This is a genomic window from Streptomyces sp. NBC_00019 (genome assembly GCF_045041015.1).
Taxonomy (GTDB): Bacteria; Actinomycetota; Actinomycetes; order Streptomycetales; family Streptomycetaceae; genus Streptomyces.
In genome coordinates this window covers 5,343,887-5,401,557 of record NZ_CP108302.1, presented here as the reverse complement: position 1 = coordinate 5,401,557, position 57,671 = coordinate 5,343,887, and the positions used below count along the sequence as shown (strand labels likewise).

51 protein-coding genes and 2 tRNA genes (2 of these 53 running past the window's edge) are annotated in these 57,671 nt (G+C 67.8%); 18 read left to right on the top strand and 35 right to left on the bottom strand.

Annotated elements, in window-relative coordinates; translation table 11 throughout:
• On the bottom strand, nt 1-80 hold the 5' portion of the coding sequence (locus OHU89_RS25400) for a hypothetical protein (protein WP_405646067.1). 214 nt of this gene lie to the left of the window's left edge; 80 of the gene's 294 nt are visible here — the first part of the coding sequence; it begins with the start codon at nt 78-80; its stop codon lies off the left edge, out of view.
• 554 nt (nt 81-634) lie between these two features.
• On the opposite strand from OHU89_RS25400, the gene OHU89_RS25395 reads away from it, so the two are divergent.
• Complete coding sequence (locus OHU89_RS25395; protein WP_405646066.1) at nt 635-1,690, top strand: restriction endonuclease; 1,056 nt, start codon at nt 635-637, stop codon at nt 1,688-1,690.
• 80 nt (nt 1,691-1,770) lie between these two features.
• Here the strand turns inward: OHU89_RS25395 and OHU89_RS25390 are convergent, their stop codons facing one another.
• From OHU89_RS25390 to OHU89_RS25370, 5 genes are all read right to left on the bottom strand, one after another.
• Entirely contained in the window at nt 1,771-2,505 is a 735-nt protein-coding gene (locus OHU89_RS25390) for a class E sortase (protein WP_405646064.1), read from the bottom strand.
• 13 nt (nt 2,506-2,518) lie between these two features.
• Nucleotides 2,519-3,622, bottom strand: coding sequence for a class E sortase (locus tag OHU89_RS25385; RefSeq protein ID WP_405646062.1), 1,104 nt, complete (start codon nt 3,620-3,622; stop codon nt 2,519-2,521).
• Nucleotides 3,619-4,257, bottom strand: coding sequence for an aminodeoxychorismate/anthranilate synthase component II (locus tag OHU89_RS25380; RefSeq protein ID WP_405646061.1), 639 nt, complete (start codon nt 4,255-4,257; stop codon nt 3,619-3,621). The genes OHU89_RS25385 and OHU89_RS25380 overlap by 4 nt, the downstream gene beginning before the upstream one ends.
• Before the next feature lie 210 nt (nt 4,258-4,467).
• Complete coding sequence (locus OHU89_RS25375; protein WP_405646059.1) at nt 4,468-5,151, bottom strand: class E sortase; 684 nt, start codon at nt 5,149-5,151, stop codon at nt 4,468-4,470.
• Nucleotides 5,152-5,169: 18 nt separating this feature from the next.
• Nucleotides 5,170-5,949, bottom strand: coding sequence for a DUF881 domain-containing protein (locus OHU89_RS25370; protein WP_405646058.1), 780 nt, complete (start codon nt 5,947-5,949; stop codon nt 5,170-5,172).
• A gap of 141 nt (nt 5,950-6,090) precedes the next feature.
• Between OHU89_RS25370 and crgA the strand changes: the two genes are divergently transcribed.
• Nucleotides 6,091-6,345, top strand: coding sequence for a cell division protein CrgA (gene crgA / locus OHU89_RS25365; RefSeq protein ID WP_046256538.1), 255 nt, complete (start codon nt 6,091-6,093; stop codon nt 6,343-6,345).
• 258 nt (nt 6,346-6,603) lie between these two features.
• Here the strand turns inward: crgA and OHU89_RS25360 are convergent, their stop codons facing one another.
• Nucleotides 6,604-7,515, bottom strand: coding sequence for a rhomboid family intramembrane serine protease (locus OHU89_RS25360; protein WP_365393498.1), 912 nt, complete (start codon nt 7,513-7,515; stop codon nt 6,604-6,606).
• Nucleotides 7,516-7,647: 132 nt separating this feature from the next.
• Nucleotides 7,648-8,181 carry a peptidylprolyl isomerase gene (locus OHU89_RS25355; RefSeq protein ID WP_405646055.1) on the bottom strand — a complete coding sequence of 178 codons (534 nt, stop codon included), beginning with the start codon at nt 8,179-8,181 and terminating at the stop codon, nt 7,648-7,650.
• A 365-nt stretch (nt 8,182-8,546) separates the two neighbouring features.
• Between OHU89_RS25355 and OHU89_RS25350 the strand changes: the two genes are divergently transcribed.
• Nucleotides 8,547-9,248: a DUF5324 family protein gene (locus OHU89_RS25350; protein WP_405646054.1), complete on the top strand. Its 702-nt coding sequence runs from the start codon at nt 8,547-8,549 to the stop codon at nt 9,246-9,248.
• Between the two features lie 451 nt (nt 9,249-9,699).
• On the opposite strand, the gene OHU89_RS25345 is transcribed toward OHU89_RS25350, so the two are convergent.
• A tRNA-Ala gene (locus OHU89_RS25345) sits at nt 9,700-9,772 on the bottom strand.
• A gap of 182 nt (nt 9,773-9,954) precedes the next feature.
• Between OHU89_RS25345 and OHU89_RS25340 the strand changes: the two genes are divergently transcribed.
• Together OHU89_RS25340 and OHU89_RS25335 are read left to right on the top strand one after the other, a co-directional pair.
• Nucleotides 9,955-10,503 carry a DNA-binding protein gene (locus OHU89_RS25340; RefSeq protein ID WP_046256534.1) on the top strand — a complete coding sequence of 183 codons (549 nt, stop codon included), beginning with the start codon at nt 9,955-9,957 and terminating at the stop codon, nt 10,501-10,503.
• A gap of 277 nt (nt 10,504-10,780) precedes the next feature.
• Nucleotides 10,781-12,424, top strand: coding sequence for a serine/threonine protein kinase (locus tag OHU89_RS25335; RefSeq protein ID WP_405646052.1), 1,644 nt, complete (start codon nt 10,781-10,783; stop codon nt 12,422-12,424).
• Nucleotides 12,425-12,452: 28 nt separating this feature from the next.
• Here the strand turns inward: OHU89_RS25335 and OHU89_RS25330 are convergent, their stop codons facing one another.
• Nucleotides 12,453-13,742 (bottom strand): hypothetical protein, encoded by a 1,290-nt coding sequence (locus OHU89_RS25330; RefSeq protein WP_405646051.1) that lies wholly within the window; start codon nt 13,740-13,742, stop codon nt 12,453-12,455.
• A gap of 117 nt (nt 13,743-13,859) precedes the next feature.
• Nucleotides 13,860-13,988, bottom strand: coding sequence for a DLW-39 family protein (locus OHU89_RS25325; protein ID WP_003999697.1), 129 nt, complete (start codon nt 13,986-13,988; stop codon nt 13,860-13,862).
• Nucleotides 13,989-14,326: 338 nt separating this feature from the next.
• On the opposite strand from OHU89_RS25325, the gene OHU89_RS25320 reads away from it, so the two are divergent.
• Nucleotides 14,327-14,671, top strand: coding sequence for a DUF6344 domain-containing protein (locus OHU89_RS25320; RefSeq protein ID WP_405646049.1), 345 nt, complete (start codon nt 14,327-14,329; stop codon nt 14,669-14,671).
• Nucleotides 14,672-14,879: 208 nt separating this feature from the next.
• Here OHU89_RS25320 and OHU89_RS25315 read toward each other — a convergent pair.
• The 9 genes from OHU89_RS25315 to dnaA form a co-directional block, all read right to left on the bottom strand.
• Nucleotides 14,880-14,953: transfer RNA gene (locus OHU89_RS25315), tRNA-Ile, on the bottom strand.
• Between the two features lie 124 nt (nt 14,954-15,077).
• Nucleotides 15,078-15,878: a DUF3566 domain-containing protein gene (locus OHU89_RS25310; RefSeq protein ID WP_365393459.1), complete on the bottom strand. Its 801-nt coding sequence runs from the start codon at nt 15,876-15,878 to the stop codon at nt 15,078-15,080.
• A gap of 18 nt (nt 15,879-15,896) precedes the next feature.
• Nucleotides 15,897-18,491: a DNA gyrase subunit A gene (gyrA, locus tag OHU89_RS25305; protein WP_405646047.1), complete on the bottom strand. Its 2,595-nt coding sequence runs from the start codon at nt 18,489-18,491 to the stop codon at nt 15,897-15,899.
• Nucleotides 18,492-18,533: 42 nt separating this feature from the next.
• On the bottom strand, nt 18,534-20,573 hold the full coding sequence (gyrB, locus tag OHU89_RS25300; RefSeq protein ID WP_266890067.1) for a DNA topoisomerase (ATP-hydrolyzing) subunit B: 2,040 nt from the start codon (nt 20,571-20,573) through the stop codon (nt 18,534-18,536).
• A gap of 415 nt (nt 20,574-20,988) precedes the next feature.
• Nucleotides 20,989-21,525 carry a DUF721 domain-containing protein gene (locus OHU89_RS25295; RefSeq protein ID WP_266890070.1) on the bottom strand — a complete coding sequence of 179 codons (537 nt, stop codon included), beginning with the start codon at nt 21,523-21,525 and terminating at the stop codon, nt 20,989-20,991.
• The gene (recF, locus tag OHU89_RS25290) at nt 21,522-22,643 is read right to left on the bottom strand and encodes a DNA replication/repair protein RecF (protein ID WP_405646045.1); all 1,122 of its coding nucleotides are present in this window, start codon (nt 22,641-22,643) and stop codon (nt 21,522-21,524) included. The genes OHU89_RS25295 and recF overlap by 4 nt, the downstream gene beginning before the upstream one ends.
• 72 nt (nt 22,644-22,715) lie before the next feature.
• Nucleotides 22,716-23,591, bottom strand: a complete 876-nt coding sequence (gene gnd, locus OHU89_RS25285; RefSeq protein WP_405646043.1) for a phosphogluconate dehydrogenase (NAD(+)-dependent, decarboxylating) — start codon at nt 23,589-23,591, stop codon at nt 22,716-22,718.
• Between the two features lie 133 nt (nt 23,592-23,724).
• Nucleotides 23,725-24,855: a DNA polymerase III subunit beta gene (gene dnaN, locus OHU89_RS25280; RefSeq protein ID WP_067436160.1), complete on the bottom strand. Its 1,131-nt coding sequence runs from the start codon at nt 24,853-24,855 to the stop codon at nt 23,725-23,727.
• Between the two features lie 856 nt (nt 24,856-25,711).
• A complete protein-coding gene (dnaA, locus tag OHU89_RS25275; protein ID WP_405646041.1) occupies nt 25,712-27,640 on the bottom strand; it encodes a chromosomal replication initiator protein DnaA in 1,929 nt (642 codons plus the stop codon).
• Between the two features lie 375 nt (nt 27,641-28,015).
• On the opposite strand from dnaA, the gene rpmH reads away from it, so the two are divergent.
• From rpmH to OHU89_RS25230, 9 genes are all read left to right on the top strand, one after another.
• The gene (gene rpmH, locus OHU89_RS25270; RefSeq protein ID WP_006381191.1) at nt 28,016-28,153 is read left to right on the top strand and encodes a 50S ribosomal protein L34; all 138 of its coding nucleotides are present in this window, start codon (nt 28,016-28,018) and stop codon (nt 28,151-28,153) included.
• Nucleotides 28,154-28,174: 21 nt separating this feature from the next.
• The gene (gene rnpA / locus OHU89_RS25265) at nt 28,175-28,546 is read left to right on the top strand and encodes a ribonuclease P protein component (protein ID WP_171142192.1); all 372 of its coding nucleotides are present in this window, start codon (nt 28,175-28,177) and stop codon (nt 28,544-28,546) included.
• Nucleotides 28,543-28,896, top strand: coding sequence for a membrane protein insertion efficiency factor YidD (gene yidD / locus OHU89_RS25260; protein ID WP_266890082.1), 354 nt, complete (start codon nt 28,543-28,545; stop codon nt 28,894-28,896). The genes rnpA and yidD overlap by 4 nt, the downstream gene beginning before the upstream one ends.
• Nucleotides 28,897-28,899: 3 nt before the next feature.
• Nucleotides 28,900-30,171, top strand: a complete 1,272-nt coding sequence (gene yidC, locus OHU89_RS25255) for a membrane protein insertase YidC (RefSeq protein ID WP_405646039.1) — start codon at nt 28,900-28,902, stop codon at nt 30,169-30,171.
• A 15-nt stretch (nt 30,172-30,186) separates the two neighbouring features.
• Nucleotides 30,187-30,699: a R3H domain-containing nucleic acid-binding protein gene (locus OHU89_RS25250; protein WP_266890086.1), complete on the top strand. Its 513-nt coding sequence runs from the start codon at nt 30,187-30,189 to the stop codon at nt 30,697-30,699.
• Nucleotides 30,700-30,826: 127 nt separating this feature from the next.
• Nucleotides 30,827-31,546, top strand: a complete 720-nt coding sequence (rsmG, locus tag OHU89_RS25245) for a 16S rRNA (guanine(527)-N(7))-methyltransferase RsmG (RefSeq protein ID WP_405646036.1) — start codon at nt 30,827-30,829, stop codon at nt 31,544-31,546.
• A 311-nt stretch (nt 31,547-31,857) separates the two neighbouring features.
• On the top strand, nt 31,858-32,931 hold the full coding sequence (locus tag OHU89_RS25240; RefSeq protein WP_323185213.1) for a ParA family protein: 1,074 nt from the start codon (nt 31,858-31,860) through the stop codon (nt 32,929-32,931).
• The gene (locus OHU89_RS25235; protein ID WP_405646034.1) at nt 32,928-34,028 is read left to right on the top strand and encodes a ParB/RepB/Spo0J family partition protein; all 1,101 of its coding nucleotides are present in this window, start codon (nt 32,928-32,930) and stop codon (nt 34,026-34,028) included. Before OHU89_RS25240 ends, OHU89_RS25235 begins: the two co-directional genes overlap by 4 nt.
• Nucleotides 34,029-34,351: 323 nt before the next feature.
• On the top strand, nt 34,352-34,969 hold the full coding sequence (locus OHU89_RS25230; protein ID WP_405646033.1) for a GNAT family N-acetyltransferase: 618 nt from the start codon (nt 34,352-34,354) through the stop codon (nt 34,967-34,969).
• Between the two features lie 75 nt (nt 34,970-35,044).
• Here the strand turns inward: OHU89_RS25230 and trxA are convergent, their stop codons facing one another.
• The 7 genes from trxA to OHU89_RS25195 all read right to left on the bottom strand — a co-directional run bounded on the left by trxA (nt 35,045) and on the right by OHU89_RS25195 (nt 44,719).
• Complete coding sequence (gene trxA, locus OHU89_RS25225; protein WP_405646031.1) at nt 35,045-35,377, bottom strand: thioredoxin; 333 nt, start codon at nt 35,375-35,377, stop codon at nt 35,045-35,047.
• 45 nt (nt 35,378-35,422) lie between these two features.
• Nucleotides 35,423-36,391: a thioredoxin-disulfide reductase gene (gene trxB, locus OHU89_RS25220; protein ID WP_266890091.1), complete on the bottom strand. Its 969-nt coding sequence runs from the start codon at nt 36,389-36,391 to the stop codon at nt 35,423-35,425.
• 189 nt (nt 36,392-36,580) lie between these two features.
• Nucleotides 36,581-37,444, bottom strand: coding sequence for an anti-sigma factor family protein (locus OHU89_RS25215; protein ID WP_405646028.1), 864 nt, complete (start codon nt 37,442-37,444; stop codon nt 36,581-36,583).
• The gene (gene sigM, locus OHU89_RS25210) at nt 37,441-38,166 is read right to left on the bottom strand and encodes an RNA polymerase sigma factor SigM (RefSeq protein ID WP_405646026.1); all 726 of its coding nucleotides are present in this window, start codon (nt 38,164-38,166) and stop codon (nt 37,441-37,443) included. Before sigM ends, OHU89_RS25215 begins: the two co-directional genes overlap by 4 nt.
• A gap of 29 nt (nt 38,167-38,195) precedes the next feature.
• The gene (locus OHU89_RS25205) at nt 38,196-39,914 is read right to left on the bottom strand and encodes a serine/threonine protein kinase (RefSeq protein WP_405646025.1); all 1,719 of its coding nucleotides are present in this window, start codon (nt 39,912-39,914) and stop codon (nt 38,196-38,198) included.
• A gap of 138 nt (nt 39,915-40,052) precedes the next feature.
• On the bottom strand, nt 40,053-42,305 hold the full coding sequence (gene murJ, locus OHU89_RS25200) for a murein biosynthesis integral membrane protein MurJ (protein WP_405646024.1): 2,253 nt from the start codon (nt 42,303-42,305) through the stop codon (nt 40,053-40,055).
• A gap of 47 nt (nt 42,306-42,352) precedes the next feature.
• Nucleotides 42,353-44,719: a DUF6049 family protein gene (locus OHU89_RS25195; protein WP_405646023.1), complete on the bottom strand. Its 2,367-nt coding sequence runs from the start codon at nt 44,717-44,719 to the stop codon at nt 42,353-42,355.
• A 246-nt stretch (nt 44,720-44,965) separates the two neighbouring features.
• On the opposite strand from OHU89_RS25195, the gene OHU89_RS25190 reads away from it, so the two are divergent.
• Nucleotides 44,966-46,408, top strand: a complete 1,443-nt coding sequence (locus tag OHU89_RS25190) for a CCA tRNA nucleotidyltransferase (protein WP_405646021.1) — start codon at nt 44,966-44,968, stop codon at nt 46,406-46,408.
• Between the two features lie 104 nt (nt 46,409-46,512).
• Here OHU89_RS25190 and OHU89_RS25185 read toward each other — a convergent pair whose 3' ends face one another.
• The 7 genes from OHU89_RS25185 to OHU89_RS25155 all read right to left on the bottom strand — a co-directional run bounded on the left by OHU89_RS25185 (nt 46,513) and on the right by OHU89_RS25155 (nt 52,326).
• Nucleotides 46,513-46,995, bottom strand: a complete 483-nt coding sequence (locus tag OHU89_RS25185) for a hypothetical protein (RefSeq protein WP_405646019.1) — start codon at nt 46,993-46,995, stop codon at nt 46,513-46,515.
• A gap of 123 nt (nt 46,996-47,118) precedes the next feature.
• Entirely contained in the window at nt 47,119-48,381 is a 1,263-nt protein-coding gene (locus OHU89_RS25180) for an MFS transporter (RefSeq protein ID WP_405646017.1), read from the bottom strand.
• An 18-nt stretch (nt 48,382-48,399) separates the two neighbouring features.
• Entirely contained in the window at nt 48,400-49,089 is a 690-nt protein-coding gene (locus OHU89_RS25175) for a zinc ribbon domain-containing protein (RefSeq protein WP_405654647.1), read from the bottom strand.
• 238 nt (nt 49,090-49,327) lie between these two features.
• Entirely contained in the window at nt 49,328-49,840 is a 513-nt protein-coding gene (locus OHU89_RS25170) for a hypothetical protein (RefSeq protein ID WP_405646015.1), read from the bottom strand.
• A complete protein-coding gene (locus tag OHU89_RS25165) occupies nt 49,782-50,255 on the bottom strand; it encodes a hypothetical protein (protein ID WP_405646014.1) in 474 nt (157 codons plus the stop codon). Before OHU89_RS25165 ends, OHU89_RS25170 begins: the two co-directional genes overlap by 59 nt.
• Before the next feature lie 251 nt (nt 50,256-50,506).
• Complete coding sequence (locus tag OHU89_RS25160) at nt 50,507-51,589, bottom strand: inositol-3-phosphate synthase (protein ID WP_405646012.1); 1,083 nt, start codon at nt 51,587-51,589, stop codon at nt 50,507-50,509.
• Nucleotides 51,590-51,633: 44 nt separating this feature from the next.
• Nucleotides 51,634-52,326, bottom strand: coding sequence for a PadR family transcriptional regulator (locus OHU89_RS25155; RefSeq protein ID WP_405646010.1), 693 nt, complete (start codon nt 52,324-52,326; stop codon nt 51,634-51,636).
• Nucleotides 52,327-53,063: 737 nt separating this feature from the next.
• Here OHU89_RS25155 and OHU89_RS25150 point away from each other — a divergent pair.
• Nucleotides 53,064-55,310, top strand: coding sequence for a transglycosylase domain-containing protein (locus OHU89_RS25150; protein ID WP_405654645.1), 2,247 nt, complete (start codon nt 53,064-53,066; stop codon nt 55,308-55,310).
• A 108-nt stretch (nt 55,311-55,418) separates the two neighbouring features.
• Complete coding sequence (locus tag OHU89_RS25145; protein ID WP_405646008.1) at nt 55,419-56,921, top strand: glycosyltransferase family 87 protein; 1,503 nt, start codon at nt 55,419-55,421, stop codon at nt 56,919-56,921.
• Nucleotides 56,922-57,023: 102 nt separating this feature from the next.
• Here the strand turns inward: OHU89_RS25145 and OHU89_RS25140 are convergent, their stop codons facing one another.
• Nucleotides 57,024-57,671 carry the 3' portion of an alanine racemase gene (locus OHU89_RS25140; RefSeq protein ID WP_307028519.1) on the bottom strand. It continues 384 nt past the right edge of the window, so only the last 648 of its 1,032 coding nucleotides appear in the window; the start codon falls outside the window, past its right edge — the gene reads right to left on this strand; it ends in the stop codon at nt 57,024-57,026.

Sequence of the window (57,671 nt, the reverse complement as noted above, 5' to 3'; positions counted from 1 at the left end):
GCGGACGTGTCCGTGACCGACAGCGCGATCTTGAACTCTCCGTACGGCCACTGGTCCCCGGTGGGGTAAGTCGCCCCCATGCTGCCTCGCGCCCCGGTCGTCGAACAGCTGGCGGTCTGCGTCGCCGCGGACGCCTGACCGGTGAACGCGATCGTGATTCCAGCCACTGCGGCACAGGTAGCAGCTATGCGCGTGCGATTTCTCACGTTGTTTCCTCCCCATTGGTTGCCGGTGCCTCGATCTTCTCCACGTGGTGACCTCCCGGCGATCAACGGCGATGATCACCTAAAGACCTGGTCAAATACAAGCCTTAGTCGAACCTTTGACCGATAGTCACCTATGTGACTGTCGGCAGCGAACAGGTCGAGAAGCTCGCCCCGACTCCCATCCATGGAGTCAAGTCAACGCGGTCTACCAGCCAGCCCCTTCGGCGGCAGCTCCCGATCATCCCCCTCCTCCACTCTCTCCAGCGTTCGCTTTCAGCGTGGTCGCGAGTCGATATTCCGGCGATTCCATCGCAAACCAATGCATACATAGATCGTGTCTTCATATGTGACAACTCGTTGATCCGATGGGGTGGGGTGACGAAGCTCTGCCCTGGCCATGCGGCCATGCCGAGAGCGAAGGGCAGATCATGATCAACGAATCGGCGCTGCTGGAGTCGAAGAGCCTGCGTAACAGCGTGCTCGACCGGACGGACGTACTCGACAGAGTCAAGGCACTGTCGCTGCTGCCGGACGGAATGCATGTGACCACGGCGATGGTGGCGGCGTACTTCGAGGTCGCCGAGACGGTCATCAACAACCTGCTCAGCCGCCACCGCTCGGAGCTGGTATCCAGCGGGATGCGAGTGCTACGTGGCGCTGACCTACACGAATATCAGAAACTCAACTTGAGTTCTTCTGCCGAGGGTTATCCACAGCGGCGTTCCAGCGTAGCCATCTGGTCGCGCCGAGCTGTCCTCAACGTCGCCATGCTCCTCCGCGACAGCGCCATCGCCCGCCAGGTACGCACATACCTCCTTGACATGGAGCACCTGGCGCGAACGCTGCCTGCCGAAGCACCCACTCCCACAGCGCACGCATCCCTCGACAACCTCGACGCCCGCATCGACCAGCGCATCACCCACATCCTCGGCAAGACGGTCGTCCCCATGTTCAACGCCCTGATCGAAACGTCGGGCGAACACCGCAGGGAGCTCATCGAGCTCCGCGAGGACATCCAGAACGTCGAGCGCAAGCTGTGCTGGCACCATAGGCGGATCAGCACCCTGGAAGGAGACGCTCCCACCGACCAAGCCCGGGCGTCCATCGCGGCCATGACCTGGCAGTCGTTCGAGCGCCATGTAGCCGACCTGCTGCGCCGGGACGGCTGTATGGACGTTGTCGTACGGCAGGCCCGCAGCGACCGGGGCATCGACATCACCGGGCGTACGGCCGACGGACGTAGCGTGGCCGTCCAGTGCAAGAACCGGGCCGGTGCCGGTCGTTCGTCCATCCCCAGTGCGGACATGCAGAAATTCGCCGGTGCGGCGCGAGCCGTCGATTACGTGGATGTCGCGCTGTTCGTTGCCACCTGCAACTTCAGTCACGAAGCACAGGCAATCGCGGATCTCAGTGGAGTCATCACCGTAAACCGCGATGAACTGGACGCATGGACCGCAGGGGTGCATCTCAAAGCGCTGCGATAGACCCACGCAGAAGGCCCGAAGCCGCAAGAGCAAGTTGCGGCTTCGGGCTTTCGGCATTCTAAGCGTGACAACACGTCACGCTATTGCAGTTCCTTCGGCAACGTCCGCTCGCTGTCCACTTTCTCCGTCCGCACCAACTCGCCCCACACCACATACCGGTACCGCGACGTGTACACCGGCGTGCAGGTGGTCAGCGTGATGTACTTGCCGGCCTTCTTCTTTCCGGACTCCTTCGGGACGGCGCCCAGGACCTTGACGTTGTACTTCGAGGTCTCCGGAAGGACCGCGTACGCCTTGTAGACGTACCACTTGTCCTTCGTCTCGAAGACGATCGCGTCGCCCTTCTCGATCTTGTCGATGTTGTGGAACTTGGCGCCGTGACCGTCGCGATGGGCCGCGAGGGAGAAGTTGCCGTCCTTGCCGGACATCGGCAGCGCCGCCTTGACCGGGTCGGTGTAGTAACCGGCGACACCGTCGTTGAGCTGCTTCGCCGACGTGCCCTTCTCGACGAGGACCTCGCCGTTCTTCATCGCGGGGACGTGCAGGAAGCCGATGCCGTTCTTCGTGTTCAGCGCACCCGGCCCCCTGTCCTGGGCCCAGTTGTCGCGGACCTTGTCGGCCTGTTTGCCCGCCGCGCGGTCGGCGATGACGTTCGTCCACCACAGCGAGTAGACGACGAACAGGCCGAGGATCAGGCCCGCCGTGATGAGGAGTTCACCGAAGACACTGACCGCCGTGGCGATCGGGCCCATGCCGCGGCGGCGCGGCGCGAGGGTGGTGTCGGTGACCTCTTGCTGCTCCGCGGTCGCTGCCACTGTTCATCTGCCCTTACTGGACGAGCGCATCCGGCTTGCCCTTGCTGCGCGGCCGTTCCTCGACCATCTTGCCCCAGACGATCAACCGGTACTTGCTGGTGAACTCCGGCGTGCAGGTCGTCAGGGTGATGTAGCGGCCCGGCTCGGTGAGACCCGACTGCGGAGGAACCGGATTGAGCACGCTCGTGTTGCTGGGCGCCGTCACCGGCAGCGACGACGTCATCTTGTAGACGAAGTAGTCGTCCTGTGTCTCCACGACGATCTCGTCGCCCTTGCTGAGCTTGTTGATGTACCGGAACGGCTCGCCATGCGTGTTCCGATGCCCCGCGAGTCCGAAGTTCCCGGTCTTCGCGCTCGGCATCGCCGTCTTCAACGCACCCTCGGAGTAGTGCCCGACCATGCCCCGGTCGAGCACCTTCTTGTTGCTGACGCCCTCCGCTATCGGCACGACCACGTCCAGCTTGGGAATGTGCAGCAGCGCGAACCCCTGCCCCGGCTCGAACTCGCCCGGCGCCCGCTTCCCGCTCGCCCACTCGTTCTGAAGCGTGCTCGCCTCCTTGCCGGCCTGCGCGTGCGCCCGCACGTTCGTCCACCACAGCTGGTAGGTGACGAACAGGAGCATCAGGACGCCGGTCGTGATGAACACCTCACCGACCGCCCGGCTCGCCAGCACCGCCGGACCCGGCTTGCTCGCCCGCGCCTGCCGCCGGGCCTCGACACGGGAGAGCGGAGCCGACGGCTTCCCGTCGTCCGACGCCTCCACCGACTCCGCAGAAGGCCTCGCTCCACCCCCATGACGCCCACCACGGCGCTTGGCGGCCTTTCTACGGGCCGCACGGCCCCCCGCAGGGGTTCCGGGGGCTCCTGTGGCGGGCGAGGCGTCAGACGCCGATCCAGACGCCGATACGGACCCGTCTATTCGCGTCGGCGGCGGCTCCGGTATCCGCAGCGCCACCGTCTCGTCGTCGGCGGGCGGCACCCAGGGCTCATCGCCACCCGCCCCGCCCCCCGCGTCGTACGACGCGCTGTCGTACCACTCCCCAAGCGCACCGGCATCCTCGTACGACTGCTCCCCGTACGAGGTCCCGGACTCGCGCTCGGGGCGCAGTGCGGTCACGCCGAGGCCCTGCCCACCACCGGGGCCAGCCCCGCGCTTCGCGCCACCGCACCCTGGTCGCCGCACTCCACCAGCCAGTTGGCCAGCATCCGGTGCCCGTGTTCCGTCAGCACCGACTCGGGGTGGAACTGCACACCCTCGACGGGCAGTTCACGGTGACGCAGCCCCATGATGATCCCGTCGTGCGTCCGCGCGGTCACCTCCAGCTCGGCCGGCACCGTCTCCGGCTCGGCCGCGAGGGAGTGATAGCGGGTCGCCGTGAAGGGCGTCGGCAGACCCGCGAAGACACCCTTGCCCTCGTGCTCCACCAACGACGTCTTGCCGTGCAGCAGCTCCGGCGCCCGGTCCACGACACCGCCGTACGCCACCTGCATCGACTGCATCCCCAGGCACACACCGAAGACGGGCACCCCGGTGGCCGCACAATAGCGGACCATCTCGACGCAGACGCCCGCCTCCTCCGGCGTCCCCGGACCCGGCGACAGCAGCACACCGTCGAAGCCGTCCTGGGCGTGCGCCGTCGACACCTCGTCGTTGCGCAGCACCTCGCACTCGGCGCCCAGCTGGTACAGGTACTGCACCAGGTTGAAGACGAAGCTGTCGTAGTTGTCGACGACGAGAATCCGCGCACTCACTGGTTGTCCACCGTCACATCGTTGAAGGGCAGCAGCGGTTCGGCCCACGGGAAGACGTACTGGAAAAGGACGTAGACCACAGCAAGCACCAGCACGAGTGAGAGGAAAGCCCTCACCCACGCGTTCCCTGGCAGATGCCGCCAGATCCAGCCGTACATGCCGTCCCTTCCGTCGCACCACGGCACCAGACTCACGCCGTACCGCACCAGACTAACGGCGCAGGGCCGTCGGCTTCCCTTCCTCCACAGGCTGTGTGGAGTCCAGATGCGCCCACACGATCAGCCGGTGGCTGTGCCCCCACTCCGGATCGCACGTGGTCAAGGTGAGATAGCGGCCCGAGCGCGTATACCCCGACTTACGTGGCACAGGATCGATCACCTCAACGTCCGTGGGCACGGTTTTGTAGGGGCCTTTGTCGATCCGATACGTGAACCAGGTCGTGCCGTCCGTCAGCACCACCGCGTCCCCGCGCCGCAGCTTGGGAAAGTCCTTGAAGGGGTCGCCGTACGTACGCCGGTGACCGGCCACCGAGAAGTTGCCCTTCTCCCCGAGCCGCGCGGTCCGCGCGTAGTGCCCGAGCCCCTTCTTCAGGGTGCCGACGGCCGTCCCCTCCAGCACGGGCTTGTTCCACGTGAAACCAAGCCGGGGGATGTACATGATCGCGAAGGGCTTGCCGCTCTTGTACACCGTCGGCTCCGGCACACCGGACGGGGCGCCCCCCGTCGGCTGCTGCACGCTCCCCTTCGACCACTGGTCCTGCAACTGGTCGATCTGCTCGCCCATGACGTCGTCGGCCTTCACGCCGGTCCAGAACAGCACGTAGACGACGAAGAGCACTATGACCGTGCCGACGGTGATGCAGAGTTCGCTGACGGTCCTGACGACGACACGCACCGGCGGCTCCAGAGAGGCCTACTCCACAGGCTTGGCGTACTGCAGATCCACTGTGCCCGAGTAGCCGGGCAGAGTCACCGTCCCTTCGTCCTCGACTTTCCAGCCGAGCCCGTAGACGTTGACGTAGACCATGTAGTTCTGGATCGCCGGGCTCGCCGCGAGCGACGTCCGCAGCTTCTCCGGGTCCCCGATCGCCGTGATCTTGTACGGCGGTGAGTAGACCCGGCCCTGGAGGATGAGCGTGTTGCCCACGCAGCGCACGGCGCTGGTGGAGATCAGCCGCTGGTCCATGACCTTTATGCCCTGGGCGCCGGCCTGCCACAGGGCGTTCACCACGGCCTGCAGGTCCTGCTGGTGGATGACCAGGTAGTCGGGCTGTGGCTCGGGATAGCCGGGGAGTTTGGCGGTGGCGTCCGGCGGGGCGTCGTTGAGCGTGACGGAGATCGCCTCGCCCTTCAGCTTCTGCGTCCCCGCCTTTTTCTCCAGCGCCGCCAGCTTGTCGTCCTCGGCCTTGGTGCTGCCGTCGTCCCGCTCGGCCAGCGCCTCGACGTCGTCCCTGAGCGTCCCGGTGGTCTCGTCCAGCTGACCGTTCTTGTGGCTGCGCTCCAGGATGAGGTCGGACAGCTTCAGCAGTGAGGCATCCGTGCGGATATTGGTGCCCTTGGCTGTATTGAAGCTGGTGAAGAAGATGAGGCCCGCGAGAGCGAAGACGGCCATCGTGAGCAGCCGCACGGGCCGGAAACCCAGTCTGCGGACAGGGCTGGATCCGGCCTGGGGGGAGTCGGCAGAATTGCTCAACGTACCCTTATCTCCTTCGGCGCCGCGGAAGCACTACGCTAACGGACGCCCGGGGGAGCACTAAGTGTCCCCTTGTACGCTGCCCCGAGCCCGACCTAGTTACCTGCGCGGCCACGCAGCGCATCGACAGGAGAGACCCTCGTGCCGAAGTCACGTATCCGCAAGAAGGCCGATTACACGCCCCCGCCGGCGAAGCAGGCGACCAGCATCAAGCTGACCAACCGCGCCTGGGTCGCACCCGTCATGTTGGCCCTGTTCGTCATCGGGCTGGCCTGGATCGTCGTCTTCTATGTGACGGACGGCTCGCTGCCCATCGACAAGCTCGACAACTGGAACATCGTGGTGGGCTTCGGCTTCATCGCCGCGGGATTCGGCGTCTCCACACAGTGGAAGTAGTGGCTGCTTCGCGGTGAACACAGCTCTACCCAGGGCTATCCGCTGAGTTATCCACAACGTTTTCCACAGTGGGGAAAAAGAACGACGATCTGTGGATAACCCATCCAGTGTTGACGCCGGTGTGACGGAACTACCGGTCACCCGAAAGCATGTTCGCCCCCTGTCCGACCTGCGGAAACACAGGTCAGCGACAGGGGGCACGCTTGTTCGCGCACACTATGCACAAGATTCGCCACCCGCTGTGGACAACTGCCCCGCTCAGGTGAGCTGAGCCGTCCTCACCAGCGTCAATACGACGACCAGGGCAAGGACCAAGGCGCAGGTGCCGTACTGGACCAGGGCCCGCCGCTCGCGCGGGGCGTGCACCATGGCGTAGCCGATGACCACGCCTCCGGCGAGGCCACCGATGTGGGCTTGCCAGGAGATGTCGAACGCCGGGTTGAAGGTGAAGATCAGGTTGATCACCAGGAGCGCGATGATCGGCCGCATGTCGTAGTTGAGCCGGCGCATCAGGACCGCGGTGGCGCCGAACAGGCCGAAGATGGCACCGGAGGCGCCGAGCGTGGCCGTGGTCGGGGACTCCAGCAGATAGGCCAGGACGCTGCCGACGAGGCCGGACACCAGGTAGAGCGCGAGGTAGCGGGCACGGCCGAGGGCCGCCTCCAGTGGGCCGCCGAGCCACCACAGGCTCAGCATGTTGAAGGCGATGTGCCAGATCTCCTGGTGCGTGAACATCGAGGTGACCAGGCGGTACCACTGTCCGTCCGCGACACCCTCGGTGGCTGTGAAGGGGGCCGGCGGCCAGGTGCCGATGAGGACCAGATCGCCGAGCAGTGAGTTCGATGCCCGGACGGCGATGAACACGGCGAGGTTGATCCCGAGGAGGATCTTGGTGACCAGCCGGGGGTCGGCGGCGATCGTGCCGCCGGCGATCGTGCGGGGCATCGCGGCGTCGGGGCGGTGGCCGGTGCCGGAGCCGCCGCGGACGCAGTCGGGGCACTGGAAGCCGACGGAGGCGCTGACCATGCACTCGGGGCAGATCGGGCGCTCGCAACGGGTGCAGCGGATGCCGGTCTCGCGGTCGGGGTGGCGGTAACAGCCGGGCAGGCCCTCGGCTTGCTGGGGGCCCTGGTCCTCCGGGCCCTGTGGGCTGCCTGGCGCCTGGTCCATGGGGTCCCCTAAGTCGTCGTATGCAATGAAACCGCCCCGCCCATCCTTACGGACGAGCGGGGCGTTTGGTTCCCTGGTGGACCGGGCGCCGATGGGCCGGGCCTTCGCCTCGGCCCTTGCGGGGCTCGGTGATCAGCCCTTGCGGGTCTCGACGACGACCGACTCGATGATGACGTCGTTGAGGGGGCGGGAGGTGCGCGGGTTGGTCTGCGTGCCCGCGATGGCGTCGACGACCTTCTGGCTGGCCGCGTCGGTGACCTCGCCGAAGATGGTGTGCTTGCGGTTCAGCCACGTCGTGGGGCCAACGGTGACGAAGAACTGCGAGCCGTTGGTGCCCGGTCCGGCGTTGGCCATGGCCAGCAGGTAGGGCTTGTCGAAGGAGAGGTCCGGGTGGAACTCGTCCTGGAACTGGTAGCCAGGGCCGCCGGTGCCGTTGCCCAGCGGGTCACCGCCCTGGATCATGAAGCCGCTGATGACCCGGTGGAAGACCGTGCCGTCGTAGAGCTTGGCCGTGGACTTCTCGCCGGTGGCGGGGTTGGTCCACTCGCGCTCGCCGGTGGCGAGCTCGACGAAGTTCTTGACCGTGATCGGCGCGTGGTTCGGGAGGAGCCGGATCTCGATGTCGCCGTGGTTGGTCCTCAGGGTGGCGTAGAGCTGCTCGGCCACGATCTGCCTTCCGTTGTCTTTCTGTAGCTTCCCCGATCCTCGCACGGTCGACGCGATCCGTCCCCCGTCCCCCTTCTCCGGGTGTCCGTCGCGGGGTGTCGCCTGCAGAAAACCGGTCGAGTAGTTCCGGGCCGGGGGCGTTCGTCGGCGATCCGTGGCATTGTCGACGACAAGCTCCTGTTGCCCCGTATTCATCCGCTATTGCATGTGATCGGTTCTTCAGCAGCTCTTGATCGGAGATGGTCCGGAGTCAGCTTCCATGACCCGGATGCCCGCCCTCACATGCCCAGGTGCCAGATGGCAGGCATGATCCGTAAAAGGGTGGAAAGTCGAATTACCGTACGCCACCGAGGAGGAGGATTCCCGTGACCCGCATCGACAGCGTGCGCGCCGCGACCGGTTCGGCGAAGGACAGCGTGCTGCACGCCGCGGAAGTGGTGGCGCCCTACGCCGACACGGCCAAGGACAGGGCCGCTCACTACACACACGAGGCACGCGTGCGGCTCGCGCCGAAGGTGTCGCAGGCGGCCGAGCAGGCTCGCGTCCAGTACGACGCGCATCTCGCGCCGCGTCTGGAACAGGCCCTGACGCATGTGCCGCCGAAGGTCGACCAGGCCGCCCATGAGGCTGCCGTCCGCACCCGCAAGGCTGCCCGGCAGGCCGCCGACTATTCACGTCCGAGGATCGAGCAGGCCGTGGCCGCGGCCGGGCCCGTGAGGGACGAGGCCGCATCCCGTGGCGCGGCCGCGCTGCTCGCGCTGCGCGGCCAGGTCTCGGCCAAGCAGATCGAGAAGCTGGCCCGTAAGCACGAGCGTCGGGCGAGGGCCGGTCGTCTCGCCAAGGCACTGGCGATCGCGGGTGTCCTCGCGGGCGGTGCCTTCGCCGCCTGGAAGTGGTGGGACAAGCAGGCCAACCCCGACTGGCTGGTCGAGCCGCCCGCCGCGACGGAGGTCTCGGAGTCGAGTCGGCTGACGTCGGTCGACGGCAGCGGCCAGTCCGTGCTCGACCCTGAGGTGCAGGCCAAGGAAGCCGAGGAGGAGGCCGCACACCGCGACGAACGGCACTGACGTCCGGCACTCCGAACATCGCTGTGGGGCAGGAGACTTGAGGGTCTCCTGCCCCACAGCGACGTTTCACGTGGAACGGCGGATGCTTGCCCTCTGCACCCACGATGACGTTTGCAACGGTTCGGATGTGCAAGTTCCGCACAGGCTGCACTGACGGAGAGCATCGCCCTGGTTACCGGCGCACGCCCCCACCGGTCCCCACAAGGCCTCCACCAGCGGAATCATTGGCTCCTGCATCCCGTCGGCTACTCGCGCGACAGGCTCGGACGCCCTGCCGACTCTCGCGTTTGCGCAAATATCCGCAACGGCTCAGATGCCGCCGAGTGACGCACGTCACCTCAGGGGCCCTTCTTCGTCCACACCCGCCGCATGCGCGGATCCGTCGCGTGAAAAACCGGCACATGCAAGAACCGGCCAGACGCCGTGAAGGGCGTCTGACCGGTCCGAGGTGTGGAGCCTAGGGGAGTCGAACCCCTGACATCTGCCATGCAAAGACAGCGCTCTACCAACTGAGCTAAGGCCCCGGAAGGGGAGCGTCCGACCGGAAGTGACTCATACCGGTGGGCGTCGCAGACCAGAGTACCGGGTCGCCCCCGGTATCTCGCAAAAAGATTGGGGGTCCCGATGAACGACCACTCTCCGTAAGATGCTCGGCGTGGTTCGCTACAGCGAACCACGGTATTTGGGGAAGCGATGGGGAGACGCAATGGACGCCGCACAGCAGGAAGCGACCGCAAGAGCGCGGGAACTGCAGCGGAACTGGTACGGGGAGCCGCTGGGGGCGCTCTTCCGTAAGCTCATCGACGATCTTGGTCTCAACCAGGCTCGTCTCGCGGGGGTGCTGGGACTGTCCGCACCGATGCTGTCGCAGCTGATGAGCGGTCAGCGGGCGAAGATCGGCAATCCGGCCGTGGTCCAGCGAGTGCAGTTGCTGCAGGACCTGGCGAGGCAGGTCGCGGACGGCAGCGTCAGCGCGGCCGAGGCGACCGAGCGGATGGACGAGATCAAGAAGTCGCAAGGGGGCTCGGTGCTCAGCAACGCCACGACCACGACGAGCAGTTCGGGAGCGCCGACGGTCAAGCGGGTCGTCCGTGAGATCCAGTCGCTGCTGCGGTCGGTCGCGGCCGCGGGGGACATCATCGAAGCGGCCGACACCCTCGCCCCGACCCATCCGGAACTGGCAGAGTTCCTCCGGGTCTACGGCGCGGGCCGCACCTCCGACGCGGTCTCGCACTACCAGTCCCACCAGAGCTGACCTCGCGGCCCGGTCACCGAAGGGGGTTCGGCAGCCGGGCCGACGGCCGAGGAGGCGCGAGGGAGTCGCGCCGCGCGAAAAGGGCACGGGGGTCGTCGCTCATCCGGGGAGGGACACGTGGGGGCGTGTCACTCACCGGCCGGGAGGCGGGCCGTGTCACTCGCCGGGGGGCGGTGCGAGGGGTGTCACTCATCCTGAAGCGGTGTGACGGGAGTCGTATCGCTCGTGGAGGGGGAGGCAAGGGGGGAGACCGCAGGGGGAGGAGCGACGCACTGCCATGGGTGAGGTCTTCGCCGGCCGGTACGAACTCGTCGATCCGATCGGGCGCGGAGGTGTCGGCGCCGTGTGGCGCGCCTGGGACCACCGCCGCCGTCGGTATGTCGCCGCCAAGGTGCTGCAGCAGAGCGACGCGCACTCGCTGCTGCGCTTCGTCCGCGAACAGGCGCTGCGGATCGATCACCCCCATGTGCTCGCGCCCGCCAGCTGGGCCGCCGACGACGACAAGGTCCTGTTCACCATGGATCTGGTCGGCGGTGGTTCGCTGGCCCATCTGATCGGGGACTACGGTCCTCTGCCGCCGCCCTTCGTGTGCACGCTCCTCGACCAACTCCTGTCGGGGCTGGCGGCGGTGCACGCGGAGGGTGTGGTGCACCGGGACGTCAAGCCCGCCAACGTGCTGCTGGAGGCCACCGGTACCGGTCGGCCCCGGCTGCGGCTGTCCGACTTCGGCATCGCGATGCGGCTGGGCGAACCGCGGCTGACGGAGACCAACCTCGTGGTGGGGACGCCGGGTTACATCTCGCCCGAGCAGATGATGGGCTCGGATCCGGACTATCCCGCCGATCTGTTCGCCGTCGGCCTGGTCGCGCTGTATCTCCTGGAGGGCGCCAAGCCGGACGCCAAGGCTCTCGTCCAGTACTTCGCGGCACATGGGACGCCGAGTGCGCCCAAGGGCATTCCCGAGCCGCTGTGGCAGGTCGTGGCGACACTGGTGCAGCCGGATCCGCAGGCGCGGTTCCGCACCGCCACGGGGGCGCGCAAGGCGCTCGCCGCGGCCGCGGAGCTTCTGCCGGAGCCTGGCCCCGACGACGAGCTGATCGAGATCTTCGACCAACTGGGGCCACTGCCACCGGGGTTCGGACCGGCGGGGCCGCTCAAGCCCGCGCCGGGGGTGCGGACGGGGTTCTCGGACACGGGGCAGGGCTGGGACTCCTCGGGGTCGGGAACCGTCCCCCGGCCACTGTCCGGGCAGACCGACCCAGGACCGAGTGCCGGCTTCCCACCGTCCGGACAGGCAGCCCCGGGACCGGACACCGGCGTCCGGCCGTCCGCGCGGGACGACGAACCCGCCTCCGCATGGCCCGGCACCGACTCCGTGCCGACGGATCCGCGTCGGGGCCACGCCCCCGGTGCCGTACCGTCCGATCCCCGTCAGAGCACCGGACCGCGGCCGACGGCGTCCCTCTCCGAGTCCTCCGGTGCCTCGCAGCCGCCCAGCATGTCGGACACCGGCAGCTTCCCGCTGCCACCCCCGCAGGCCACCGGCTCCTCCCCTCAGGTGCGCCCCCCGGACGCCCAGACACCGCCACAGACACAGCAGGGCGCGCAGCACCAGCCCTCCCGCGTCTCCCCCGATGACCCCACGCATGTCCTGCCCTCCCCCCGACCGCAGGCGCCGCCCTACCCGACGCGGCCCCTGGCGTCACCGCCGCTCCATCGCGCCGATGCCTCTACTGCTTCGTACACCGCTCAGGTCCCGCAGGTTCCACCTCCGGCCCAGGAAACTTCGCGGCACCGCGCAGGCAGAGGAGCGCGCAGGGCACGACGGCGTCCCGGCCCTCCGGCCAAGGTGGTCGTCCCGATGCTGCTTCTCGCGCTGGCCTGCTACGCCGTGGGCTTCTGGGCACTGACCCGGATCTGAGCACCCACGGGCACCACAACCCCCGCTCCTACCCGACGGCCCCGGCCGCCCTCCGCCGAGCCACCACCGTCCACGCCCCCAGCACCACCAGCACCAGGCTCCCGCCCCCGATCCCCGCCACGGCGACCACCTTCATCACCGCGTCGCCTCCCGCGCCCCCGCCCTCGGCCGCCGCCTCCCGGTCCTGAGCCGACACCTCGAAGAGGCCCCGCGGATCGGACGGCGCCGCGTAGGCGGGTGCCGCCTCGGTCGTGCCGTCGATCCGCACCCGCAGCGTCACGCCGAACGGCTTGTCGCCGTACTTCTCGGCCATGGCCGACGAGAGATGGAGGGCGAGGTAGTACGAGCCGGCGAACCGCATGGCTCTGACCTGTCGGGAGGAGTCGTAGCGGTTGGTGTAGTCGACCGGGGGCAAGGGGTCGAGGGAGTCCGTCTTCTGGGTGCCGTTGTAGCCGATGCCCACGTCGTCGACGGGCATGCGTGCGGGGTTGTACAGCGACGTGATGAGCGCACTGCCCACATAACGGCCGCGGGTCGTGCTGCCCAGCTCGGCGGTGACGTGGAGTTGCTGCCCCCAGTCGACCGGCACTTTGTAGAAGAGTGTCTGCCCGGGCGCGACATCGGCGCTCCAGACCCCCTGCTTCACCGGCACGGCCTCGTCGAAGCCCGCGCCACCTGGACGTCGTACGGCCTGGTCCGTCGGAGGCTGTGGGGGCGTCGAGTTCCAGCTCTGCGGCGCGTTCGTCCCCTCGGCCTGGTCCAGGCCCGACTCCGACACCGGAGCGAGCTCCAGCTCCCAGTCGTCCGGCGACGCGTCCGTGCCGTCGATGCGCTCGACGCGCACGTAGTACAGGCCGCCGCCCTTGCACAGGGCGCGCTCGGAGAAGGCCTCCCTCGCTCCCCAGGCGACGATCGGCCGAGGACTGCGGCTCGCTCCGAAGTTGGCGCTCTCGAAGGAGCAGGAGCGGCTGTCGGCGTCCTGCAGGTACACCCTGATGCCGCTGCCGGTGGAGACCGTCGTGCCCGCGCGCGGGACGGCCGTGACGGAGACGTACGTGTCCGACGTCTCGTCGAGTACGAGGCGGTAGTAGAGCTTGCCGCTCGCGGGGAGGGTGCTCCTGTACGTCTCGCCGATGTCGAGGGACTCGGCGTCCGAGGTACTCGCGGCTCCGGTGATCGACCGGACGTCCGGGGCGAACCCGTAAGAGGGGCTGGGTGTACTCGCCGCGAGGGCCGTCTGCCCCGGCAGAAGGGCGGCCAGGGCCATTCCCACGACAGCCGCGAACACGCCGCGCCACCGCACCGTACGCCGCCCCATCACGCGCCACCCCTCGCCGTCGCCTGATCGTGGCTCATCCTGCCCGGCTGCGTCTCACGCAACACAAAACCCCGACCGCGAGGCGGCCGGGGTCTGTTCAGAACCGAATATCGGTACTCACGAACCCGTGGGCACGGAGTCGGTCGCCTCCGTCCACAGATCCTGCTCGGCGCGATCCGCCTGGATCTGGCGGTACACGAGGAGCCCGCCGATGGCGGCCAGTGCGACCAGGAGAAGCTTCTTCACCGTGCGACCTCGTCTTTCCTTGACGTAGGGGACCTCTGGCGCCCGACTATACACACCGACCGATACCGATCGGTGACCTGCGTCAGCCCCTCAACTTCCGTCCTGCACACCGCAGTAGAAGCGGATGACGCCCGTCCGATCTGAGGGTGATCACACCTCCACGGACGGTCACTTTGGACCTCCTCCTCCACTCTCCTCCACTTTTCGGGCTCCTTGCACCCATCCGAGTGGTGTTCATCTGAACATCGACGCGCCGCGGGCGTCGGTCCGTGATTTCGCAGCCCCCATACACATCATGAGGAAAGTACGCAAATCGCCCAACCCGAAAGTGAGGGGCCATGGCCCAGAACAAGGTCATGAACCTGTGGACCGCCATCGTCACCGCCCTCCTGGCGCTGTGCACGACGCTCGGACTCATCACCACGACCGCCGCCGCGGCCGTACCGCAGACCGAGCCGACCCGCAACAGCAGCACCGAGACCACGACACCGGCGCCATCCCTCTGGCCCTGGTCCTACACCAGGTCCCTGCCCCCCACGATGAAGCAGCGCATCCGAGCAGAGGCCCACGGCAAGACGCCCAGCTGCCGCAACCGCCCGCCCGCGGACACGGAGGACGCCGACGGGGCCACGTCCCCCTGCGACGACTCGGCCGCCGAGCCGGCCACACCCCTCCAGCGCTGACAGGCGCCGTCCCCACCACGATGTATCGGCGAACTTGCGTACAGCCCGCTACATAGACGTACAGACAAGCGACACCCCCCGGTCTCCGTCGACCGGGGGGTCATCGTGCTTGGATGACTGAGCCCATCGCCCAGCCTTCGTACTGCTGCCAAAACAAAGAACGGGTGCCTCCCGCTGGGGAGACACCCGACTTCTCGATCTTTGTCTGTGGGGCTAACAGGATTTGAACCTGTGGCCTCATCCTTATCAGGGATGCGCTCTAACCAACTGAGCTATAGCCCCGCCGCGCCCTGCGGTGTGTGTCCCGCGCGCTGACTCCTGAAGATTAGCGCACGACATGGGCAGTCCCAAAATCGGTTGTCCGCGGCCCCTCAGGAGGGGTTTGAAACGGCGATCGGAGTTAATGTCACTCGTCCTCGGCGAGCGTCAGCTCGACACCGCCGACGAAGCCCGCGGACAGGTTGTAGATGAACGCGCCGAGGGTCGCGAGAGCCGTCGCGAGGACGACGTCGATGACCGCGATGATCGTCGTGAACATCAGGACGTTCGGCAGCGACAGGAAGGACTGCAGGTCGAAGCCGTTCGACTCGTTGGAGCCGGTCGCCTCGGAGATCGTGCCGCCGACAGTCGAGAAGACGCCCATCGCGTCCATGACCATCCACAGCACCGCGGCCGCCACGATCGTGCAGATGCCCAGCGCGATGGAGAGCAGGAAGCTGACCTTCATCACCGACCACGGGTCGGCCTTGGCCACCCGCAGCCGCGCCTTTCGGGTGCGCGGCGTCGTGCGCGCGCCGGTGCGCGGGCGGCGTACGGCGCCCGCGGAGACGGCGGCCTGCGCCGGGTAGGCCTGCGGCGGGTGGTACGGCCCGGCGGCCTGCTGGGGTCCGCGCTCTCCCGGCAGCGGGGACGGAGCCGGCTGCTCAGCTGAAGGCTGCTGCTGCGGCTGCGCGCCCGGAGCAGCCGAGCCCGCGCCGGCCGCGTACTGCTGGGTCTGCGGGCCTCGGGTGTCCGTCACAGTTCCCCCCTGGGATCCATGCGAGTCGGGCGAGGGTGAGTCCTTCGCGGGCGACTTGATCGCTTTGAGCTGGGTCGTGTGCGAATCTGTCGCCTGCGCGGCGGAGCCACGGCCGCCGCCGTCCGTGTCCGTACCGGCCTGAGAACCGGTAGAGGTACCGGACGATCCGGCGCCCGTGGCTCCGCTCACGCTGACTCACTCCTCGTGCTACTCGGCCGAGGGCGCCTCACCCTCGTCCGTGCCGGTGGTCGCGGCACCCTCGGCGGTCTCGTCGACGGCGTCAACGCCCTCGACCTCCTCCGCCTCGCGTCCCGCCTCGGCGTTACGTGCGATACCGACGACGGCATCGCGCTTGCCCAGGTTGATCAGTTGGACGCCCATGGTGTCACGGCCCGTCTCCCTGACCTCGTTGACTCGCGTACGAATCACACCGCCGCCCAGCGTGATGGCGAGGATCTCGTCGGTCTCCTCGACCACCAGCGCGCCGACGAGAGAACCACGGTCCTCCACGATCTTGGCGGCCTTGATGCCGAGGCCACCGCGACCCTGGACGCGGTATTCGTCGACGGCGGTCCGCTTCGCGTACCCGCCGTCTGTGGCAGTGAACACGAACGTACCGGGTCGAACAACATTCATCGAGAGCAGCTCGTCTCCTCCGCGGAAACTCATGCCCTTGACACCCGAGGTCGCACGGCCCATAGGTCGCAATGCGTCATCAGTGGCAGTGAACCTGATCGATTGAGCCTTCTTGCTGATCAGAAGCAGATCGTCCTCGGCCGAAACAAGCTCGGCTCCGATCAGTTCGTCGTCCGAACCGTCGTCCGTCTCCCGGAGGTTGATCGCGATGACACCACCGGAACGCGGCGAATCGTAATCCTTCAGAGCCGTCTTCTTGACCAAGCCGCCCTTCGTGGCCAGCACCAGGTACGGCGCCACCTCGTAGGTGCGGATCGCGAGGATCTCGGCGATCGCCTCGTCCGGCTGGAAGGCCAGCAGGTTCGCCACGTGCTGTCCACGCGCGTCACGGCCGGCGTCGGGAAGCTCGTACGCCTTCGCTCGGTAGACCCGGCCCTTGTTCGTGAAGAACAGCAGCCAGTGGTGGGTCGTGGAGACGAAGAAGTGGTCGACGATGTCGTCTTCCTTGAGCTTCGTGCCGCGCACGCCCTTGCCGCCGCGCTTCTGGGCGCGGTAGTCGTCGGTCTTGGTGCGCTTGACGTAGCCCCCGCGCGTGACCGTGACGACGATGTCCTCCTCGGCGATGAGGTCCTCGATGGACATGTCACCGTCGTAGGGGACCAGCATCGTCTTGCGGTCGTCGCCGAACTTCTCGACGATGACCGCGAGTTCCTCGCTGACGATGCCGCGCTGGCGGACCGGCGAGGCCAGGATCGCGTTGTACTCCGTGATCTTCGCCTGGAGTTCGTCGTGCTCCTGGATGATCTTCTGGCGCTCCAGGGCGGCCAGTCGGCGCAGCTGCATCTCGAGGATGGCGTTGGCCTGGATCTCGTCGATCTCCAGGAGGTCCATCAGGCCCGTGCGCGCGATGTCGACGGTGTCGCTGCGCCGGATCAGCGCGATGACCTCGTCGATGGCGTCCAGGGCCTTCAGCAGACCACGCAGGATGTGCGCCCGCTCCTCGGCCTTGCGCAGCCTGAAGCGCGTACGACGGACGATGACCTCGATCTGGTGCGTCACCCAGTGGCGGATGAACGCGTCCAGCGACAGCGTGCGCGGAACGCCGTCGACCAGCGCCAGCATGTTGGCGCTGAAGTTCGACTGAAGGTCCGTGTGCTTGTAGAGGTTGTTCAGTACGACCTTGGCGACCGCGTCCCTCTTGAGCACGATGACCAGACGCTGACCGGTACGGGAGCTGGTCTCGTCCCGGACGTCCGCGATACCGCCGACCTTGCCGTCCTTCACCAGGTCGGCAATCTTCTGCGCGAGGTTGTCGGGGTTGGTCTGGTACGGCAGCTCCGTGACCACCAGGCACTGGCGGTTCTGGATCTCCTCGACCTCGACGACCGCGCGCATGGTGATCGAGCCACGGCCCGTGCGGTACGCCTCCTCGATGCCCTTGCGGCCCACTACGAGCGCGCCGGTCGGGAAGTCGGGGCCCTTGATGCGCTCCATCAGCGCGTCCAGGAGCTCCTCGTGCGAGGCCTCCGGGTTCTCCAGGTACCACTGGGCGCCGGAAGCCACCTCGCGCAGATTGTGCGGCGGGATGTTGGTCGCCATACCGACCGCGATGCCTGCCGAGCCGTTGATCAGCAGGTTCGGGAAGCGGGCGGGCAGGACGGTCGGCTCCTGGGAGCGGCCGTCGTAGTTGTCCGTGAAGTCGACGGTCTCCTCGTCGATGTCGCGGACCATCTCCATGGACAGCGGCATCATCTTGCACTCGGTGTACCGCATGGCGGCCGCCGGGTCGTTGCCGGGAGAGCCGAAGTTGCCGTTGGAGTCCACCAGCGGCATCCGCATCGACCACGGCTGCGCGAGGCGGACCAGCGCGTCGTAGATCGAGGAGTCGCCGTGCGGGTGGTAGTTGCCCATGACGTCGCCGACGACACGGGCGCACTTGTAGAAGCCGCGCTCGGGGCGGTAACCGCCGTCGTACATGGCGTACAGGACGCGGCGGTGGACGGGCTTGAGGCCGTCCCGGACGTCCGGCAACGCGCGGGAGACGATGACGGACATCGCGTAGTCGAGATACGAACGCTGCATCTCCGTCTCGAGCCCGACGGGCTCGACACGCTGGGCGATGACGCCGCCCTCTTCAGGGGTGACAGGAGTGTTCTCGTCGGCCATTGCTGGTGAAGATCCTTCCTGGTGCGGTCAGCTGAGACCGACTCAGATGTCGAGGAAGCGGACGTCCTTGGCGTTGCGCTGGATGAACGCGCGGCGGGCCTCGACGTCCTCGCCCATCAGGACCGAGAACAGGTCGTCGGCCTGGGCGGCGTCGTCGAGGGTGACCTGGCCGAGGACGCGGTGCTCCTGGTCCATGGTCGTCACGCGCAGTTCCTCGGCGTTCATCTCGCCGAGACCCTTGAAGCGCTGGATCGAGTCCTCGCGCACGCGCTTGCCGCGCTGGCGCCCCATCTCGATCAGCGCGTCGCGCTCGCGGTCCGAGTACGCGTACTCGATGTCGTCCCGGCCCCACTTGATCTTGTAGAGCGGGGGACGGGAGAGGTACACGTGCCCGGCCTCGACCAGCGGCCGCATGAAGCGGAACAGGAAGGTCAGCAGCAGGGTGCTGATGTGCTGTCCGTCGACGTCGGCGTCCGCCATCAGGATGATCTTGTGATAGCGGAGCTTCTCGATGTCGAAGTCCTCGTGCACACCCGTGCCGAAGGCCGAGATCAGCGCCTGGATCTCCTGGTTCTGCAGGATCTTGTCGATCCGCGCCTTCTCGACGTTGAGGATCTTGCCTCGGATCGGGAGGATCGCCTGGTACTGCGGGTTCCGGCCGGACTTGGCCGAGCCGCCGGCGGAGTCACCCTCGACGATGAAGATCTCGCACTTGGTCGGGTCGTTCGACTGGCAGTCCGAGAGCTTGCCCGGCAGCGACGCCGACTCCAGCAGGCCCTTGCGACGCGTCAGGTCACGCGCCTTGCGGGCCGCCACGCGCGCGGTGGCCGCCTGGATGCCCTTGCGGATGATGTCCGCGGCCTCGACCGGGTTGCGGTCCAGCCAGTCGTTGAGGTGCTCGTAGACGGCCTTCTGCACGAAGGTCTTCGCCTCCGTGTTGCCCAGCTTGGTCTTCGTCTGGCCCTCGAACTGCGGCTCGCTCAGCTTGATCGAGATGATCGCGGTCAGACCCTCGCGGATGTCGTCACCCGTGAGGTTGTCGTCCTTCTCCCGCAGGAACTTCTTGTCGCGCGCGTACTTGTTGATCAGGTTCGTGAGCGCCGCGCGGAAGCCCTCTTCGTGCGTACCGCCCTCATGCGTGTGGATGATGTTGGCGAACGAGTACACACCCTCGGTGTAGCCGCCGTTCCACTGCATCGCGACCTCGAGCGAGAGGCTCCGCTCCTTGTCCTCGGCCTCGAGGTCGATGATGGAGGGGTGCACCGCCTCTCCCTTGCGGGAGTTGAGGTACTTCACGAAGTCGACGATGCCGCCCTCGTAGTGGTACGAGACGGTCTTGACCTCGTGCTTCTCGTCCTCGCCCGCCTCGTCGGCACCGGCGGTGGCCTTCGCCGACTCGCGCTCGTCCGTGAGATTGATGGTCAGGCCCTTGTTGAGGAAGGCCATCTCCTGGAAGCGCCGCGAGAGCGTCTCGAAGGAGTACACGGTGGTCTCGAAGATGTCGGGGTCGGCCCAGAACGTGACCGAGGTCCCGGTCTCGTCGGTGGCCTCGTGCCGCTCGAGCGGAGCGGTGGGCGCGCCCGCCTTGTACTCCTGCGTCCAGCGGTAGCCGTCGGTCCTGATCTCCACGGCCAGCTTGAACGAGAGGGCGTTCACGACGGAGACGCCGACGCCGTGCAGACCACCGGAGACGGCGTAGCCGCCGCCGCCGAACTTGCCGCCCGCGTGCAGCACGGTGAGCACGACCTCTACGGCCGGCTTCTTCTCGATGGGGTGGATGCCCACCGGGATGCCACGGCCGTTGTCGATCACGCGCACGGCGCCGTCGGCGAGGATCGTGACGTCGATGGTGTCCGCGTGCCCGGCCAGCGCCTCGTCGACCGAGTTGTCGACGACCTCCTGCACAAGGTGGTGCAGGCCGCGCTCACCGGTCGAGCCGATGTACATACCGGGTCGCTTGCGAACCGCGTCCAGACCCTCGAGGACGGTGATGGCGCTGGCGTCGTACGAGGCGGTGACCTCGCCGTTCGCTCCGACGCCGGTGGACGGGATGTTCTCGTTGGGGTTGCCGGAATCGGCCACGAAGCGCCCTTTCTGGCACAGCACGAGCCAGGCTCGTCGGCGGTTTGCCGGAGCGGCTGCGGCATGTTGCGTTGGTAAGCCTTGTTCAGCGTTGCTCAGCTTGTCCCGGCGGTCCCCACGAGTGGGGCGGGATTAGCTTCCAGTCTACCGGTAGCGCCGACAGTGATGGGGGTTTGCCGGTACCTGAGTCCGCATGTGCCGCCCTAAATCCTCCTCCTCCGGGTCCCCATATACGGAGCAGGGCTCCAAGAGGCTCACGGAGGCACTCAGCGCTTCGGGCTGTCAACCCTTGGCTACTTGGGAGTCACGTCGCTGTTCGCAACCGCGTGGGGTCCTGCGACACGAAGGCCGCCGACGGTCCTTCACAGCCGTCGACGGCCTTGGATGTGATGTCTGTCACCCGCAGGTTTGCCGGTCACCCGTAGGTGTCACCAGGGCCGGTGCTGCCCGGGGCGCGCAAGGGGCCATAGCGCCGCGGAGGCCCCGCAGGCCCCTGCACCTTGATGACCCGCACGGCCCCGTGCCCGAGATCCTCGTTGAGCCGGGCCACCAGCGTCGGCGCGAGCAGCCGCAGATTGGTCGCCCAGGCCGTGGAGTCACAGCGCACGATCAGGACCCGCTCGTCCTCGTCGTACCGCTCCGGCTCGCAGTGCTTGGCCACGTCCTCGCCGACGATCTCCGGCCAGCGCCCCATCACCCCGCCCACCGCCGCCGGGGCCTCCCAGCCGCGCTCGCTGATGAGCCGGTTGATCGCGGAGCCCAACGCCATCGGGTCGCGCCCGTCGGCGCGCGCGCCGGAGCGCAGACCACCCCGCCGCGCCTGCTTCTTCTGCTGCGCCGCGTCCCCACGCGCGCGTGCCTGCTCTTTGGCCGCCCTGAGCGCCACGCGCGCGAGGTCGACACCGGAGGGCTCGGGGCTCTTCTCGGGAGCGGGTTCCTGAGGGCTGCTCATACGCGCTCCACCACCCCTTCGGACACCGAGTACCGCGCCCCCACCAGCAGATGCGGTACGTCGTCGTCGACCGCGGCCGTCACCAGGACCTGCTCACCAGGGGCCACCAACTCCGCCAGCCGCTCCCGGCGCCGGGTGTCCAACTCGGCGAAGACGTCGTCGAGGATCAGCACCGGCTCATTGCCCTCCGCGCGGAGCAGGTCGTACGACGCCAGGCGCAACGCCAGCGCGTACGACCAGGACTCGCCGTGCGAGGCGTATCCCTTGGCGGGCAACTGACCGAGTTTGAGAACCACATCGTCTCGATGAGGGCCTACGAGGGTGACGCCCCGCTCGATCTCCTGCTTGCGGGCGTCCGCGAGCGCCGACATCAGCTGCGCGTAGAGGTCCTCGCGGGTGTGCGCCTCGCCCGGCGCGGACGGCTTGTACTCCAGGGCGATCGGACCACCGCCGGGGGCCAGCTGCTCGTACGCCTTGTCGGACAGCGGCTGGATCGCGGCGATCAGGTCGAGCCGCTGGGCGAGCAACTCGGCGCCCACACGCGCGAGGTGCTGGTCCCACACGTCGAGGGTGGACAGGTCCATGGACCGACCGCCGTGCCGTCGGGCGAGCGCCGCGGACTTCAGCAGGGTGTTCCGCTGCTTGAGGACCCGCTCGTAGTCGGAGCGCACGCCGGCCATGCGCGGGGAGCGCGCGGTGATCAACTCGTCGAGAAAGCGGCGCCGCTCACCGGGGTCGCCCTTGACCAGCGCGAGGTCCTCCGGCGCGAACAGCACGGTCCGCACGATGCCGAGCACGTCACGCGGCCTGACCTGCGATGACCTGTTGATACGGGCGCGGTTGGACTTGCCCGGGTTCAGCTCCAGCTCGATCAGCTGCTGCCGCTCGCCCTGCTTGACCTGTGCCCGGATCACCGCGCGGTCGGCGCCCATGCGGACCAGGGGCGCGTCGGAGGAGACGCGGTGGCTGCCGAGAGTGGCGAGATAGCCGACCGCCTCGACCAGGTTCGTCTTGCCCTGCCCGTTGGGGCCGACGAAGGCGGTGACGCCCGGGTCGAGCGGAACTTCGACCCGGGCGTACGAGCGGAAGTCGGCCAGCGACAGATGCGTGACGTGCATGGTCGGGCGCCGACCTCCCCCAGCTTGTGGACTGCGCCTTGCGTCCTGTGGATCGCGACGCAGCCCTGTGGATTACTTCTTCTCGACCGCGTGGCCGCCGAACTGGTTGCGCAGCGCCGCGATCATCTTCATCTGCGGCGAGTCGTCCTGACGGGACGCGAACCGCGCGAACAGGGACGCGGTGATCGCCGGAAGCGGTACCGCGTTGTCGATGGCGGCCTCCACGGTCCACCGGCCCTCGCCGGAGTCCTGTGCGTAACCGCGCAGCTTGTCCAGGTGCTCGTCCTCGTCGAGGGCGTTGACCGCGAGATCCAGCAGCCAGGAGCGGATGACGGTGCCCTCCTGCCAGGAGCGGAAGACCTCCCGGACGTCCGTCACGGAGTCGACCTTCTCCAGCAGCTCCCAGCCCTCGGCGTAGGCCTGCATCATCGCGTACTCGATGCCGTTGTGGACCATCTTCGAGAAGTGGCCCGCGCCCACCTTGCCGGCGTGCACGGCACCGAAGTCGCCCTCGGGCTTGAGCGCGTCGAAGACCGGCTGCACCTTGGCGATGTTCTCGGCGTCGCCGCCGTACATCAGCGCATAGCCGTTCTCCAGGCCCCACACACCGCCGGAGACACCGCAGTCGACGAAGCCGATGCCCTTGGCCGCAAGCTCCTCGGCGTGCTTCTCGTCATCCGTCCAGCGGGAGTTGCCGCCGTCCACGACGACGTCACCGGGCTCCAGGAACTCGGCCAGCTCGTCGACCGTCGACTGGGTCGCGGCACCGGCCGGGACCATCACCCAGACCACGCGCGGGCCCTTGAGCTTGCCCACAAGCTCTTCCAGGCTGTGGACGTCGGCGAGGTCCGGGTTGCGGTCGTATCCGATGACGGTGTGACCTGCGCGGCGGATCCGCTCGCGCATGTTGCCGCCCATCTTGCCGAGGCCGACGAGACCGAGCTCCATCAGTTGTTCCTTAGGTTGCTGTGGCGTGTGAGGCACCTTCGTACCCACGTCCGAGCCTAAACCCGGACGCTCACGCACACCTGTGGGCATACCCGCTCAAACGTATGCCCCGACCTGCGGGTTCTCTGAAGGGTCAGCCGCTGAGGCGCACCGGCATGATCAGGTATTTGTAGGCCTCGTCCGCCTCGGCGTCCAGCGCCGGCTTGCCGCTGAGCAGCGCGGGCTTCGTGGACGTCGTGAAGGAGAGCTGGGCGACCGGGGAGTCGATGGCGCTCAGGCCGTCCAGCAGGAACGTCGGGTTGAAGGCGATCGACACGTCGTCGCCCTCCAGCTGGGCGTCGACCCTCTCCACAGCCTGTGCGTCGTCGCTGGAACCTGCCTCCAGGATGAGCACGCCCTGCTCGAAGCTCAGCCGCACCGGGGTGTTCCGCTCGGCGACCAGGGCCACGCGCTTGACGGCCTCCACGAAGGGGGCGGTCTCGATCACGGCGATGGAGTTGAACTCCGTCGGGAACAGCGAGCGGTACTTCGGGAGGTCGCCCTCCAGCAGGCGGGTCGTCGTACGACGCCCGGCGCCCTCGAAGCCAATCAGGCCCTCGCCCGCACCCGAGCCGGAGAGCGCCAGGGTGACGCTGTCGCCGCTCGTGAGCGCCTTGGCGGTGTCCAGGAGCGTCTTGGCGGGCACCAGGGCCACCGCGGACGCCTCGGGGTTCTCCGGCTTCCACAGGAACTCGCGGACCGCGAAGCGGTAGCGGTCGGTGGAGGCCAGCGTGACGGTGTCGCCCTCGATCTCGATGCGCACACCGGTCAGGACGGGCAGCGTGTCGTCGCGGCCGGCGGCGATGGCGACCTGCGCGGCGGCGGAGGCGAAGACCTCACCCGGGACGGTGCCGGTCGCGGTCGGCATCTGCGGCAGCGCCGGGTACTCCTCCACAGGCAGGGTGTGGAGTGTGAATCGCGAGGAGCCGCAGACCACGGTCGCCCGTACACCGTCTGTGGAAATCTCCACCGGTCGGTTGGGGAGCGCGCGGCAGATGTCGGCGAGGAGCCGGCCGGACACCAGGACCGTGCCTTCCTCCTCGACCTCGGCCTCCACGGACACCCGCGCCGAGACCTCGTAGTCGAAGCTGGACAGGCTCAGCTGGCCTTCCTCGGCCTTCAGCAGAAGGCCGGCGAGGACAGGCGCCGGCGGACGGGCCGGGAGGCTGCGTGCCGCCCAGGCCACTGCCTCCGCGAGTACGTCGCGTTCCACCCGGATCTTCACTGTTGCCGCCTCCTGCTGTTGCCGGCGCTTCGCTCTGCCTGGCCCTCGTCGTCTGACTCGGTGTCGTCAGCCCCGGTGAGGGGAAGGACACCGGGGAACAGTCTGACGCACCCCACTGACAGTAGGTGCCTCTCGGGGTCAAGTCGTGACGAGGGGCAGCCGGGAGCCGGACAGCGAGTTGTGCACAGGGCCCACTTCGAAACGGATTCCCAGCTCTCTCTAGTTGGGAGTAGTAGTAGGGGCTGTGGAAACGGTGGATAACTGCGTTTGCGCAGGTCACACCGGAAATTTTGTCCACTGACCCTGTGGGCGGAGGCGGTGGACAACCGGGCTCATCTGTGGAGAACAGAAAGTTCTGCACATCCCGTGCACAGCCTGAGGCGACTTCTCCCCAACGCCGTCCCCAGCTTTACCCACGTTTCCCACAGGGCAACCGGGCACCTTCGTGTGACGCCTTTCACTCGACCCGGTGAGCAGCCGCGTCGCGTTGCCGAACAGTGGACAGCGGTGTGGAGAAACTGGTGATCACTGGGGACAACGCGCCTCAGCCTGTGGGTTGCCGGTGGACAACTTCGTGCACAGCCTGTGGATCTTTTCTCTGTCCACAGCCTGTGGAGATCCTTCGTCCACGAATCCACAACCAGGTGACCTGCCCTGATGGTCTTTCAACCCGTGCGCCTGTGGACACAGTCTGGACAACTTCCCGGTCCCCAGGGTGTGGACGGGAAAAAGTCACCGAATCTGTGGAGGGAGGCCGTAACGCGGCAGCTATTCGAACACCGGGCTACGGCGTCATGAAGAAGGGCGCCCTCGGGAACTCGTCCCGGGGCGCCCTCAGAGGGTGTCTCTGCGGCCGTCAGCCGTTCTTGATGCGGTTCGTGAGCTCCGTGACCTGGTTGTAGATGGAGCGCCGCTCGGCCATCAGATTGCGGATCTTGCGGTCCGCGTGCATGACCGTGGTGTGGTCGCGGCCGCCGAACAGCGCGCCGATCTTCGGCAGCGAGAGGTCCGTCAGCTCCCGGCACAGGTACATGGCGATCTGGCGGGCGGTCACGAGTGCGCGGCCGCGTGAGGTGCCGCACAGGTCCTCGACGGTGAGGCCGAAGTAGTCGGCGGTCGCGCTCATGATGGCCGTCGACGTGATCTCGGGCGCCCCGTCGTCGCCGCCGGGGATGAGGTCCTTGAGGACGATCTCGGTCAGGCCCAGGTCCACCGGCTGCCGGTTGAGCGACGCGAACGCCGTCACCCGGATCAGCGCCCCCTCCAGCTCGCGGATGTTGCGCGAGATGCGGGAGGCGATGAACTCCAGGACCTCCGGCGGGGCGTTGAGCTGCTCCTGCACCGCCTTCTTGCGGAGGATCGCGATACGCGTCTCCAGCTCCGGCGGCTGGACGTCGGTGATCAGACCCCACTCGAAACGGTTCCGCAGCCGGTCCTCCAGCGTCACCAGCTGCTTTGGCGGCCGGTCGCTGGAGAGCACGATCTGCTTGTTGGCGTTGTGGAGCGTGTTGAACGTGTGGAAGAACTCCTCCTGCGTCGACTCCTTGTCCGCGAGGAACTGGATGTCGTCGACGAGCAGGATGTCCATCTCGCGGTACCGCTTGCGGAAGCTGTCGCCCTTGCCGTCGCGGATGGAGTTGATGAACTCGTTGGTGAACTCCTCCGAGCTCACATAGCGCACGCGCGTGCCGGGATAGAGGCTGCGGGCGTAGTGCCCGATCGCGTGCAGCAGGTGCGTCTTGCCGAGCCCGGACTCCCCGTAGATGAAGAGGGGGTTGTACGCCTTCGCCGGCGCCTCGGCGACGGCCACCGCGGCGGCGTGCGCGAAGCGGTTGGAGGCGCCGATGACGAAGGTGTCGAAGAGGTACTTCGGGTTCAGGCGCGCCGTCGGCTCACCCGGGCCCGCCGCAGGTGCGGGCTTCGCGGCCAGCGGGCTCGGGGCGCCGCTGGACGCGGACACCGCCGGGCCGCCGCGGTGCATGTGCCCGCCGCCGGAGGGCGGCTCGGGATGGTCGCGGCGCGGGCCCGGCTGGTCGTATTCGGAGGAGCGGCGCGGCTGGTCGTAGTCCGGCCGCTGGTCGTCGTAGGGGGGCCGCTGCTGGTCGTAGTCGGGGCGCTGGCCGTCGTAGGGCGGGCGGTCCATCGGCTGCGGGCGGTAGTCCTGCGACGGCGAGGAGTACGAGTCCTGGGAGTACGACTCCTGCGACGGCGGCGTCGCGTACGGGTCCCGCTCGGGGAAGCCGAGGCGCGGCTGCTGCCAGCCGTACTCGTCCTGCTGCGGGCGTGGCCAGGCGCCGGGTTCGGGTCGCTGGTACTCGTTCGGGTAGGCGGGACGCGCGGTGGGCAGCTGGTCGTTCTGCTCGGCGCGGCCCGGCCGGCGGTCGTCGGCGCGGTGGCGGCCGTAGCCCTCGTACTGCCTGTCGGTCTGGCCGTCGTACTGGTTGGAGGGGAGTTCGGGCTCTTCGTAGCGTGGCTGCGGGCGGGCGGCCGGAGGGGCCGGGGGCTCGCCGGCGGAGTCGTCGACGGTGATCGCGATGCGGATCGGGCGGCCGCACTCGCGGCTCAGCGTCTCGCTCACGATCGGCGCGAGGCGGCCTTCGAGTACGCCCTTCGCGAATTCGTTCGGTACGGCGAGCAGGGCGGTGTCGGCGACCAGTGCTAGGGGCTGGCAGCGGCGGATCCAGTGCTCGTCCTTCGTCTCGACCCCCTGCCCACGGCCCCCGTCGAGGAGCTGCTCGAGTACTCGTGGCCACACTGCGGCAAGATCGGCAGGTACGTCAGCCACAGGGCACGCTCTCTCACGGGGTCCCACGATCGTGTGGTGGTGGGACGAGTCGGGATTCAAAGGGGGTGGGGCACAGACATGGGAACGAATCGGAGTTCAGCCACGGTAGTCAGGGCGGCGGGTGAGGTTCAAGTTGTTGTCCCCAGCCTGTGGATAGTGTCTCCTGGTGACCGCTGGTTTGACCGGATGGCGTAGCCGCGCGTACCGTAACCAGGTCGAGTTGTCGATGGCTGCTGCCGCCTGCCTCCGATGGGCACAGATCGCGTCAGGTGATCGGGAAGCGGTGCACTCGGGCGTAAGCGAGAGCTACTCGTGGGCGCACGGTGACAGCCAGGACGGCACCCGCCACCACCGATTGATTTCTGGAGCCCCCGAGTGAGCAAGCGCACCTTCCAGCCGAACAACCGTCGTCGCGCCAAGACCCACGGCTTCCGCCTGCGGATGCGTACCCGTGCCGGTCGCGCGATTCTCGCGAACCGCCGTGGCAAGGGTCGCGCCAGCCTGTCCGCCTGATCCTGATCAGGTCATGACGTCGTGCTGCCTACCGAGCATCGGCTGAGGCGGCGCGAGGACTTCGCGACCGCGGTACGACGGGGGCGCCGGGCAGGCCGTCCGTCCCTCGTCATCCATCTTCGTAGCGGTGCCACGGACCCGCACGCGCCTGGGGAGAGCGCTCCCCCGACGCGTGCGGGTTTCGTCGTGAGCAAGGCCGTGGGCGGCGCGGTGGTGCGCAACAAGGTGAAGCGCAGACTGCGGCATCTGATGCGCGACCGGGTCGACCTGTTTCCCCCCGGTAGCCTGGTAGTCGTACGAGCGCTACCCGGTGCGGGTGACGCCGACCATGCACAGCTGGCCCGAGACCTGGATGCCGCCATCGAGCGGTTGCTGGGAGGGGGCGCGCGATGAAGTACCCGCTGCTGGCTCTGATCAAGCTGTACCAGTGGACGATCAGTCCGCTGCTGGGGCCTGTCTGCAAGTACTACCCGTCGTGCTCCCACTACGGCTACACGGCCATCGACCGGCACGGTGCCATCAAGGGCACGGCGCTCACCGCCTGGCGCATCCTGCGGTGCAATCCGTGGTCGCTGGGCGGTGTGGACCATGTTCCGCCCCGTAAGCGCCCGCGGTGGCACGAATTTCTGCGTAACGCCTGGCGTGCACGCAAGGGCGGGCCCTCCGCCGCCGAAACGGCCATTGAAGGACAGACTCCTTCGAGCCCGGCCGCAGAGACACCGTCCCATGCCCAAGGAGCATGATTAGTGGACACGATTGCCAGCCTCTTCAGCTTCATCACGACACCTGTCTCCTGGGTCATCGTCCAGTTCCACAAGGTGTACGGCGCCGTTTTCGGGCCTGACACCGGGTGGGCCTGGGGCCTGTCGATCGTGTCCCTGGTGATCCTGATCCGTATCTGCCTGATCCCGCTCTTCGTGAAGCAGATCAAGGCGACCCGGGCGATGCAGACGCTGCAGCCCGAGATGAAGAAGATCCAGGAGCGCTACAAGAACGACAAGCAGCGCCAGTCCGAAGAGATGATGAAGCTCTACAAGGAGACGGGTACCAACCCGCTCTCCTCGTGTCTTCCCATCCTGGCGCAGTCGCCGTTCTTCTTCGCGCTGTACCACGTGCTCAACAGCATCGCGAACAACGACACCATCGGCTCGATCAACCAGAGCCTGCTGGACAGCGCGCAGAAGGCGCACATCTTCGGGGCCCCGCTGGCCGCGAAGTTCACCGACAGCGCCTCGGACGTCGCCGCGCTCGACGCCTCGCTGACCACGGTCCGCATCGTGACCGCGGTCATGATCGTGATGATGTCGGCGTCGCAGTTCTACACGCAGCGCCAGCTGATGACGAAGAACGTCGACACCACGGTGAAGACGCCGTTCATGCAGCAGCAGAAGATGCTGATGTACGTCTTCCCGGTCATGTTCGCCGTCTTCGGCATCAACTTCCCCGTCGGTGTCCTCGTCTACTGGCTGACCACCAACGTGTGGACCATGGGCCAGCAGATGTACGTCATCCACAACAACCCGACCCCGGGTTCCAAGGCCCAGGCCGCGTACCTGGAGCGCCTGACCAAGCACGTCACGAACCACGGCAAGACGCGCAGCCGGGGTGAGAAGGCCATCGTCAAGGCCATCGTGGCCAAGGGCCGCGACCGCAACGAGTTCGAGCGCAAGTTCATCAACGCTCTGAGCAAGACGGGCCTCGCGGCCCAGGCGGACGGCACCGTGGTGAAGGGCGAGGCCCAGGCCGCCGCCGAGACCGAGGACGGTACGCCGACGACCGGCGGTACTCCCAAGCGTCAGCAGCCGAAGCGGCAGAGCAAGTCGCAGCGGCAGTCCGGTGGTGCTTCAGGTGCTCCGAAGGCGGCCGACGAGCCCACGTCGCTCATCAAGTCCGATGAGCCCGAGGACGCCAAGCCCGCCACTCCGGCCAAGAAGCAGCCAGGCGGCAGTAGCCGCAGCAAGGCCCAGTCCGGACAGCGCAAGGGTCCGCAGCGGCCCAAGTCCCCGTCCAAGAAGTAAGAAGGAGTCCATCCCGTGACGGAAGGCACCATCTCCGCTGCTGCCGAGGGTGTAGACACCCTGTCCCGCCTGGAGCAGGAGGGCGAGATCGCGGCGGACTACCTCGAGGGTCTGCTCGACATCGCCGATCTCGACGGCGACATCGACATGGACGTCGAGGCCGACCGCGCCGCTGTTTCCATCATCAGCGACTCGGGCGGCCGCGACCTGCAGAAGCTGGTCGGCCGCGACGGCGAGGTGTTGGAGGCGCTCCAGGAGCTCACGCGCCTGGCCGTGCACCGGGAGACCGGGGACCGCAGCCGGCTGATGCTGGACATCGCGGGCTACCGCGCCAAGAAGCGTGCCGAGCTCTCCGAGCTGGGTGCCAAGGCCGCCGCCGAGGTCAAGAGCACGGGTGAGCCCGTGAAGATGCAGCCGATGACGCCGTTCGAGCGCAAGGTCGTGCACGACGCCGTCAAGGCTGCCGGTCTGCGCAGCGAGTCCGAGGGCGAGGAGCCGCAGCGCTTCGTCGTTGTGCTTCCCGCCTGATCGGTCCGTACGTTCCTCCGGCCCCGTCTGTAGCGCAGACGGGGCCGAACTTTGTCAGCCTGATAGTTCTGGTGGATGTGGTGATCGGCGCCGCGTGCGCCCATCGCGGTACGGAAGGACGGTCCCCGTGACGGAGGCAGCGGAGCTTCCCCCTGCGCCCGAGCAGGCGCGCACGGTGTTTGGTGATCGCTACGCGGATGCGGTCCGGTACGCGGAGCTGCTCGCTGAGGCGGGCGTGCAGCGCGGTCTGATCGGCCCGCGTGAGGTGCCCCGGCTGTGGGAGCGGCACCTGCTGAACTGTGCGGTGCTCTCGGAGGTCGTTCCCGAGGGTGTGACGGTCTGCGACGTCGGTTCGGGCGCCGGCCTCCCCGGCATTCCCCTGGCGCTCGTCCGGGAGGACTTGAAGATCACACTGCTGGAGCCCCTGCTGCGGCGTACGACCTTTCTGACCGAGGTCGTGGAGCTGCTGGGCCTGGACCACGTCACAGTCATCCGTGGGCGCGCCGAGGAGGTCATGGGCAAGCTGCCGCCGGTGCACGTGGTGACGGCGCGTGCCGTGGCCCCGCTGGACCGCCTGGCCGCCTGGGGCATTCCTCTGCTGCGCCCGTACGGCGAGATGCTCGCGCTCAAGGGAGACACGGCGGAGGAGGAGCTCAAGGCGGCGGGCACGGCGCTGAGCAAGCTGGGCGCTGTGGAGACGTCGATCCTGCACGTCGGGGAGGGCGTGGTGGATCCGCTCTCCACGGTGGTGCGGGTCGAGGTCGGTGAGAGCCCTGGCGGCGTGCGCTTCGCGGCGAAGCGGGCCAAGGCGGCTCGTACGGGACGGGCCCGTAGGCGTCGGGGATAGTCGTCGGGGAGACGGCCGGAGTCAGCGACGCCGTCGGCGTCGCTGATCCGTCCTGACGACGAGACGTACTCCACACAAGCTGTCAAACGTACGCATGCCGGAGTGTCGCGACACTTCGGGCTCTTCTGCTGTGCATCGTGTTTCACGTGAAACGTCGCTCACTGCTGCACGGCATCATCAGCCGTGGTCGCGCCGCGGCCGAACCGCGTGACCGGAAGCCTCTCGGGTCTCTCAGAGAGGTAACGGAGTTGTCCACAGAGGTGGATTTCTCCACAGAACGCCAGGCCTCACTGGTTCACGACCCCGAAGACATGGGAGGCTCTGTTCATTGCGAGCCTGAAGTCGAGGAGAGTGAATCCTTGCGGTCCGACGCCAACATCGCGGGACCGATGACCGATCCGGTCCCCGGTCCCCGTACCGAGTCGATGGGGGACGATGTTTCACGTGAAACACCGCCCCCTATGGACGACACTCCCATCGGTCGTGCTGCCCAATTGGCGGTGGAGGCTCTGGGTCGTGCCGGTGAGGGCCTGCCTCGGCCTGAGCAGACCCGCGTCATGGTGGTCGCCAACCAGAAGGGTGGCGTGGGCAAAACGACGACAACGGTCAACCTCGCCGCTTCTCTGGCGGTGCATGGCAGCCGTGTCCTCGTGATCGACCTCGACCCGCAGGGCAATGCATCCACGGCCCTGGGTATCGACCACCACGCCGAAGTGCCGTCCATTTATGACGTCTTGATCGACAGTAGGCCGCTGGCCGAAGTCGTCCAGCCGGTCCCGGACGTAGAGGGTCTCTTCTGCGCTCCCGCCACGATCGACCTCGCCGGCGCGGAGATCGAACTGGTCTCCCTGGTGGCACGTGAGAGCCGGCTTCAGCGGGCGATCCAGGGGTATGAGCACCCGCTGGACTACATCCTCATCGACTGCCCGCCCTCGCTCGGCCTGCTGACCGTCAACGCGATGGTCGCCGGTGCCGAGGTCCTCATTCCGATCCAGTGCGAGTACTACGCGCTGGAGGGTCTGGGGCAGTTGTTGCGCAACGTCGATCTGGTGCGGGGGCACCTCAACCCCAACCTGCACGTCTCGACGATCCTGCTCACCATGTACGACGGCCGGACGCGCCTCGCGTCCCAGGTCGCGGACGAGGTGCGCACCCACTTCGGTGGCGAGGTGCTGCGGACGAGCATTCCCCGCTCGGTCCGTATCTCCGAGGCGCCGAGCTACGGGCAGACGGTGCTGACCTACGATCCAGGATCGAGCGGTGCCCTCTCCTATCTTGAGGCGGCACGAGAAATCGCGCTGAAGGGCGTGGGTGTCGCCTATGACCCGACGCAGGCCCATATCGGCACCCAGAGCAACCCGAGCATGGTGGAGGGCATCCAGTGAGTGAGCGACGGAGGGGTTTGGGCCGTGGGCTCGGCGCACTGATCCCTGCTGCCCCGACGGAGAAGACGCCGGCTCCGGCCGCGGTGGGGGGCGCCGGTTCCGCGTCTCCGACGGCCGTACCGGTGCTGACGACCGACCGCGGAGTGGCTGCGGCGAAGGTGGCCATGCTGCCGCCTGTTTCACATGAAACCGAGGAACCGTCGGTCAACGGCTACGCGGAGACGCCCGGGCCTCCCGTGGGCGCCTACTTCGCGGAGCTCCCGCTCGACTCCATCACGCCGAACCCGCGCCAGCCGCGCGAGGTCTTCGACGAGGACGCGCTGCAGGAACTGGTCACCTCCATCCAGGAGGTCGGTCTCCTCCAGCCGGTCGTCGTACGCCAGGTCGGTCCTGGGCGCTACGAGCTCATCATGGGCGAGCGGCGCTGGCGGGCCAGCCGTGAGGCGGGCCTGGCAGCGATCCCGGCGATCGTGCGGGCCACGGACGACGAGAAGCTTCTCCTGGACGCTCTCCTGGAGAACCTGCACCGGGCTCAGCTGAACCCACTGGAAGAGGCCGCCGCCTACGACCAGTTGCTGAAGGACTTCAACTGCACGCACGACCAGCTGGCGGACCGCATCGGCCGTTCCCGTCCGCAGGTCTCCAACACCCTGCGTCTGCTGAAGCTCTCGCCGTCCGTCCAGCGCCGGGTGGCCGCCGGGGTCCTGTCCGCCGGGCACGCACGCGCCCTGCTCTCCGTCGAGGACTCGGAGGAGCAGGACCGTCTGGCTCACCGGATCGTGGCCGAGGGACTCTCGGTGCGTGCCGTCGAAGAGATCGTGACCCTCATGGGGTCGCGACCGCAGACGGCTCAGCGTTCCAAGGGGCCGCGAGCCGGCGCCCTGGTCTCCCCGGCGCTGACCGACCTGGCAGGCCGTCTCTCGGACCGCTTCGAGACGCGGGTGAAGGTCGACCTGGGGCAGAAGAAGGGCAAGATCACGGTCGAGTTCGCCTCCATGGAGGATCTCGAGCGGATCCTCGGCACGCTCGCCCCCGGCGAGGGACCCGTCCTCCAGAAGAGCCTTCTGGACGGCGACGCCGAGGACATGGAGGACTAGAGCCTCAGACCGGCAGGGCGCGATGCCCGGCAGTCGAAAGAGCGGGCTGTGTCCGGCGGGTACCGGACACAGCCCGCTCTTTGCTTTCAGGCGGTATCGAGGCAATCACATCGTGGATACGATGCGTTCGGGTATGGCGCATCCACCCGGCAGCACCTCAGGGGGAGGGCAGGTGTCATGCGAACGGTGAGCCGCACCGGACTGGTGAGCGCGGGCCTGGGGCTGGGCGCGGTCGGCGGCTTCGTCGGCAGCCTGATCCGGGAACGCAGCGCTCTGACAGCCGCCCGCGATGCCGCGGGCGAGGGAAGCGAGGAACAGCCTTCATGGGCCGTCGGCTCGTACCGCTCACGCTGGACAACCTTCAGGACGTTCCCAAGCGCTGTCGCTCGTGTGTCTTCTGGGAGCTGGACCCAGTCAGTGGCGAAGCCGCGGTAAAGGCAGGCACAGCTGCCCCGGAGAAGGAAGCCTGGATCTCCTCGGTCCTGTTGGACTGGGGATCGTGCGGCCGGGTCGTGTACGTCGACGAGGTACCGGTGGGCTTTGTGCTCTACGCTCCTCCGGCCTATGTCCCCCGCTCGACGGCGTTTCCCACGAGCCCTGTGTCACCTGACGCCGTGCAGTTGATGACGGCGTTCATCATGCCCGGATATCAGGGGCAGGGGCTGGGCAGAGTGATGGTCCAGACGGTGGCCAAGGATCTGCTGCGGCGTGGCTTCAAGGCGATCGAGGCGTTCGGGGACGCCCGCTGGCGAGAGCCGGCCTGTCTTCTGCCCGCCGACCACCTTCTGGCCGTGGGCTTCAAGACGGTCCGTCCTCACCCCATGCATCCACGCCTGAGGCTGGAGCTGCGGACGACGCTCTCCTGGAAGGAAGACGTGGAGATGGCGCTGGACCGGCTCCTGGGGGCCGTGCAGAAGGAACCGGCGCTACGGCCGCTGTAACGACAATGGGCCAGCCCCCATGGGCTGGCCCATTCGTGTTTCACGTGAAACATCATTCAGCTGTCACGTGGAACGTCACTCGGCGATGAAGTCCTCGAGGTCGCGAACGATCGCGGCCTTCGGCTTCGCGCCGACGATGGTCTTGGCGACCTCGCCACCCTGGTAGACGTTCAGGGTCGGGATGGACATGACGCCGTACTTGGCGGCCGTACCCGGGTTCTCGTCGATGTTGAGCTTGACGATCTCGATCTTGTCGCCGTGCTCGGCGGCGATCGCCTCGAGGGACGGAGCGATCTGGCGGCACGGACCGCACCAGGCGGCCCAGAAGTCCACCAGTACGGGCTTGTCGCTCTTGAGGACGTCCTGCTCGAAGGAATCGTCGGTCACGTTCTTCAGGGTGCCGGCCACTGCGGGCTCCTTAACTGGTTATGCGGGGTGGGGTGGAAGGGAGGGTCAGACAGCGGTCTTCTCGGGCTCCGCCTGCTCCTCGTCCGCGAGGGCGGCGAGGAAGCGCTCGGCGTCGAGGGCGGCGGCGCAGCCGGTGCCGGCCGCGGTGATCGCCTGGCGGTAGGTGTGGTCGACGACGTCGCCCGCGCCGAAGACACCCGTCAGGTTGGTCCGCGTGGAGGGGGCTTCCACCTTCAGGTAGCCCTCCTCGTCCAGCTCCAGCTGGCCCTTGAAGAGCTCGGTGCGCGGGTCGTGGCCGATCGCGATGAACAGGCCGGTCACCGGGAGGTCCGAGAGCTCGCCCGTCTTGAGGTTGCGCAGCTTCAGGCCGGCCAGCTTCGGGTCGCCCTGGATCTCGGCGACCTCGCTGTCCCACACGAACTTGATCTTCGGGTCGGCGAAGGCGCGTTCCTGCATCGCCTTGGAGGCGCGCAGGGTGTCCCGGCGGTGGACGATCGTCACGGACTTGGCGAAGCGCGAGAGGAAGGTGGCCTCCTCCATCGCGGTGTCACCGCCGCCGATCACGGCGATGTCGTGGTCCTTGAAGAAGAAGCCGTCACAGGTCGCACACCAGGAGACGCCACGGCCGGAGAGGGCGTCCTCGTTGGGCAGGCCGAGCTTGCGGTGCTGCGAGCCCGTGGTGACGATGACGGCCTTCGCCTTGTGGACCGTGCCGGCGGTGTCGGTGACGGTCTTGATCTCGCCCGTCAGGTCGACGTTGACGACGTCGTCCGGGATGAGTTCGGCGCCGAAGCGCTCGGCCTGGGCGCGCATGTTGTCCATGAGCTCGGGACCCATGATGCCGTCCTGGAAGCCCGGGAAGTTCTCCACCTCGGTGGTGTTCATCAGCGCACCACCTGCGGTGACGGCGCCCTCGAAGACCAGCGGCTTCAGCGACGCGCGCGCGGTGTAGAGCGCTGCTGTGTAGCCGGCAGGCCCGGAGCCGATGATGATCACGTTACGGACGTCGCTCACGACTTGGTTCCTCGTCTCTGGACTGCGTCAGTACGGCCGGTGGGAGCCCCTCTCAGAACTCTCACCCCACCCAACGGATCCTAAGGGGCGCGCATTCCCGGTGTGTCCGGGCACACGGAGAGGCGACACCGTACGGGATACCACGCCGGCCAGAGACGAAGCGTCAGCCCGTGGACCGCGCGTGAAGTGTCAGCCTGCGGGTCGCGTGTAGGAGTGCGTCAGCAGAACCTTCGCCGAGGACGAGGAGTCGGTTTCGCAGGCGGCGTCGACCACGTAGGCATCGACACGGCTGGTGTCCTTCGCGTCCATCACCACGAGATACGCCGGGTCGCCGTCGTACGTGCCCTTCTTGGCGGCCAGTGGGTCGTCCTCGCGACCGATGCCCTGAAGGACGCACGCAGGCACCCGAGGGATGATCTTGTTCTTGAGGTTGTTCTCGGGGACGGTGTTCACACCGAGACTCTGGGGGGCACGGGAGCCTGCCTTGGAGCTCTGTGTCAGAAGTGCGGAGACCTCGGTCTCGACCTTCTTCCCGGAGAAGACGTCGGCCTGCGTGGACGGGTCGGACGGCTTGCCGTCGTTGAAGGACGACAACAGCACCGAACCGAGCCCCAGAGCGGCGACCGTGAACACCGTGCCGAGGACGGCGATCCTGCGGCGCCCGTCACGGGAGCGGTCCTTGCGGCCCGGGCCCGTGGTGGAGCTACGGGGGCGGCCGACGGGTCGGTCCGCCGACACCGATGTTTCACGTGAAACATGTGCCTCGGTGAGCGCGGGGGCATCCACGGTGTCGGGGGCTGTGGCGTTGAGTAGAGCCTCGGCGGCCAGTGCGGCGTCGATACGGCTCGCGACGTCGTCGGGCATGCGCGGGGGACCCGGCATCGTACCGAGCAGGCCCCGGATCTCCTCCAAGGAGGCGTGGACGTCCGCGCAGAGCTCGCATTCGTCCAGATGCCGTCGCACGTCCGTGGTCCGGGACGGGGGGAGAAGGCCTTCGGTGAGATCGGAGATCTCCGCGACGTCCGGGTGCCCGGCCGTGCCTGTCGATGTCACGCTCGCCCACCTCCGCCCTTCACAGCAGTTGAATCGCCTGGACCTGTCTCGCGGGGACCTCTGTCACGAGGTTCCGCTGCGGGTGGGACGGATGTCCCCTGCACCCGGTTCCGTCCCCCGCTCGATTCTCTGCTGTCACCGGTGTTTTCCGGCCGCAGATGGGTGAGGAGGGGGAGGAGTCTGGCTCTGCCGCGGGCGCAGCGGCTCTTCACCGTGCCGGTCGGGACGTCGAGCATGCGGGCGGCCTCGGCCACCGGGTATCCCTGCATGTCCACCAGGACAAGGGCCGCCCGCTGGTCGGGCGGAAGCGTGCCGAGGGCTTCCAGGAGCTGGCGGTGCAGATCATTGCGCTCCGCGGGCGCCGACGCCGACTCGTGCGGCTCCAGGAGCTGCTCCAGGCGCTCGGTGTCGTCGACCGGGGACGTCTTGCGGGAGGCCGCCTTGCGGGCGCGGTCGAGACAGGCGTTCACCGTGATGCGGTGCAGCCACGTCGTGACGGCCGACTGGCCACGGAAGGTGTGGGCGGCCCGGTAGGCGGAGACCAGGGCGTCCTGGACGGCGTCAGCGGCCTCCTCACGATCCCCGAGCGTCCGCAGGGCCACCGCCCACAGTCGATCACGGTGACGCCGTACGAGCTCGCCGAAGGCGTCGGGATCGCCGTCCACATGCCAGGCGAGGAGGTCCTGATCGCTTGCGTCGCCGTATGCGGTGCCATCTGCCATCGGACCCCCTCCCCTGGGATGCGGTGCGCTCAGCCCTTGAACGTCACGTCGGTCACTGCCTGCTTGTACCCGGCCCCGCTGAACCCGTCCGTCGGCGCGTACGGCACGGCCGTGACCCACAGCAGCACGTACTGCGTCTTGACGGTCTTCGACGCCTTCACCGTAAGAGAGTTGCCCTTGGTGGTGGCGGTTCCGATCTCCGTCATCCCGTCGACGCCCGTCGAGGGTGAGAGAGAGTCCGTGGCGTAGAGCTTCACGGTCGTGTTGTTGCCCGGGTACCGGAGCCCTATCGACGCGGTCGAGATCTCCTGCGACGAGCCGAGGTCGTAGACGATGCCCACGCCCGGTTTGTAAGGGGCCAGTGTCGGACCGGCGTTGTATCGCTTGGTCCGCCAGTACGTGGAACTGTCGCCGTCGTAGGTCAGCTTGACGTCACCGGGCGCCTGAGCGTCGCCGCTCGCGACATATTCCTGAGCTCCCTCGATGCCGAGCATTTTGGTCGGCTTGGTCTTGTCGCCGCCCTTGTCGTTGTCGTCCGTCGTCTGCGTCTGGTTGGTGTCGTCGGACTTGTTGCCCTGGTCCATGAGGGCGTCCGCGAGCTGCCAGCTGCCCAGGCCCAGCGCGGCGATCAGAAGGGCCGACACGGCCCACTTGAGGGCTCTGCCGGTGCGGCTCTGCAGCGGGGGCGGAGGGGTCGCCAGCACCTGCGTGGCACCCGGGTGCGGCGCGGGGCGGCCGTAGGTGCCCTGCTGGTACGTCGTGCGTTGGTACTCGGGCGGCGCGGTGAACGCCGGCTCCGGCGGGCGGATGCGGGGCATCTCGCCGATCGCCTTCACGAGCTCCTCGGACGTGGTGCACGCGGACTCGTGGCGGGAGGCGGTCGCGCCATCGTTGACGAGTGCGCGCATCGACAGCTCGGACAGGCCGCGGTGCACGCCGGCCCGTACCTGGTCCGGGGCGATCAGACCGACGTCCTTGGGCAGCCCGGACAGGCCGTAGGCGTCGCTCTCGTACGGCCAGCGCTGGGTGAGCCCTGCGTACAACAGGGCGCCGATCGCCTCGGTGTCGGTGCGCTGCGGAGTGTCGGAGGTGATCCCGCGCAGCGCGGCATTCACGGCGAGGCCGCGGATGCGCCACTGGCCGCTCGACGTGCGCAGCACCGCGTTCGGGTTCAGGCGCAGATGCGCGAGGCCCTCGCGGTGGGCGGCCGCCATGGCAGCGGCGATCTGACTGACCATCTGGTAGGCGTCGTGCGGCTCCAGCGGCCCGGGGGCCAGAAGCGTGGTCAGCTCGGTGGCGTCGGGCAGCCACTCGTGGACGACGTAGACCAGATCGTTCTCCTCGACGGCGTCCAGCACTTGGACGAAGCGAGGGTCACCGAGCAGTGCGGACGAACGGGCCGCGGCCAGGACGGAACGAGCCCGTGAGTGGTCCGCAGGCAGGATGTGGACGCCGACCGCGCGGCGGAGCTTCTCGTCGACCGCACGCCAGCTGCTGAAGCCGTCCAGACGGGTGACGCACTCCTCGAGCCGGTAGCGTCTGGCGAGCTTGTGGCCGCTGTGCAGTTCGGGCGGTGAGGCTTTCCCGGGACTCTCGGTCCCGCCACTCCCCTGTGCCTCTTTGTTGTCCGTGTCCCGCTCCCGGTTCTGGGCCACCCCGTCGGCCGTGGACTGGTCCGCCTGTGCGGTCAGCGGCTCGTCGCCACTGTTGTCTGCCACGTCGACGGCAGCCGTGCTGCGTTCCGCCACCGTCGTTCCTGCCTCCCCATTCGTTGCGCGCCGACCGACTTCCGTGCGCGCCGTCCGACGCCGAACCCAATTGTGCCCACAGTCCGCCGCTATGCACGACACACGGTGGCGGACGATGGTTGTGCGCGTACCCGTATATCAGCGCCCCAGCCGTCCGCGCACCATGCCGACCAGGGAGTTCAGCTCCTCGATGCGCATCTTGCGAGCGGCCACGAAGAAGATCCCGAGCAGCACGACCCCGCCGACGATCAGGGCGGCGAACGATCCGATGACGCCCTGGCCGAGGGTGTGGCCGATGCCGTAGCAGACCGCGCCGCTGAGGACTGCCGCCGGTACCGAGGCGATGCACAGTCTGGCGTACGTCCGCATCACGCGGGCACCGTCCAGGTCCCCGCCGAGCCGCTTGCGCAGACGGTTCCAGGCGACGCCGACGCCGACGGCGTAGGCGAGGCCGTACGAGGCGGCCATGCCGACCACGGCCCAGCGGGCCGGGATCACGAAGTAGCAGACGGCGGACGCGGCGGCGTTGACGGCCGCCACGATGACCGTGTTGTAGAACGGGGTGCGGGTGTCCTCGTAGGCGTAGAAGGCGCGCAGGACGACGTACTGCACGGAGAACGGGATCAGGCCCAGACCGAAGGCCATCAGCATGAAGCCCATGTTCGTGGCCTGGTCGGCGCCCGAGGCGCCGAAGATCAGGGTGCACATCGGGATGCCGAGGGCGACGAAGCCGAAGGCGATGGGCACGATCGCGACTGCCGTGGTCCGGAGACCTTGGGAGATGTCGTCGCGGACCGCGCCGCCGTCGTTCTCCGCGGCCGAGCGCGAGATGCGGGGCAGCAGGGCGGCCATGAGGGACACGGTGATGATGGCCTGCGGAAGACCCCAGATCAGTTGGGCGTTGGCGTAGGCGGCGAAACCCGTGCCCTTCACGCCGGAGTCGATGCCGGAGGCGGTGGAGAGCTGGGTGACGACGAGGGCGCCCGCCTGGTTGGCCAGGACGAACAGGATCGTCCACTTGGCGAGCATGGCGGCCTTGCCGAGGCCGTGTCCCTTCCAGTCGAAGCGCAGCCGCATCCGGAAGCCGGTCTCCCGCAGGTACGGGATCATCGACAGTGCCTGGACCACCATCCCGAGCAGGATGCCGACGCCGAGGAGACGCTGGCCCTCCGGCGGGATGTTGGTGACCGCCATGCCGGAGCGCTCCGCGGTGCCGTACACCCAGAGGAACGTCCCGAGCGTCACGATGATGACGATGTTGTTGAGGACCGGGGTCCACATCATCGCGCCGAACTTGCCGCGGGCGTTGAGGATCTGTCCCATCACCACATGGATGCCCATGAAGAAGATCGACGGCAGGAAGTAGCGGGTGAAGGTGACGGCGACCTCGTTGGCCGCAGGGTTGGTCGCGACCGGGTTCGACAGAACGCGGACCAGGAGCGGTGCGGCAAACATCGCAAGTGCGGTGAGCGCGGCGAGCACCACCATGACGAGCGTCAGCAGCCGGTTGGCGTATGCCTCGCCGCCGTCCTCGTCGTCCTTCATGGCACGCACCAACTGCGGCACGAAGACGGAGTTGAGGCCGCCGCCGACGGTCAGGATGTAGATCATCGTCGGCAGTTGGTAGGCGACCTGGAAGGAGTCGCCGAGGAGGCCGAGGCCCAGTACCGAGACGATCATCGCGGAGCGCACGAACCCGGTGAGCCGGGACACCATCGTGCCCGCCGCCATCACCGCGCTGGACTTCAGCAGGCCCGTGGCCCTGCCGCCCTTCTTCGCCGGAGCCGGCGCGGCCGGAGGCGGTACGGGGGCGGTGCCCAGGTTCATGGTCCTGTCCGCGGGGGGCGGCATGGGGGGCTCGGCGCCCGGGACCGGTGCCGGGGAAGGGCCGGGGACCGACGGGGGCTGGTACGGCGGCTGGCCGCCACCCTGCTGCTGGTCACGGAAGAGGTGGGCGAAGGCGTCCGGCTCGTGGCGCTCCTCGGCGGAGTGCGTGACGAGGTCGTCGACGCCGACGTACTGAGTCGTGCGGGGATCGTCGCCGTACGGCAGGTACTGGGTCGGGCCCTCCGGCTCGGGGGCCGGCGTCTGGGCCCACACGTGCGGGTCCGGTGCGTACGGGGACTGCTGCGGCTGGGCGTACAGCGGCTGTTGCGGCTGGTACGTGCCGGGGGGCGGCGGAGGGTGCGCGGCGCGGTCGTAGAGCGCCTCGGCGACCGGGTCCTGGGCGGAGAGGTCCTGCGCCCGGTAGGGGTCCTGGTCGTAGGAATCCTGGATGTACATGTCCGCGGGGGGCTGCGGCGGCACCTGGCCGTGCTCGGGCGGCGGGCCGTCGGGGTAGCCCGAGCTGCCCGCGGCCTGGCCGCGGTCACCGTCGTACGGCGCGTTCATGGTTACCCCACCTCATCGTCCCGGGCCCACCGGCGGCCACGACATCCTCAACGGTCCACTCTCTCACCCGTGCCGGACGGGTCGGCGCTTTCCGCTGCGGTGTCCGGCGCAGGGTCACTCGGCTGCTCCGGGTCGTCTGCCCCGCGCAGGGTGCCGGACTCCTTCTGTAGACGGTCCTCGGAGTCCGCGGGGTTCTCCGTGCCGTTCACGGCCTCGCCGGTCTCGTCGGGGTCGTCCTCCGTGGCGTCCCGGGCGGCGGCGGCGCGCTTGCGCTGCGTGTACATCCGGAAGCCGGCGAGGACCAGCAGAAGGAAACCGCCGCCGATGACCAGCATCACCGTGGCCGTGAACTCGGTGACCTTCACGTCGAACTGAACGGGGTCGCCGTACGCCTGGCCGTCCTCCGTGAAGAGCTGGGCGGTCACCGTGGTTTTGCCGTTGGCCTGGGCGGAGGTGGTGAATTTCACCGACTGGCTGTGCCCGCCGGAGACCGCGACCCGATTCTCCTGGTACTCGCCGTCGCCGATCTTGAGGCGGGTCGGACTCGTCGAGGTGAGCCGCAGCACCAGGTGCTCGACGCCCTGAACCAGGTTGTTCTGCACGGTCACGGGGATCGTGGCGCTGCGCCCGGAGAGCTTGGTCTCGGACTTGTCGATCAGCTTGACCTGGGAGACCAGGGAGTTGAGGTACCGCTCCACTGCGTTGCGGTAGCGGTTCGCCTCGGCGGCGCGGCCGCGCCACGACGTGGACATCTCGCGGTTCATGGCCCGCCCGAAGGGGGTCACCACCCGGGACGCGTCGGTGAGGATCACCTTGAACCTGTCGAGCTTGTCCTGCGTGGTCGCGATCTGCTCGAAGGCCGCCTTCGGCAGCTCTTGCTTGCGCAGCGAGGACGGGTAGGCGGACGCCGACGGCACCTTGGTCGTGGCACTCGTGTCCGGCTTGGCGGCGGCCGCCGACGTGAGTCCCTGGGTCTGGGCCCAGTTCCCGTCCTGGAGGGCTGTCACCGCCTCGGCCATCGCCCGGGCCTGGCTCGCCGTCGCCATGCGCTGCGGGGCGACGACGATGCTGCGCTGCTTGTCGGTCTGGGCGTTGAGCGCCAGGCTCGACGCGAGGAACTTCTGTACGGCGAGCGTCGTGGCGGAGGCCTTCGTCAGATCGCCCTCGAAGGCCGTGGACAGCCGCGCGTCGGAGACCACCGCGGTCGTACCGCCGCCGATGGGGCGGGCCGAGGAGGGCGTGTACGGCAGCCCGCCGGTCTCCTGGAGGCTGTCGCTGCGCGCGATCACCTTGTCGGCGCCGGCAGACGTGGCCACCTTGACGATCGACGGGTCGACGGCACCTTCGACGGGCCAGGCGAAGTCGGTGCTCGGCGTCACGTGGAGCACCGTCTTCACCGTCGTGGTGGCGGCGTCGGTGGCTTCCTTGAGGTGGCTCAGCGAACCGGTGACCGTCGTGCCGTTGTGGGCGAGGGAAGCCAGGTCCGGGTCGGAGAAGGGGAGGGCCACGACCTCCTTGTCCGTCACCGCCTCCTGCAGCTCGGCAAGCCACGCCATGGCGACCCGCTGGTGCGTGCCCGCCACGGTGGTGCTGCCCGACTCGATGCGGTAGGTGCGTGTCATCGCGTCGACGGAGGCCAGCAGGTCCGGGTCGATCACCCAGGTGACGTCCAGCTCCTTGCCCAGCGACAGCATCTGCTCCAGGCGTCCGCCCGGGGAGATCTCCTTGGCGAGGTCGTCGTTGAGGAAGACCGGCGTCTGCTGCTCGTTGGATCCCGTCTCCGCCGTCATGTGGACGGTGGAGACGAGCGGCCACAGGACGGTCGTCTTCGTCTTCGTGTCGGCGCCCTCGGGCTGCCAGGGCAGGAACGTCCGCTGGATGCCGAGCACCTGCTGCCACTGCTGCGCGGACGTCTCACCGGTCAGGGAGACACCGAGCTGGTAGACGCCGTCCGAGCCGAGATCCAGCTCGTCGACCGGCACGGAGATGCTGAAGTCCTGGGCGACGCCCGGGGCGAGCTTGGTGAACTTCTTGACGTACTTGCCGCCGACGACCGTCCCGTCGAGCCCCGGCTGGAAGTCGGTGCGCTTGGCGACGGTGTCGATCTCCGAGCGGGTGCTGAGCGCGGGTCCCACGCGGAGGTCGACCTGGGCGTCGGTGACCGCCTGCTTGCTGTTGTTGGTCACGGTGCCGGACACGGTGAGCGTGTCGCCGTCCGTGGGGGCGCTGGGGGTGAGCGTGTCGAGGGCCACGGCCACCGTGCTCGAGCCGGACGCGGCCGCCGCGGGTGTGGCCGCGGGCAGCTGGAGGAGGCCAGCCAGCAGAGGCGCCCCGGCGAGCAGGGCTCCGGTGCGCCGGAGCCACCGGCGGGCAGGTGAGGGAGTCATCCCCTGGAAGTCTGCCGCCTCGGCCACGCGCTCGCCCGTCCCTCGTCGTCGTCAGTGGTCGTCGGAATGTGCGTCCACGCATGGTAACGATGCGCGCTGAGGGGAAGTGCCGCGGACTGCTCCACAAGATCGGAGGAAGGGTCCGGGGTGTCCCGTATGTGTGCGTATAAAGGGAAGCGATTCCGCCCGTCCGAGGGGTGAGCCTCCCATGCCTGGCTGTGCAGATTTAATGGAGGCGCTCGGCGTCGCCCAGGCCACGTACCCTCTTCTGTTGTGCCGAACGCCAACGAAGACACCCCCAGTGCCCTGAGCCAGGTGCAGCTCCGCGCGGTAAGTGAATTGCTGCGGGTCGCGCCTGTCGCCGACGACCTTGCCCGCCGTTTCCAGGCGGCCGGGTTCTCTCTCGCCCTGGTCGGCGGCTCGGTCCGGGACGCGTTGCTCGGCCGGCTCGGCAACGACCTGGACTTCACGACCGACGCCCGCCCCGAGGACGTATTGAAGATCGTGCGCCCGTGGGCGGACTCCGTGTGGGAGGTCGGGATCGCCTTCGGCACGGTCGGGGCGCAGAAGGACGGCTACCAGATCGAGGTCACCACGTACCGGTCGGAGGCGTACGACCGGACCTCACGCAAGCCCGAGGTGTCGTACGGCGACTCCATCGAGGAGGACCTCGTCCGGCGTGACTTCACCGTGAACGCGATGGCGGTCGCGCTGCCGGAGAAGGAGTTCATCGATCCGCACGGCGGGCTCGACGACCTCGCGGCGCGTGTGCTGCGCACGCCCGGTACTCCCGAGGCGTCCTTCTCGGACGACCCGCTGCGGATGATGCGGGCCGCGCGCTTCGCCGCCCAGCTCGACTTCGAGGTGGCTGCCGATGTCGTCACCGCAATGAAGGAGATGTCGGAGCGCATCGAGATCGTCTCGGCCGAGAGGGTGCGGGACGAGCTGAACAAGCTGATCCTCTCCGCGCACCCGCGCAAGGGGCTGACCCTGCTGGTCGACACCGGGCTCGCCGACCACGTCCTGCCTGAGCTGCCGGCCCTGCGTCTGGAGAGCGACGAGCACCACCGGCACAAGGACGTCTACGAGCACACCCTGATCGTCCTGGAGCAGGCGATCGCGCTCGAGGAGAACGGTCCCGACCTGGTCCTGCGTCTGGCCGCCCTGTTGCACGACATCGGCAAGCCGCGCACGCGCCGCTTCGAGCAGGACGGCCGGGTCTCGTTCCACCACCACGAGGTGGTCGGCGCGAAGATGACTAAGAAGCGGATGACGGTTCTCAAGTACTCCAACGAGCTGGTGAAGGACGTCTCGCGCCTGGTCGAACTCCACCTGCGTTTCCACGGTTACGGCATGGGCGAGTGGACGGACTCCGCGGTCCGCCGCTACGTCCGTGACGCCGGCCCCCTCCTCGACCGCCTCCACAAGCTGACCCGGTCCGACTGCACCACGCGCAACAAGCGCAAGGCGGCCGCGCTGTCCCGTGCGTACGACGGCCTGGAGGAGCGCATCACCCAGCTCCAGGAGCAGGAGGAGCTCGACGCGATCCGCCCGGACCTGGATGGCAACCAGATCATGGAGATCCTCGGCGTGGGGCCTGGCCCGGCCGTGGGCCGCGCCTACAAGCACATGCTGGAACTGCGCCTGGAGAACGGGCCGATGGGTGAAGACGCTGCGGCCAAGGCGCTCAAGGAATGGTGGGCCGAGCAGGGCTGAGACAGCGAAAGGGGTCATGTTTCACGTGAAACATGACCCCGGGATGCGCCGAGGGGCGCTGTTTCACGTGAAACAGCGCCCCTCGGCGTAGCTAGCTGCAGGTCCTACTTGACTTCCTTCAGGCAGAGAACCACGTCGTGGCCGTCGCCCGTCTGGTAGTAGGAGATCTCGGCCTCCTTGACGGACTTGCACTTGTCGCTGTTGCTGGTGTCCTCGAACTTCTCGACGACCTTGTACTCGGCGTCGCTGGAGCCGCAGTCGACTGTCTTGAGGTCCGGGTTGATCTGCGTGCCTTCGTTGTGCATGCAGCTGCCCACGGACGTGGTCTCTGCATCGGTCTGCCCGAAGAACCACTTGCCGCCGGCTATGAGGATCGCGACGACGATGAAGCCCGCGATGCGCAGCAGCTTCTTGTTGAAGCGCCGGGCCGGAGGGGTCGGCGGAACCGGCGCGTACGGCGCGCCGCCCTGCGGGGGAACGCCCGGCTGGCCCTGGGCGAAGGGGTTGCCGCCCTGGGGCGGGTACGGGGCCTGGGGCTGCTGGCCCTGGGCGTAAGGATTCTGGCCCTGGGGCGGCGGAGTAGTCACTTGGGGGTCCCCCTAGAACATGGGCGTGTGGCACGCATAAGGAGCGAGTAAGACGCACGTAAGCTACCGGGCCCCACTGACACTCCTGCAACCCAGGGGGACTCTGTGTCATTGATGTGACACTTACTGGCGTTCAAAGCGGGCCATAGCCACCGCAACTGCCCCGTAGATAACGGCCACCGTGACCACCAGCACCACAGAGCGTCCATCGGGCGGCAGCATCAGGGCAGCCACGGCGGCCGCGCCCACGAACGCGATGTTGAACAGCACGTCGTAGACGGAGAAGATCCGGCCCCGGAAGCCGTCGTCCACCGACGACTGCACGATGGTGTCCGTCGCGATCTTCGCGCCCTGCGTGGTCAGGCCCAGGACGAACGCCGCGGCGAGCATGGGCGCGACGGCGAAAGGGAGGCCGAGAGCCGGTTCCAGGATCGCGGCGGACGCTGCGCACACGGTGATCCAGCGCCCGGGGCCGAGCCGCCCCGCAGCCCAGGGCGTCAACACGGCCGCTCCGAAGAAGCCCGCGCCGGAGATGCCCAACGCCAGCCCCAGCAGGGCGAGTCCGTCATCGGTGGTCGAGGAGAACTCGTACCGGCAGAGCATCAGGAGCATCACCAGCAGGGCGCCGTAGCAGAACCGCATGAGCGTCATCGCGGCGAGCGCCCGGGCGGCCTGTCGGCGCGGTGGGGAGGCGAGATGGCGCACGCCGGCCACCAGGTCGTGCGCGGTGCCGGAGAGGGCGGCTGAGAGGCCTGGCCGCACCAACTCCTGGTCGGGGCCCAGAAGCTCCCGTGACATGCGCAGCGAGGCCAGCGCCGCGCACAGGTAGAGGGCGGCGCCCAGCAGCACGACCGCGGCATCGGAGTCCGCGAACACCAGGCGTACGACGAAGGCCAGACCGCCCCCGGCCGTCGCGGCGAGCGTGCCGGCGGTCGGGGAGAGGGAGTTGGCGATGACGAGGCGCTCGGAGTCGACCACACGCGGCAGGGCGGCGGACAGGCCCGACAGGACGAAGCGGTTGACGGCGGTGACGCACAGCGCGGAGACGTAGAAGAGCCAGTCCGGCACGTGGCTGACCATCAGGACGGCGGTCGCCGTGGCCATCAGGGCGCGCACCAGGTTGCCGTAGAGGAATACCTGGCGGCGGCGCCAGCGGTCCAGCAGGACGCCGGCGAAAGGGCCCACGAGGGAGTACGGGAGCAACAGCACGGCCATGGCGGAGGCGATGGCGGAGGCCGAGGTCTGTTTCTCCGGGGAGAAGACGACGTAGGCGGCGAGTGCGACCTGGTAGACGCCGTCGGCGCCCTGGGAGAGCAGACGTACGGCGAGCAGGCGTCTGAAGCCTTGGAAGCGCAGCAGGACGCGCAGGTCACGTACGACGGCCATGGCGCACAGCGTCTCAGATCAGCGAAGCGATCCCATGCCAGACTGAGTGTCTGGCGCGAGTTCTGCCCATCGTGGCGGGGTGGCGTGGGCGTGGAGATGGAACCCTGCGCCTCGTGCTGCTCCGCGTGGCCGATGTCGGCCGGACGGGGGTCCTCCCGGACGAAGTCTGGGGGACGGTGTGCTGATCGTCGTCACGCCCTGGTGCCGGTGGGCTGCGCGGGGCAGCCACCTCCGGCCCGGTGGTGCGTGTCCCTCCGGACGCTGGCCCGCCGGACCCGAGGGCCTGGTGGGGGAGGGGGCTCCGCGTCGCCTGGGCGCGGGGCGTACGATCTGGCGCCGGGTGCGTCCGGACTTGGACCGGTCCCGGCGAGTCTTCGTGGCCGGGGCGACCACGGCGTTGGCTTCGAGCTTGTCCACCACCGAGCGGATGGCCATGGTGCCATCAGCCCTGTCGGTGACGGTCTTGGTCTGATGGGCCAGGCCACGGGCGGCGATACGCTGCCAGGCCCCGGTGTCGCGGTCGCCCTGCCAGCCGCACTCTGGACTGGGGCAGACGGCCCATTTCCAGCCGGGGGTGGTGGGCCGGTTGGGGGCCTTGCGGTGGCGTAGCGGGACGAGGCAGCGGGGGCAGCGCCGGGAGGTGCCCCGGGCGGGCACGGTTACGACGACGATACCAACCTCGGCGGCCAGGTGCCGTGTCCGTTCCATGACCTGCCCGCGGACCTGTTGGGATAGGCGGGTATTGAGGGTACGGCCCATGCCCCGCGCTTCCATGGATCGAAGGTCCTCGACGTAGATCACTGTCGCGCCGGTGGTGATGGCCTGGTCGATCACCCAGCGGGCCGCAGCCCAGGCGAGCGCGCCGTTGAGGTTCGAGCGCCGGAGGGAGACGTGCCGGATCTCTTCGGCGAGCACGTGGTGCCTGTCCCTCAGCGGATGCTGCGCGTCATTCGGCCATGAGCCGCTGATATTGGTCGGTCTTCGTGTGCAGGTGCTCGGACTCGCGGCGCAGCCGGTGCTGTTTGGCCAGGACACCGGCCGCCCGGAACATCGCGCCTGCGCCCAGAGCAGTGATCTTTCCGTCGCCGTACAGACGAACCGCGCCCGCGCTCAGCAGAGTGTTCAGCCCCCAATCCACACCCAGCGCGATCGTGTGGCCGCTGCGTCGGGCCTTCGGCACGGCGTGCGTGTAGGCCAGATCAGCCCGCACCGTGCTCTGGTGAACGCGGAGCGTGGGCAGGTGTAGTACCGCATTGGGCGGAACGGTCGGTGGCAACACGATGGGGCAGGCTACCCACATCCAGTCGGCGTAGGAGCGCGGGTCGGGGCGGGTAGGCAGCTGTACCCGCAGCAGCGCCCGGCTCGGATCGTCGGCGCGGGCGATCGACGCCTGCTGCCCGTCACAGGCTGATAGCAGCAGCATCCGAGCCGTGTGCGGAGCGGTTTCCAGCTCGAACACATCGGCAGGAAACCGGCCGTACTGCTGCGCGAAGGCGATGATCTGTCACTGACCGCAGGGTGCGCCCGGCCTGTTCCTGGGCCATGCGCACGATCCGGTCGTTGACCCGAACGCTCTCGGCCGGGGCCACGGCCCACCCCAGACGTCGTAGCGCCATCCACGCGTTCGACGGCAGTGCCCGGCCTTCGGCGTCCACACCGGAGGCCAACATGTCCACATCGGCGGCGTTCCAGTATGTGGCCAGCAGTTCAGTGGCCATACCGGACACCAGACTGGCCGCCCAGCCCACCCGGTCTGCCAGCATGCCGGCCGACAGCACCGCGCCGGTCTTCTCCACCACCCCCGCCCGCAACAGACTACGGGCGCAGGCCGTACGGGCCGTCTCGCCCCGACCCAGCGGCAGCTTCCGGCTCACCGGAGCCCCCTTTCCCGACGTGATGCTGTCATCTGATCAACGACACCTCCGCGAAAAGGTCACGCATTCGATCTGGGTACTCACATGCGACGCCGACACTGGACACGTCACATGAGGCCAATGGGGTTGACACATCAGGACGGATCCCGAAACCCGTCAGCCTCACATACGGGAAGGGTCCCCGGGCGGTACAACCCGGGGACCCTCGACACAGCCCTGGCAGGAGCGATTTTCAGTGAGCCTTGGCGCCTTTAGCGCTCGACTTCACCCTTGATGAACTTCTCGACGTTGGCGAAGGCCTCGTCGTCGAAGTACTGGACGGGCGGGGACTTCATGAAGTACGAGGACGCCGACAGGATCGGGCCGCCGATGCCGCGGTCCTTGGCGATCTTCGCGGCGCGCAGGGCGTCGATGATGACACCCGCGGAGTTCGGGGAGTCCCAGACCTCGAGCTTGTACTCCAGGTTCAGCGGGACGTCGCCGAAGGCACGGCCCTCGAGGCGGACGTAGGCCCACTTGCGGTCATCGAGCCAGGCCACGTAGTCCGAGGGACCGATGTGGACGTTCTTCTCGCCCAGGTCGCGGTCGGGGATCTGCGAGGTGACGGCCTGCGTCTTCGAGATCTTCTTGGACTCGAGGCGGTCGCGCTCCAGCATGTTCTTGAAGTCCATGTTGCCGCCGACGTTGAGCTGCATGGTGCGCTCGAGACGGACACCGCGGTCCTCGAACAGCTTCGCCATCACGCGGTGCGTGATGGTGGCGCCGACCTGCGACTTGATGTCGTCACCGACGATCGGGACGCCCGCCTCGGTGAACTTGTCCGCCCACTCCTTGGTGCCGGCGATGAAGACCGGAAGGGCGTTGACGAAGGCGACCTTGGCGTCGATGGCGCACTGGGCGTAGAACTTCGCCGCGTCCTCGGAACCGACGGGCAGGTAGCAGACGAGAACGTCGACCTGCTTGTCCTTGAGGATCTGGACGATGTCGACCGGGGCCTCGGCGGACTCCTCGATGGTCTCGCGGTAGTACTTGCCGAGACCGTCGTGGGTGTGGCCGCGCTGGACCGTGACGCCCTTGTTCGGGACGTCGCAGATCTTGATGGTGTTGTTCTCGCTGGCACCGATGGCGTCCGAGAGGTCGAGGCCGACCTTCTTCGCGTCGACGTCGAAGGCGGCGACGAACTCGACGTCACCGACGTGGTAGTCGCCGAACTGGACGTGCATGAGGCCGGGGACCTTGGTCGCCGGGTCGGCGTCCTTGTAGTACTCGACTCCCTGGACCAGCGACGCGGCGCAGTTGCCCACGCCAACGATGGCTACGCGGACCGAACCCATTCCGGTTGCTCCCTGTGTGTATGAGTGAGGCCCTGACTGGGCGCTCACGTGATGGTGTCGTCGGGCGTATCGGGCCGGGGGGTGTCCCCGGCCCGTGGCAGGTTGCCCGACGCTCCAGATGTGTTGTTCTGCTGAGAGGGCTGAGCGGGCCCCCCGGAGCCGGACCCCTTGAGGTCCCGTCCGGCCCGCTCGCTCTCGATGAGCTCGTTCAGCCAGCGCACTTCGCGCTCCACGGACTCCATTCCGTGGCGCTGGAGCTCAAGCGTGTAGTCGTCGAGGCGCTCGCGGGTGCGCGCGAAGGAGACGCGCATCTTGTCCAGCCGGTCCTCCAACCGGCTGCGGCGGCCTTCCAGCACGCGTACGCGTACGTCGCGCGACGTCTGGCCGAAGAAGGCGAAACGCGCGGCGAAGTGCTCGTCCTCGTACGAGTCGGGGCCGGTCTGCGAGAGCAGGTCCTCGAAGTGCTCCTTACCTTCCGCCGTCAACCGATAGACGATCTTGGCGCGACGTCCCGCGAGTGATGCGGCGAGAGCGTCTTCAGGAGCGTGTCCCGGCTCTTCGATCAACCAGCCATTGGCGACCAGCGTCTTGAGACAGGGGTAGAGCGTGCCGTAGCTGAACGCACGGAACACGCCCAGAGACGTATTGAGTCGTTTCCGCAGCTCATAGCCGTGCATCGGGGACTCGCGGAGCAGGCCGAGTACGGCGAACTCAAGGATCCCTGAGCGTCGGCTCATCCTCTCGCCTCCTCGTCCCTGGCTCGCTTATCTCGCTCTGATGTATCGACTCGATACATCAAGACGATAGAACGGCCATCCGGATGGGACAAGTGGGGAGATGGTGAACGGGATCACATCACTTATTCATCCGAGGCAAGTTGCCTGATTTGGGGTGAACTTCGGGGCTAGGAGGGTTTTGACGGTGCGTAGTCTGTGCGGCATGCACACCACCGGGAACCGAGTGACGCCTGGGGGCGTCGTCGTCCTCGGTGCAGTACGGGTGAATGCGAAAGCGACCACATCCGTACTTCGGGGGGACCGGAAACCAGCCGCCGTTTCCAGGCGCGCAAAGGTGCGCCTGCCCGAGGAGTAGTCGTTCGATGAGCGAGCACCGTCGCAAACCGCCGCAGCCGCAGGGAGGCGGACGTGCCGCGGCCCGACGCGGCCAGTCCGGCTCGTCCTCCGGCCGCCGTGCGGCACCGCGTGGCGCCACCGAGTCTCCTTCCGACTCGTACGGGTCGGGTTCATACGGGTCGGGAGGCGAGGAGCGGCCGTTCGGCGGCCGTGCCGATGCCCGGCGCGCGGCCCAGAGAAGCGGGGGCAGCCGACGCAGAGCGGCCGAACCCGTCGGCCGTGGCGCCCGACGCGGTGGCCCGGGCGGCCCGAGCGGTCCTGGACGGGGCCGAGCCGCCGCCTCGAGCAAGAACCGGTTCATCGACTATCCGCGCGCCGGTAAGTACGGCTGGCAGCGCTGGATGCCGTCCTGGAAGCTCGTCTCCGGGCTGTGCCTGGCGTTCTTCGGCGGTCTGGTGGCGATCGCGGGTATCGGATACGCCATGGTCGGCATCCCCAGCGAGAACACCGCGGCCAAGTCGGAGAACAACGTCTACTACTGGGAGGACGGCTCCCAGATGGTCGCGACGGGAGCCGGGGCGAACCGACAGAACGTCACGATCGACAAGATTCCCAAGGCCATGCAGTGGGCCGTGATCTCGGCCGAGAACAAGAGCTTCTACTCCGACTCGGGCGTCGACCCCATGGGTATCGCCCGAGCGCTGGCCAACATGGCGCGGGGCGGTGACACGCAGGGTGGTTCGACGATCACCCAGCAGTACGTGAAGAACACCTACCTGAGCCAGGAACAGACGGTCTCCCGGAAGTTCAAGGAGATGTTCATCTCCATAAAGGTGGGCACGAAGCTCACCAAGGACGAGATCCTGCAGGGCTACCTGAACACCTCGTACTACGGCCGTGACGCGTACGGCATCCAGGCCGCCGCGCAGACCTACTACGGCGTGGACGCGGAAGACCTGTCGCCGAGCCAGTGCGCCTTCCTGGCCGCGCTGCTCAAGGGCCCGACGTACTACGACCCCGTGGACAACACGAGCTACGACCCCTCGGCGACCAAGGCGAAGAACACCGAGCGCTCCAAGTACCGCTGGGGCTGGATCCTCGAGCAGATGCACGACGACAAGCATCTGACGGACGCCGAGTACCAGACGGCCACCAAGAAGTACCCCATGCCCCAGGGGCTCAAGGCGACCAAGGGCATGACCGGCCAGACCAGCTACCTGGTCGACACGGCCAAGAAGTACGTGCTGGCCCACTCGGACATCTCGCGGACCGAGTTCGACAAGGGCGGCTACCAGATCTACACGACCTTCGAGAAGGACAAGGTCGACGCTCTCGCCAAGGCCGTGAAGAAGATCGAGAGCGAGAAGATCGACCCGAAGAAGCGTGAACTGGACAAGCACGTTCAGTTCGGTGCGGCGTCGGTGAAGCCCAAGGACGGCGCCATCGTCGCTCTGTACGGGGGCGCCGGGTACGAGAACGACCACTTCAACAACAACGCGGACACCTCGGGTGTCCCCGTCGGCTCGACGTGGAAGCCGTTCGTGCTCGCGGCGGCCATGGAGTACGGCACGTACAAGGACCCGGACGTAGGGGTCTCGCCACTGAGCAAGTACAACGGCAACGACCATCTGAAGGTCAGGAACAACGACGGCACTTACGTCCTGAAGAAGGACAACTCGGTCTTCTTCCAGGAGAACGAGAGTGACTACCCCTGGGGCTACATCAGTCTCCGCAAGGCGATGGAGCAATCCATCAACACGCCGTTCGTGCAGCTCGGCATGGATGTCGGGATGAGCAAGGTGCGGGATGTGGCCAAGGCGTCCGGCATCCTGGATCAGAGCTTCGAAACGCTCAACCCGTCGTTCGCCCTCGGTACCTCGACTCCCAGTGCCATTCGAATGGCAGACGCCTACGCCACGTTTGCCGCATCCGGCAAGCACGCGGACCCGTACTCGGTGACCGAGGTCAAGAAGGACGGACAGCCGCTGTCGGGCTTCGACAAGCCGAAGGTCAAGCTGGCCATGCCCGAGAACGTGGCGAACAACGTCACGGACACCCTCGAGAACGTCATCCAGAACGGTACGGGTCAGAACGCGAAGGCCCTGGGCCGTACGGCGGCCGGCAAGACCGGTACCACCGACAGCAACAAGTCGGCCTGGTTCGTCGGCTACACCCAGCAGCTGTCGACGTCCATCGCGATGTTCCGAGAGGACCCCAAGAACAGCAAGCTGCTCTCCATGAACGGCACGGCGGGTGAGGACTCCATCCACGGTGGTGACATCCCCACGTCGATCTGGACCGAGTACATGAAGGCTGCTCTGAAGGGCGACAACGACCCCGGCTTCCCGGACGCCGAGAAGATCGGCGAGGTCCAGGACGAGGCGGGTGCCCCCTCCCCGACCCCGACCGTCAGCGCGACGCCGACCCCGACCGTCAGCGCGACGCCGACCCCGACGCCGAGCCCGTCCCTCACCGCTCCCTCGCCCTCGGCGACGGAGACCTGCTTCGGCTTCCAGTGTGAGGACACCGGAGGTACGAACACCGGCGGCACGGACGGAGGCACGAGCTCCACGCCGACGGCCACGGAGTCAACCGGGAACACCAGAGGCAACGGCAATGGAGGCATCTTCGGAGGATCGAGCGGTTAGCCGCCATATCGCCCGCCGAGGGTGTTTCACGTGAAACATGGGCCGTCGCACCGACCAGGTGTGGCGGCCCTCGGCGTATTCCTAGAGACGTACGGCAGGATGTGCCCCATGCCCAGCGCAGAATCGACGCAAGCGAGCGTGCACGAGCCGGACCTTGTGCGGCCGACCAAGGACGACGAGATCGCCGCGAACGGCAGTGAGTTGATCGGTGGTCCCATCGGGCGGCGTGCGCTGCTAGGGACGTCCTGGTGGACTCCCGTGCGCATCATCGCGCTCGTGGCGATCGGGATGTTCGCCCTCGGCCTGGTCCAGAAGGCGCCCTGCTACAACGGCGGCTGGTTCTTCGGCGCCAGTTCGCAGTACACGCACGCGTGCTATTCGGACATTCCGCATCTCTACGCGGGGCGCGGCTTCGCCGACGGGCTCGTGCCGTACTTCGACAAGCTCAACGGCGACATGGAGTACCTCGAATACCCGGTGCTGACCGGTGTGTTCATGGAGGTCGCCTCCTGGCTCACGCCCGGCAGCGGCAGCATCCAGGACCAGGAACAGTGGTACTGGATGGTCAACGCCGGGATGTTGATGGCGTGCGCCGCCGTCATCGCCGTATGCGTGACCCGTACGCACGCCCGGCGGCCCTGGGACGGTCTGCTGGTCGCCCTGGCGCCCGCCTTCGCGCTGACCGCCACCATCAACTGGGACCTGCTGGCGGTCGCCCTGACGGCCGCGGCGATGCTGATGTGGTCGCGGGGCCGCTCTCTCGCCTTCGGTGTCCTGCTGGGCCTCGCCACAGCCGCCAAGCTCTACCCCGTCTTCCTCCTGGGCCCGTTGTTCGTGCTGTGCTGGCGCGCGGGCAAGTGGCGGGACTTCGGAAAGGCACTGGGAGGTGCCGCCGTCTCCTGGCTGGTCGTGAACCTTCCGGTGATGCTCCTCGCCTGGGACGGCTGGTCGAAGTTCTACGAGTTCAGCCAGGAACGGGGCGTCGACTTCGGGTCCTTCTGGCTGATCCTGGCCCAGAACTCGACCGACCCGCTGAGCACCGAAACGGTCAACACGCTCGCCACGCTGCTGGTGCTGCTGTCCTGCGTCGGCATCGCAGCGCTCACCCTGACCGCCCCACGCCGACCGCGCTTCGCCCAGCTGGCCTTCCTGATCGTCGCGGCGTTCATCCTCACCAACAAGGTCTACTCGCCGCAGTACGTCCTGTGGCTGATCCCCCTCGCCGTACTGGCGCGGCCCAGGTGGCGGGACTTCCTGATCTGGCAGGCCTGCGAGGTGGCGTACTTCCTGGGGATCTGGATGTACCTCGCGTACACGACCAGCGCGGACGCCCACAAGGGCCTGCCCCAGGACGGCTATCACTGGGCCATCGGGCTGCACCTGCTCGGGACGCTGTACCTGTGTGCCGTGGTGGTGCGCGACATCTGGATGCCGGAACGGGACGTAGTGCGCCGGGCCGGCGACGACGACCCCTCGGGAGGCGTGCTCGACGGGGCGGAGGACGTGTTCGTCCTGGGCCCAGCGGCTCATCCCCCGCGCCACGCCGCCCACTTCGGGGGGCCGCAGGTGGAGTGGGGCGATCCGGCCTGTTCCCCAGACCGTTCGCTCTGAGCGAACAAGGCGTGGTCGGCCCACGCGAAAGGCCGTACACGGGAGTTCCGTGTACGGCCTTTCGGCTGTCTGTGTACGGCTCTTCAGTCGTCCGTACGACGCTCAGCGGTCGACGATCCGGTCGAACTGCGTGGTGGTGTGCCGCAGATGGGCCACCAGCTCCTCGCCGACCTTCGGCTCCGGGGCGTCGGAGGGGACGAACAGGATCGACACCTGCATGTGCGGAGGCTCGGCGAACCAGCGCTGCTTGCCGCCCCAGACGAACGGAGAAAGGTTCCGGTTGACCGTGGCGAGGCCGGCGCGGGCCACGCCCTTGGCGCGCGGCATGACGCCGTGCAACGCCTTGGGAGCCTCCAGGCCCACCCCGTGCGACGTACCGCCCGCCACGACGACCAGGAAGCCGTCCGAGGCCGCCTTCTGCTGTCGGTAGCCGAACCGGTCGCCCTTGGCCACGTGAGTGACGTCCAGGACCGCCCCGCGGTACTCGGTGGCCTCGTGGTCCCCCAGCCACAGCCGCGTGCCGATGCGGGCGCGGAAGCGGGTCTGCGGGAACTGCTGCTGGAGCCGGGCGAGATCCTCGGCCTTGAGGTGGCTGACGAACATCGTGTGCAGCGGCAGGCGCGCCGCGCGCAGCCGGTCCATCCAGCCGATGACCTCCTCGACGGCGTCCGAGCCGTCGGTACGGTCCAGCGGCAGGTGGATGGCGAAGCCCTCGAGACGGACGTTCTCTATGGCGGAGTGCAGCTGCGG

Excerpts from the sequence above, each read along its gene's own strand:
- gyrA (WP_405646047.1), bottom strand. The coding sequence starts at position 18,491 with ATGGCCGACGAGAACACTCCTGTCACCCCTGAAGAGGGCGGCGTCATC.
- gnd (WP_405646043.1), bottom strand. The coding sequence starts at position 23,591 with ATGGAGCTCGGTCTCGTCGGCCTCGGCAAGATGGGCGGCAACATGCGC.
- OHU89_RS25230 (WP_405646033.1), top strand. The coding sequence starts at position 34,352 with ATGGGCCGTCGGCTCGTACCGCTCACGCTGGACAACCTTCAGGACGTT.
- OHU89_RS25150 (WP_405654645.1), top strand. The coding sequence starts at position 53,064 with ATGCCGTCCTGGAAGCTCGTCTCCGGGCTGTGCCTGGCGTTCTTCGGC.
- OHU89_RS25335 (WP_405646052.1), top strand. The coding sequence starts at position 10,781 with ATGGGTGAGGTCTTCGCCGGCCGGTACGAACTCGTCGATCCGATCGGG.
- sigM (WP_405646026.1), bottom strand. The coding sequence starts at position 38,166 with ATGGCAGATGGCACCGCATACGGCGACGCAAGCGATCAGGACCTCCTC.
- OHU89_RS25360 (WP_365393498.1), bottom strand. The coding sequence starts at position 7,515 with ATGGACCAGGCGCCAGGCAGCCCACAGGGCCCGGAGGACCAGGGCCCC.
- OHU89_RS25240 (WP_323185213.1), top strand. The coding sequence starts at position 31,858 with ATGGGAGGCTCTGTTCATTGCGAGCCTGAAGTCGAGGAGAGTGAATCC.
- OHU89_RS25295 (WP_266890070.1), bottom strand. The coding sequence starts at position 21,525 with ATGAGCAGCCCTCAGGAACCCGCTCCCGAGAAGAGCCCCGAGCCCTCC.
- recF (WP_405646045.1), bottom strand. The coding sequence starts at position 22,643 with ATGCACGTCACGCATCTGTCGCTGGCCGACTTCCGCTCGTACGCCCGG.
- OHU89_RS25175 (WP_405654647.1), bottom strand. The coding sequence starts at position 49,089 with ATGGAACGGACACGGCACCTGGCCGCCGAGGTTGGTATCGTCGTCGTA.
- OHU89_RS25320 (WP_405646049.1), top strand. The coding sequence starts at position 14,327 with ATGGCCCAGAACAAGGTCATGAACCTGTGGACCGCCATCGTCACCGCC.
- OHU89_RS25155 (WP_405646010.1), bottom strand. The coding sequence starts at position 52,326 with ATGAGCCGACGCTCAGGGATCCTTGAGTTCGCCGTACTCGGCCTGCTC.
- OHU89_RS25395 (WP_405646066.1), top strand. The coding sequence starts at position 635 with ATGATCAACGAATCGGCGCTGCTGGAGTCGAAGAGCCTGCGTAACAGC.
- yidD (WP_266890082.1), top strand. The coding sequence starts at position 28,543 with ATGAAGTACCCGCTGCTGGCTCTGATCAAGCTGTACCAGTGGACGATC.
- OHU89_RS25340 (WP_046256534.1), top strand. The coding sequence starts at position 9,955 with ATGGACGCCGCACAGCAGGAAGCGACCGCAAGAGCGCGGGAACTGCAG.
- OHU89_RS25180 (WP_405646017.1), bottom strand. The coding sequence starts at position 48,381 with ATGGCCGTCGTACGTGACCTGCGCGTCCTGCTGCGCTTCCAAGGCTTC.
- OHU89_RS25330 (WP_405646051.1), bottom strand. The coding sequence starts at position 13,742 with ATGGGGCGGCGTACGGTGCGGTGGCGCGGCGTGTTCGCGGCTGTCGTG.
- OHU89_RS25145 (WP_405646008.1), top strand. The coding sequence starts at position 55,419 with ATGCCCAGCGCAGAATCGACGCAAGCGAGCGTGCACGAGCCGGACCTT.
- murJ (WP_405646024.1), bottom strand. The coding sequence starts at position 42,305 with ATGAACGCGCCGTACGACGGTGACCGCGGCCAGGCCGCGGGCAGCTCG.
- OHU89_RS25160 (WP_405646012.1), bottom strand. The coding sequence starts at position 51,589 with ATGGGTTCGGTCCGCGTAGCCATCGTTGGCGTGGGCAACTGCGCCGCG.